Below are 56,763 nucleotides of genomic sequence, written 5' to 3'. Positions count from 1 at the left end.
CGTCGTACCTGGTCCACCAGGAGACCACCTTCGACTCCAACGAGGTGCGCCGGCACGTCACCGTCCTGGTCCTGACCGGCAACCGCTTCATCGTCAGCCACACCGACGAGCAGGCCGCCGACGCCGGGTCCCCGTCGCCGTACGCCACCACCTCCACCGAGTCGGTCAAGCTGTCCGGCATCTCCTCCGTGGTGCTCAGCCGCGTCGTGGCGAACCCGGAGTCCTACACCCCGGGCCAGACCCCCCGCGAGGTCGTCCTGACCATCGGCTGGGGCGCGGTCTCGCGCATCGACCTGGAGCCCGCCGCCTGCGGCGACCCGAACTGTGACTCCGACCACGGCTACACCGGCAACTCCACCGCCGACGACCTGAGCCTGCGCGTCAGCGAGGCCGGCGACGGTCCCGAGACGGTGCGCCAGACCCTGGCCTTCGCGCAGGCCCTCTCCGAGGCCACCGCGGCCACGTCGGGCCCCGCCCGCTGATGTCGTACTCCGCGCCGCCGAACTGGCAGGACGAACCGGAACTGCTCGACCTCGCCGGCGCCCCGGTCCCGCACTACGGGACCGGCTCGCTCGCGGACCTGCTGCCGACCCTGGCGGCGGGCCAGGGCGTACCCGGCCTCACCGCCGGGATCTCCGAGCTGGCCCCGGCCGACCGGAACTGCGTGTTCCTGGTCGACGGCATGGGCTGGGAGCAGATCAAGGCCCACCCGCAGGAAGCCCCGTACCTGACCTCCCTCCTCGCGAGCTCGCGCGGCGGCACCGGCCGCCCGATCACCGCGGGCTTCCCGGCGACCACCGCCACCTCCCTGGCCTCCGTCGGCACCGGCCTGCCCCCCGCCCGGCACGGCCTGCCCGGCTACACCGTGCGCAATCCGGCCTCCGGCGAGCTGATGAACCAGCTCCGCTGGCAGCCCTGGACCCCGCCGAAGGCCTGGCAGCCGTACCCGACCGTGTTCCAGCTCGCGGACGCGGCCGGCGTGCACACGGCGCAGGTGTCCTCGCCCGCCTTCCAGACCACCCCGCTCACGAAGGTCGCCCTCAGCGGCGGCACCTTCCACGGCCGGATGACCGGCGAGGAGCGGATGGACCTCGCGGCGATCCAGCTCGCGGCCGGTGAGCGCTCGCTCGTGTACACGTACTACAGCGAACTCGACGGGGCCGGCCACCGGCACGGAGTGGACTCCGACGCCTGGCGCGGCCAGCTCATGTACGTCGACCGGCTCGTGCAGCGGCTCGCCGAGCAGCTGCCGCCGCGCACCGCGCTGTACGTGACCGCCGACCACGGCATGGTCGACATCCCCTTCGACGAGGACTCCCGGATCGACTTCGACGAGGACTGGGAGCTGGGCGCGGGCGTGGCCCTGCTGGGCGGCGAGGGCCGGGCCCGGCACGTGTACGCGGTACCGGGCGCCGAGGCCGACGTCCTGACCGTGTGGCGCGAGGTGCTCGGCGACCGGTTCTGGGTCGCGAGCCGCGAAGAGGCCCTGGAACTGGGCTGGTTCGGAGCACCGGGGGAGTGCGACGAGCGCGTCCTCGGCCGGCTCGGCGACGTGATCGCGGCCGCCCAGGCGGACGTGGCGATCACCGCCTCCCGCAACGAGCCCAACGAGTCGGCGCTCGCCGGCATGCACGGCTCGATGACGGCGGCCGAGCAGCTGGTCCCGCTGCTCGAAGTCCGTACCTGACCGGCCGCCGCCTCCTCCCCCCGTTCCGCCCACCGACCTGAAAGGTCCCGTACTTCCCATGCCCGAGCTGGTGTTCTTCTCCGGAACGATGGACTGCGGAAAGAGCACTCTGGCTCTGCAAATCACCCACAACCGCTCGGCGCGCGGCCTGGTGGGCGTGATCTTCACACGCGACGACCGGGCGGGCGAGGGCAAGCTGTCCTCCCGCCTCGGCCTGGTGACGGAGGCCGTCGAGGCCGCCGAGGGCATGGACCTGTACGCGTACCTGGTCTCCGAGCTCTCCAAGGGCGGCAAGGCCGACTACGTGATCGTGGACGAGGCCCAGTTCCTGGCCCCGGCCCAGATCGACCAGCTCGCCCGCATCGTCGACGACCTGGACATGGACGTCTTCGCCTTCGGCATCACCACGGACTTCCGCACCAAGCTCTTCCCCGGCTCGCAGCGGCTGATCGAGCTGGCGGACCGCCTGGAGCAGCTCCAGGTCGAGGCCCTGTGCTGGTGCGGCGCCCGCGCCACCCACAACGCCCGGACGGTGGGCGGCGAGATGGTAGTCGAGGGCGCCCAGGTGGTGGTCGGCGACGTCAACCGCCCGGCGGAGGAGATCGGCTACGAGGTCCTCTGCCGCCGCCACCACCGCCGCCGCATGACCTCCGCCGCGGCCCACGCGAGCGCCCTCTCCCCGGACGTCCTCCCGGTCAACCACGCCTGACCACCGCCGCCCCCGGCAGGTCCGGTGCCCGTCCTATGATGCGGTGATCATCATCGGCAGGGGGGCGAACCACATGCGCGCGAACGAACGATGGGCCTCGGCGCCGCCGCCGGCCCGGCAGCGGCGGCTGGGGTGTCTGGGGGTGGTGGTGGCTCCCCTGGTGGTGGTGCCGCTCGCCCTCGCCGCCCGGATCCACCGGCCCGTGCGCCCCGACCGGCTCGTCGACCCGGCCATCGAGCGGGCGCAGATCGCCCGGACCTCCATCGGCGTGCTGGCCACCCTCTGGCTGGTCTATGCCTACCCGCTGCGCGAGTCCGCCGGCGCGGTCGTCGAGGGCAAGATAGTCGAGATGGTCATGAGCGCCGGGATGCTCCTCGTCCTCGGGCCGATCGCGCTCACCGGCTTCGTGCTGAGCGCCCGGCGGCCCGGTCCCGCCTTCTACCGGGCGCGCCTGCGCGGTCCGCTGACCGCGCTCGGGGCGCTCTTCGGGACCGCCCTGCTGCTGTGGGCCAGCGTGCAGTTCGGGCCGGAGCTGCTGGGGCCGGCGGCGGGGCTGGTCACCCTGGTCCTGCTGCCGTTCGCCATCGCCTCGGCCGTGCTCTGCGTGCACCACACCTTCCGCACCGCCGACGTGCACGAGGTGCTGCCCCCGCTGATCTCGCCGGTGCTGGTGTGGTCGATGTGCGCGGTGCAGCTCTTCGACGCCCCGCCCGTGACCGCCCCGCCGGTGGTGCGGCTGCTGTTCCTGGCCGGGCCGCCGCTGTCGGTGACGGCCCTGTCGATGTGGGAGCTGCGCAGGCTGCGCGTGCGCTACGGGATCACCGTACGCGTGGCGCTCGGCCGGCCCCCGCGCCGTACGCCGTAGGGCTACTCCGGCGGCGCCGGGACCAGGCCGTCGGCCACCAGGCCCGCCATGACCGCCTGGCCCAGCGCCTGCACGGCGGACTGGGGGCGCACCATCACGGTGAACTCCTTGACCCGGCCCGCGTCGTCGAGCTGGAGCAGGTCGATCCCGTGGATCTGCTTCCCGCCCACCACGGCACGGAACGGCAGGATCACCGACGGCGCCTGCTCGCCGTCCGCGCCGGTCTCGGCCTCGCCCTCCAGCCGGCCGAGGTAGCGCAGGTCTTCGAAGACCCGCAGCAGGACCCCGAAGAGTCCCAGCACCATCGGCTTGCCCTCGAAGGGGACGAACTTCACCGGGCTGTAGAGGCGGATGTCCTCGGTGAACAGATCGTCCAGCGCGGCGAGATCGCGCTTCTCGATGGCCGTACGGAAGCGCTCGGCCGTCTCCCGGGTCGTCTCCCGAGCCGTCTCCTGCTCCATGGCCCCTCCTCGTTGTGATACTCAAGAATCTGACTAGTTACTTTTTTGAGTATGATGCCGAGACCGACGGCGAAAAGGAAGGGGGCGACGCAGCGATGGCCTTGAAGCACGCGGTGCTGGCGGCGCTGCTGGACGGCGAGTGCAGCGGGTACGAGCTGGCGAAGACCTTCGACATCGGCGTCGCGAACTTCTGGCACGCCCTGCCCCAGCAGCTGTACGCCGAGCTGGCCAAGCTGGAGAAGGACGGCCTGGTCGCGGGACGGCAGGTGGTCCAGGAGACCCGGCCCAACAAGCGGCTGTTCCACGTCACCGAGGCCGGCCGCGCCGAGCTGGAGTCCTTCGCCGAGGCTCCGGTGAAGGCCTCCTCCATCAGGGACGACCTCCTCGTCAAGGTCCAGAACGCCGACCGCATCGGCACCGCCCCCGTCATCGAACAGCTGGAGCAGCGGGCCGTCGCCGCCGACGCCAAGATCGAGCTGCTGCTCAAGATCCAGCGCAAGATGCGCGGCGAGGCCGACGAGGAGACGTACCTCCTGCACGGCGAACGCATCGGCGCGTACCTCACCTGCCAGCGCGGCCTGGCCTTCGAGCAGGGCCACCGGGACTGGTGCCGCCGCACCGCCACCGTACTGAGACAGAGGAGCAGCGCCCGTGCCGGCCACTGACCACCTGCGCTACGTCGCCCTCGGCGACAGCCAGACCGAAGGACTCGGCGACGGGGACGACACCGTCGGCCTGCGCGGCTTCGCCGACCGGTTCGCCGAGCACCTCGCCGCCGCCCACCCCGGCCTGCTCTACGCGAACCTGGCCGTCCGGGGCCGGACCGCCGCCCAGGTCCGCACCGGGCAGCTGGCCCCCGCCCTGGAGCTGCGCCCCGACCTGGCCACCGTCGTCGCCGGGGTCAACGACCTGCTGCGGCCCCGGTTCGAGGCGGCGCGGGTGGCGGGGGAGCTGGAGGACATGTTCGCGGCGCTCACCGCCACCGGGGCCCGGGTGGTCACCGTGACCTTCCCCGACGTGACGCGGCTCGTGCCCCTGGCCCGGCCGCTGGGCTCCCGGGTCGTCGCGCTCAACGACCACATCCGCGCGGCCGCCGCCCGGCACGGCGTCCTGGTCTGCGAGACGGGCCGCGAGGCCGTCTCCACCGACCCCCGGCTGTGGGCCCCGGACCGGCTCCACGCCAGTCCGCTCGGCCACGCCCGGATCGCCGCCGCCCTCGCGCGGACGCTGGACCTGCCCGGCAGCGACGACACCTGGTCCAGCCCCCTGCCGCCCCGCCCCGCCCGCACCCCCGTCCAGGCCGTCGCGGCCGAACTGGGCTGGGCGGCCGGCTTCCTCGGCCCCTGGCTCGGCCGCCGCCTGCGCGGCACCTCATCCGGCGACGGCCGCACCGCCAAGCGGCCCGCGCTCCTGCCCCTCACCGCCGCCTAGGCGGTCTGGATCAGGCTGAACACCGCTCCCTCGGGGTCGGTGACCGTCGCGGTCCGCCCGTCCGGCCCGTCGTGCGGCGGGGCGACGACACCGCCGCCCAGCGCGGCCACCTTGGCGGCGGCCGCGTCCGTATCCTCGACCGCGAAGTACGTCATCCAGTGCGGCCCCCGGTCGTGCGGCAGCGACCGGCCGACCCCGCGCACGGCGGCGACGGGCCGCCCGTCCAGACGCAGCGTCAGGTGGTCGAAGTCGACGGAGGCCCCGGCGTGCCGCTCGGCCTCGTGGCCGAAGACGTGCTGGTAGAACTTGGCGACCGTCGAGGCCTCCTGGGTGACCAGCTCGTTCCACACCGGGCTGCCCGGTGCCCCCTGGCGCCGGGTGTCCCACTGCGCCCCGGCCTGCCAGATGCCGAAGATCGCGCCCAGCGGGTCGGAGCAGATCGCCACCCGGCCCGCCGCCCCCGCGTCCAGCGGGCCCACCGCCACGGTGCCGCCGCAGGAGCGGATCGCCTCGGCGGTGACATCGGCATCGTCCGTGGCGAAGTACGTCGTCCAGGAGACCGGCAGGTGCCGGTCCGGCGGCATCTCGCCGATGCCGGCCACCTCCTGGCCGTCGAGGAAGGCCCGGATGTACGGGCCGAGCTGGGCGGGGCCCGGCTCGTACTCCCAGCCGAAGAGGTCGGCGTAGAAGTCCTCGGTGCTCCCCAGGCCGTGCACCATCAGGCTCACCCAGCACGGTGTGCCGGGCGGGCGCCGTGAAGCCCCCGCTGCCTCGGTCATGTCAGCCTTCTCCTCCGTCGTGGCCCGTTCTCCCCCGCAGATGCTTCCACTCCGGGGCGCCCGCCGCGCCCCGACCGGCCGGGTGATGAGGGCCCGGGACAGAGATGACCGAATCACTGCGGCCCGTCGATGTCCGGCTCGTTACACGGCCCTGGAGCGGGGGAGGAAGATGGGCCCATGACTGCGATCCTCTCGGCCTCCGAACTGAAGAGCGAGCTGGCCGGCTCCCGCCCGCCGGTCCTCCTGGACATCCGCTGGCAGCTGGGCGGCCCCGACCAGCGCCCCGCCTACGAGGCGGGCCACCTGCCCGGCGCCGTGTACGTCGACCTGGACCGCGAACTGGCAGGTCCGCCCGGGTCGGGCGGCCGCCACCCGCTGCCGGATCCGGAAGCCTTCGGTGCCGTGATGCGCCGGGCCGGGGTCCGCGCCGGCGAGCCCGTGGTCGTGTACGACGGCGGTCAGGGCTGGGCCGCCGCGCGCGCCTGGTGGCTGCTGCGCTGGACGGGTCACGCGGCGGTGCGCGTGCTGGACGGCGGCCTGGCCGCGTGGACGGCGGAGGGCGGCGCGGTGACCGCCGACGCGCCGGCACCGGCGGAGGGCGATTTCAAGCCAAACCCGGGGGCGTCGGGTCTGCTCGACGCGGACGCGGCCGCCGCGCTGGCCCGTTCCGGACTCCTGCTCGACGCACGCGCGGGCGAGCGCTACCGGGGAGAGGTGGAGCCGATCGACCCGGTCGGCGGCCACATCCCGGGCGCGGTGTCGGCCCCGACCACGGAGAACGTCGGGGCGGACGGCAGGTTCCTGCCCGCCGACGCCCTGCGCGCCCGCTTCGCCGCCCTGGGCGCGGAGCAGGACACCGCGGTCGGCGTCTACTGCGGATCGGGGGTCTCGGGCGCGCACGAAGTGCTGGCCCTGGAGGTGGCGGGCATCCCGGCGGCCCTGTACGCGGGCAGCTGGTCGCACTGGTCCTCGGACCCGGAGCGTCCCGTGGCCACGGGCCCGAACCCCTGACGGGACCGGGCGGCCGGCACCCGGCGGCGCCCCGCGGAGGGGGCGCCGCCGGACCGGGCTACTCCTGCTTCTTGCGCCGGGTGCCGAAGACGATCTCGTCCCAGCTGGGCACCGCCGCGCGGCGCCCCGGACGGACCCCGTCGGCCTCGGCCTGACGGTCCGTCGTCCCGGTCAGCCGGTCGCGGTGGCCCGCCACGGTACGCGGCATCAGCACGTCCGCGTACGCCGTACCGGCTCCGGCCGACGCGGCCGCCGCCGGGGGTTCCTCGCTCTCCGGCTCCTCCGCCGGGAGATCGGCGCGCTCGGTGCGGTCCGGGACCACCAGGTCGCCCCGGAAGCTCGGTACGGCCTCCAGCAGGCTGGTCAGCGTGTCCCGTTCCTCCTCGGGCTCCGGCGGAGCGGGCGGGACGGGACGTTCCATCTGCCGGTCGAGCGCGCGGTCCAGCGGGCGGTCGCGCGGCAGCCGGGCGATCCGCGGCACGAAGGGGAAGCTGGGCTCCGGGGTCGACGGCAGGTCGTCCGACTCGCCGATCAGCGAGCGGGCCTCGTCGTCGACCGCGACGACCAGCCGGCGCGGCGGGTCGTACGTCCAGCTCGCGGAGTGCATTTCGGCCGCGACCCGGTAGACCAGGAGGACCTCCCAGGTGCCGTCGTCGCGGCGCCACGAGTCCCACTGGACGGAGTCCTTGTCGGCGCCGCGCAGCGTGAGCCGCTCCTGCACGGCCTCGCCGAGCTGGGGTCCGGTGTTCTCGCCGGGGCGGCGTACGGGGGTCTTGCGGGCCCGCTCCGCCATGAAGGCGCGCTCGGCCAGCACGGGGCCCTCGAAGCGGCGGACCCGGTCGACCGGGATGCCGGCGAGCTGGGCGACCTCCTCCGCGGAGGCACCGGCCCGTATGCGGGCCTGGATGTCGCGGGGGCGGAGGTGGCTCTCCACCTCGATCTCGATCTGGTTCAGGCGCGCGCGGTCATTGCGCACGGCAGCCCGCAGCCGCTCGTCGATCGGAAGCGTGTACTCCGTGCTGTCCGCAGCCTTGAGCACCAGTCGTGTTCCGTCATTGGAGACGGCCACGACACGCAGTTCGGGCATGGGGACCTCCCGGGTGGTGCCTGCCGACGTCACGTGCGTCGCTGCTTCCGCTAGTCGAGTGTGGCCTGCCCGGGTGCAGCCTGCCACAACCTTGCCGAGTTAAACCGGCGTGTCGGGCATGCGCCCTTGATCGACGTTATGGCACGGTTACCTGTTGGGCACGCACAGTGACCGCTTGATTACTGTGCGCAGCAGGAGCCCGTGCGATACCGCGGCATCACCGGTCTTGAGTGCCGTTTTTCCATCAGCCGGCCCCCTCTCCCGAGTCCGGACATCCGTAAGGAAGGACGGCCCCAGGGCTCGCCACAGTACTCCATTCGGGCCACCTGGGTGGACCGCCGCGCCGCCGAACTTGTCCCGGGCGGCGGGAGTTGGCCTGCCCGGAATCGGGTCCGCATCCGGGCCCACCTGCGCGCGCACCCCGTTTCGGGTGTCCTGCTTCACAGAATCCCCGTATCCGGAACTATCCGTTTCGCTCAGGGGTCAGTAACTGCTGGAAGAGGAGAAGCGCGAGAGGCGGGACACACAGGGGATGGCGATGGGTCAGAAGACGGGACAGGAAGCCGGACCGGAGAACTCCGGGGGCGGGAAACTCGATCTGAGCGTGACCCAGATCGCGGGCACCTCCCTCGCCACCGTCGCGGCGGCCCTCCTCGCCTCGAAGCTCGGCGTCTACGGGACCATCCTCGGGGCCGGCGTCGTCAGCGTGGTCGCCACCGCGGGCGGGCCCGTCATCCAGCACCTCTTCCGGCGCACCGGCGACCAGCTGCGCGAGAGCGCCCGCCCCAGGGGCCGTCAGGCACCCCCGGCCGAGGAGACGGCCTCGCCCGCGCACCCGGCCCCGCCCTCGGGGGAGTTCGGGACGGCCACCGTGCACGGCACGCGCGTACGGGGCTGGAAGCGCACGGCGGTGGCCTCCGGGGCGGCCTTCGCCCTCGCCATCGGCGGACTCGGGACCTACGAGGCCGTCGCGGGCACCTCGGTCAGCAGCGACGGCGCGACCCTCCTGTCCGGAGGTGTCCGCAAGGCCGCCGACCACCGGCCCTCCTCCACGGAGGACGGCCGGGAGGGCACCGGGAAGGGCGAGCGCGGGGAGAAGGGCGGGAAGACCCCCGGGTCCGGGGCCTCCCCGAGCTCCTCGCCGTCCCACGCAGGCCGCAGCCCGGCGCCGGACCTGACCCCCTCGGGCGGGACGACGCGGGAGCCGACCCCCTCGAAGCCCGCCCCGGATCCCGATCGGAGCCCCACCCCCGGCGAACCGGGAACGGGCGGCACCACCCAGGCCCCGGGCACCGGCACCGGCACCGGCACCGGCACCGGCACCGGCACCGGCACGGGGTCCGGCACCGGCCAGGAGTCCCCGGCCGCGCCCTGACCCGGACTCAGGCGCCCAGTACCCGCCGCAGGTAGTCGTTGCCGAACACCCGGTCCGGGTCCAGTCGGTCGCGCAGCGCCGTGAACTCCCCGAAGCGCGGGTAGACCCCGGCGAGGTACTCGGCGTCCCGGGTGTGCACCTTGCCCCAGTGCGGCCGTCCGCCGTGCGCGGTGAAGATCTGCTCGGCCGCCGTGAAGTAGGCCTGGTACGGGGTGCCCTTGTACATGTGCACCGCTATGTAGGCGGTCTCCCGCCCCGAGGCCGTGGAGAGGGTGATGTCGTCGGCCGGGGCCGTGCGCACCTCCACCGGGAAGCTGATCCGCAGGCCGGAGCGGTCGACCATGGCCTTGAGCTCCCGCAGCGCCTCGACGACGCGCTCGCGCGGGAGGGCGTACTCCATCTCCACGAACCGCACCCGGCGCGGGCTGGTGAACACCTTGTACGGGATGTCGGTGTAGGTGCGCGCCGACAGGGCGCGGCTGGCGATCCGGGCGATGGAGGGGATGGTCGCCGGGACCGCGCGGCCCAGGGAGTTGACGGCCTGGAAGAGGCCGTTGGACAGCAGCTCGTCCTCGACCCAGGCGCTCACGGCCCCGGGCGGGGCGGCCGGTCCCTGGCTGCGGTTGTTCCGCTTGGTGTTGCAGTTGCCGGTGTGCGGGAACCAGTAGAACTCGAAGTGCTCGTTCTCCGCGACGTGCTGGTCGAACTCGGCGGTCACCCGGTCGAAGCCCATCGGCTCCTCACGGGCGGTCAGGAGGAAGAGCGGCTCCACCGCGAAGGTGATCGAGGTGACGATGCCGAGGGCCCCGATGCCGAGCCGGGCGGCCGCGAAGACCTCGGGATTCTCCTTCTCGGAGCAGCTCAGCAGCGTGCCGTCGGCCGTGACCAGCTCCAGGCCGCGGATCTGGGCGGCTATGGAGGCCGAGTCGCGGCCGGTGCCGTGCGTGCCGGTGCTGGTGGCGCCGGAGACCGTCTGCTCCATGATGTCGCCCATGTTCGTGAGCGACAGTCCCTGTGCGGCCAGGGCCCGGTTGAGGTCCTTCAGGACCGTTCCGGCCCCCACCGTGACGGTGCCCGCGGTCCGGTCCACGGACCGGATGCCCGCCAGGGCCTGGGGGCGTACGAGCACCCCGTCGGTGGCGGCGGCCGCGGTGAAGGAGTGGCCGGTGCCGACCGCCTTCACCCGCAGCCCGTCCCCGGCGGCCCGGCGGACCGCCTCCTGGAGCTCCCCGACCGAGGCCGGGGCCACCACGCGGACCGGGGTGGCGGTGACGTTCCCCGCCCAGTTACGCCACCCGGTCGCCCCGCTGTTCTTCCGTGCTGTCGCCGTCCCCATCGGTTGCTGGCTCCTCCCCTTGCGCCGGCCTCGTCAACCGGCGGTATCCCGCGAACGCCACCGCCGCCGCGGCGGCCCCCGCCGAGAGGGAGACGACGTACCCGCGGCTCGCGCCGGCGGCGTCGATGACCAGGCCGGTCACCGAGGAGCCGAGCGCGACGCCGACCGCGAGGCCGGTGCTGATCCAGGTCATGCCCTCGGTCAGCTTCGCGCGTGGTACGTGCGCCTCGATCAGGGCCATCGTGGTGATCATCGTGGGAGCGATGGCGAGGCCCGAGACGAAGAGCGCCACGGCCAGAAACGGAAGGTTCCCGGCCAGTAGGAGGGGGATCATACTCACGGCCATCGCACAGATGCCCAGTACCCAGCGGCGTTCGGCCTTGCCCTTGAGGTGCAGCAGGCCGAAGACGATTCCGGCGATACAGGACCCCGCCGCCCAGATCGCCAGGATGAAGCTGGCGGCGGACTTGCTGCCCTGCTCCTCGGCGAAGGCCAGGGTGGACACGTCGATGGAGCCGAAGATCGCGCCGGTCGCCACGAAGGTCGCCGCCAGGACCTGCAGGCCGGGGGAGCGCAGGGCCGAGGTGCGAACGGCTCCCTCCTCGCGCGGGTGCGGGGCGGGCTCGGTGGAGCGCTGCGCGGTGAGGATCCAGACGCCGACGAGCAGGCAGACGGCCGCGATCAGAGGTCCGGCCTCCGGGAACCAGGTGGTGGAGAGCCCGATGGCGAGGATCGGGCCGAAGATGAAGCAGACCTCGTCCACCACGGACTCGAAGGAGTACGCGGTGTGCAGTTCGCGCGGGGAGTCCCGGTAGATCACGGTCCAGCGGGCGCGGATCATCGAGCCGACGCTGGGCACGCAGCCCGCGATCGCCGCGAAGAGGAACAGCGTCCAGTCCGGGAGGCCGTTCGCGGCGGCCAGCAGCAGTCCGGCGACGGCGCCGACGGATATCAGGGTCGCGGGGCGCAGGACCCGCCGCTGCCCGTACTGGTCGACGAGACGGGAGACCTGGGGGCCGATGAAGGCGGCGGCGAGGGCCAGGGTGCCGGTCAGGGCGCTGGCCATGGCGTAGCGGCCGGTGATCTCGGAGATCATCGTCAGGATGCCGACGCCCACCATGGAGATCGGCAGCCGGCCTATGAGGCCGGCGGCGCTGAACCCTTTGGTGCCGGGGGCCGCGAAGATCGCGCGGTAGGGACTGGGCAAGGTCTCTCCGTAAGGGACGTCGATGGCCCATACAGGTTACGGCCGCCGAACGGCACCCGCACGGGGCCGGACGCTTGGGCGCGCGGCCGGACATTCGAACTTAGGGTCACCTTACCTGTGGCGCGTCCGGCATACGGACCGGGTGGTTCTCCCGCGCGGACGCCTGGTGGCAGGATCGAGGCATGTCAGACCAGCTCCGTGCCCCCGAAGCGCCCGTGGCCGAAGGCCTCGCCGCCCCCTACGACGCCCTCCTGCTGCTGTCCTTCGGCGGCCCCGAGGGACCCGACGACGTCGTGCCGTTCCTGGAGAACGTCACGCGCGGGCGCGGCATCCCGCGCGAGCGGCTCAAGGAGGTCGGGCAGCACTACTTCGGCTTCGGCGGGGTCAGCCCCATCAACGGCCAGAACCGCGAGCTGCTCGACGCCCTGCGCAAGGACTTCGCCGGGCACGGGCTGGACCTGCCGGTCTACTGGGGCAACCGCAACTGGGCCCCGTACCTGACCGACGTGCTGCGCGAGATGGCCGCCGACGGCCGCCGCCGCATCGCCGTCCTGGCGACCAGCGCCTACGCCTCCTACTCGGGCTGCCGCCAGTACCGCGAGAACCTCGCCGACGCCCTGGCCGCGCTGGCCGCGGAGGGCGTCACCGAGCTGCCCCGGGTGGACAAGCTCCGGCACTACTTCAACCACCCCGGCTTCGTCCAGCCCATGATCGACGGGGTGCTCGCCTCGCTGGCCGGGCTGCCCGAGGAGGTCCGCGAGGGCGCGCACCTGGTCTTCACCACCCACTCCATCCCGACCGCCGCCGCCGACACCTCCGGCCCCGTCGAGGAGCACGGCGAGGGCGGTGCGTACGTCGCGCAGCACCTGGACGTCGCCCGGGTCGTCGCGGACGCGGTCCGGGCGGAGACGGGCACGGAGCGGCCCTGGGAGCTCGTCTACCAGTCGCGCAGCGGCGCCCCGCACATCCCCTGGCTGGAGCCGGACATCTGCGACCACCTGGAGGCCCTGCACGCCGCCGGGGCCCCGGCGGCCGTGATGGTCCCCATCGGCTTCGTCTCCGACCACATGGAGGTCCTGTACGACCTCGACACGGAGGCGACGGCGAAGGCCGCCGAGCTGGGCCTGCCGATCGCCCGCTCCGCGACGGTCGGCGCGGACCCGCGGTTCGCCGGGGCCGTACGCGACCTCGTGCTGGAGCGGGCCGCCGCCGAGCGCGGGGAGCCGCTCGAGCGGTGCGCGCTCGGGCTGCTCGGGGCGAGCCAGGACCTCTGCGCCGTGGGCTGCTGCCCGGCGCGGGCCCCCCGCCCGGCGGCCGCGGGCGCCGACAGCCCGTACGCGTAGGGTGCGGATCCGTGACTTCTGAAGACGTGATCACCGAGGACCTGAAGGCCGAACTGCTGGACGTGGGCCTGGAGGCCGCACGGCAGGCCGGGGAGCTGCTGCGCGACGGCAGGCCGGGCGACCTGGCGGTCGCCGCGACCAAGTCGAGCCCCATCGACGTGGTGACCGAGATGGACATCGCGGCCGAGAAGCTGATCACCGGCATCCTCGCCGAACGGCGGCCGCACGACGGGCTGCTCGGCGAGGAGGGCGCGGACGTCGCCGGCACCAGCGGGGTGCGCTGGATCGTCGACCCGCTCGACGGCACCGTCAACTACCTCTACGGCCTGCCGAGCTGGGGCGTCTCCATCGCCGCCCAGTACCGGGGCGAGACGGTGGTGGGCGTGGTCGCGGCCCCGATGCGCGGGGAGACGTACCGCGCCGTCCTCGGCGGCGGGGCCTGGCGGGGCGGGGTGCGGCTGGCGTGCCGGCCCGCCGCACCGCTGGACCAGGCGCTGATCGGCACCGGGTTCGGGTACGTGCAGACCCGGCGGGCCCGCCAGGCCGAGGTGGCCGCGCGGATCATCCCGCTGGTCCGGGACATCCGGCGCGGCGGCTCGGCGGCGCTCGACCTGTGCGACGTGGCGGCCGGGCGCCTGGACGGCTACTACGAGCGCGGGCTGAACCCCTGGGACCTGGCGGCGGGCGACCTGATCGCCCGGGAGGCGGGCGCCCTGACCGGCGGGCGGCCCGGGCTGCCGGCCTCGGGGGAACTGGTCCTCGCGGCCTCCCCGGCCGTGTTCGCCTCGCTCCAGCCGCTGCTGGAGGAGGCCGGGGCCTGGCACGACTGACGCCGGCGGGCGCGGGCACGACGAGGGACCCCGGCAGCCCTGAGGGGCGGCCGGGGTCCGGTCCGTGCGCGTGTTCGGGTCGTGCGGGGGTGTGGTGGTACGGGTGCTGCGGTGCTGCGGAGTTCAGGTGCTCGGTGCTCGGGTCAGGCCGCGGAGACCGGTACGCCGTGTTCTGCGGCGAGGCGCTGGAGGTCTTCCAGCTCGGCCTGTTCCACATCCGCGAGGTAGTCGTCGCCCGTCTCACGGGCCTTGCTGAGGTCCGACTGCGTGGCTTTGATGCGCTGCAGGAGACCCGTGGTGAATGCGTCCATGGTGGGTGCGCCCCCTCTTCATGGGTCGGCGGCGGGTGAGCACGTGGCAGTCCGCCGTCAGGGAGTGGCTGGGGTGTTCTGTCGTCCTCCCCGGCCCCCCGGCCCCAGAAACCTCGTGAGGCGAGGGAATCCTCACTTCCCTCCCGCACACCTGTCCCGAGAGGCCCCCAAGGGCGCCTTACAGCCGGTTTACGGCCGAAACCGGCAGGATGGACGCGCCATACACGTGTGCCCTTCTGGGCTCGAAGGAAGGAAACGACGTGCGCGTACTCGTCGTCGAGGACGAGCAGCTGCTCGCCGATGCGGTGGCCACCGGCCTGCGCCGGGAGGCCATGGCCGTGGACGTCGTGTACGACGGCGCCGCCGCCCTGGAGCGCGTCGGGGTGAACGACTACGACGTGGTCGTGCTCGACCGGGACCTTCCGCTGGTGCACGGTGACGACGTCTGCCGCAAGATCGTCGAGCTCGGCATGCCCACCCGGGTGCTCATGCTGACCGCCTCCGGCGATGTGAGCGACCGGGTCGAGGGGCTGGAGCTGGGGGCGGACGACTACCTGCCCAAGCCCTTCGCCTTCACCGAGCTGACCGCCCGGGTCCGGGCGCTCGGCCGGCGTACGACCGTCGCGCTGCCCCCCGTCCTGGAGCGGGCCGGCATCAAGCTGGACCCGAACCGGCGCGAGGTCTTCCGCGAGGGCCGGGAGGTGCAGCTGGCGCCCAAGGAGTTCGCGGTGCTGGAGGTGCTCATGCGCAGCGAGGGGACCGTGGTCTCCGCGGAACAGCTGCTGGAGAAGGCCTGGGACGAGAACACCGACCCGTTCACCAACGTGGTCCGGGTGACCGTCATGACCCTGCGCCGCAAGCTCGGTGAGCCGCCCGTCATCGTCACCGTGCCCGGTTCCGGATACCGGATCTGACGAGGATGACCGCGAGCCCGGCGCCACCGGCGGCGCCACCGAAACCGACCTGGGACCCCGGCCAGCCCGAGGGTCCCTTCCCGTGGCTGAGGCCGACGATCCGGATAAGGCTCACCCTGCTGTACGGCGGGATGTTCCTGATCGCCGGGATCCTGCTGCTGTCGATCATCTACCTGCTGGCCGCCCAGGCCCTGCGGCAGGGCAACGCGCTGCCGTTCCAGATCGTCGGCGGACAGCAGGTCAAGGTCTCCAGCAGCACCTGCCCCGGCGTGGTGGGCATCGACCAGTCGTTCGACCAGTTCAACAACGCCATCGGCCAGTGCATCCTCGAACAGCGCCGGCACGCGCTCGACGACCTGCTCAGCCGGTCGCTGATGGCCCTGCTGGGCCTCAGCGTCATCGCCTTCGCCTTCGGCTACGCCATGGCCGGCCGGGTGCTCTCGCCGCTGGGCAAGATCACCCGCACCGCCCGGCGCGTGGTCGGCTCCGACCTGACCCGGCGGATCGAGCTGGACGGGCCGGACGACGAGCTCAAGGAGCTCGCCGACACCTTCGACGAGATGCTGGACCGGCTGGAGCGGGCCTTCACCGCCCAGCAGCGCTTCGTGGCCAACGCCTCGCACGAGCTGCGGACCCCGCTGGCCATCAACCGCACGCTGCTGGAGGTGCACCTGTCGGACCCCGGCGCCCCGGTGGAGCTCCAGCAGCTGGGCAAGACGCTGCTGGCGACCAACGAGCGCAGCGAGCAGCTGGTGGAGGGCCTGCTGCTGCTGGCCCGCAGTGAGAACCAGATCGTCGAGCGAAAACCGGTCGACCTGGCGGAGGTGGCCTCGCGGGCCATCGAGCAGGCCCGCGGGGAGGCCCTCGCCAAGGGCGTGGAGATCCGCGGCGAACGCGCGCTGGCCGTGGTGCAGGGCAACGGCGTGCTGCTGGAGCGGATCGCCCTCAACCTGGTGCAGAACGCCGTCCGGTACAACGTGCCGGAGGGCGGCTGGGTGGAGGTCATGACCGAGGCCCAGCACGGTCAGGCGGTGCTCCTGGTGTCGAACACGGGTCCAGTGGTTCCCGCGTACGAGGTGGACAACCTCTTCGAGCCCTTCAGACGGCTGCGTACGGAGCGCACGGGCAGTGACAAGGGTGTGGGGCTCGGTCTGTCGATCGCGCGCTCTGTGGCGCGCGCACACGGCGGACGCATCCTCGCGACGCCCCGCGAGGGCGGTGGCCTCGTGATGCGTGTCACGTTGCCCCTTTGATCCACCCGGGAACTTGTTCGCTGTCAGCGGAACGGTTGTCCGGGGCGAAGGGTGGTCTCTGTGTGATCGATCACATGGGCGAGTGTCGGGTCATGTGCGTTCAGTGACCCCAGGACGGCCGGAAAGCCCGGGAAGTCCGGGTTTCCGGCCCCCCTGATGGCGGGAAATACACGGGGTGGCGTTTGTGCAAGACGGCCCCCGGACCGTGTACGGTCCCGGTCGTCATCCCAGCCACAAGCACCTTCGGGTGCGCGGCTGGGTGTCGATTGAGTAACAGACCTTGATGTGAGGCAAAATCTCCGCCTCAGGTCGGGCACAAGTCCGGCCTCTCGCGCGTTACGTGCGCTGAGACACCGCTAAATCCCAGAGGGGGAGAGCGAAAAAATGGCAACGGACTACGACACCCCACGCAAGACCGACGATGACGTCGACAACGACAGCATCGAGGAGCTGAAGGCCCGCCGCAGCGAGAAGTCGTCCTCGAGCGTCGACACCGAGGACTACGACGGCGCCGAGAGCCTCGAACTGCCCGGTGCCGACCTTTCCAACGAGGAACTGGCCGTCCGGGTCCTCCCGAAGCAGGCCGATGAGTTCACCTGCATGAGCTGCTTCCTGGTGCACCACCGCAGCCAGCTGGCCCGCGAGAAGGACGGCCAGCCGATCTGCCGCGACTGCGACTGAGGCCTCGGCAGTGACAGGGTCGACGCCGTTCCGGAAGCGTGTTTTCCGGAAATCGGGCGGTCCGGCCGATACGCAGGAGGCGGCAGCCACGGACCCGGAAACGGGTCCCGCGGCCCCCGGCGGCTCGGCCTACGGAACGACTGTCGTGCCCTCCGACACCGCCGAGGCGGTGCCACCGGCCGTCACGGCCGAGGAGGGGTCCCGGGGCAGGCCCGGGGCGCGTCGGCTGCAAGCCGTCAGGAACGGTGTGCGCAAGGGCGGTGAAACGGCGAGAGCCGCCGCCCTGTACATCACCGACCGCATCATCGAGAACGCACCGCGCGTTCCGGTTCGGGACCTCGCGACGCTGCGCGCGCAGTTCCCGGGCCTCGGCCCCGATCAGCTGGCGGACAAGCTGATCGCCGGGGCCTGCAATGCCACGTCGACCGTCGGCGCGGGCATCGGCGCCGCGGCCATGCTGCCGGTTCCGCCCGCCATGCCGGCGGAGCTGGCCGCGGAGATCACCGGCGTCGCCGTGATCGAGCTCAAGCTCGTCGCCGAGCTCCACGAGGTCTACGGACAGCGTCCGCAGGGCGGCCTGAAGGACCGCAGCCTCGCCTACCTCACCGCCTGGACGGAGGAGCGGGGCATCGACCTGACCAAGCCGACCACCATGAACGTGGCGCTCGGCGGTCAGATGAAGCGCGAGCTGCGCCAGCAGATCATGAAGCGGATGTTCCGCAACCTGCCCAACCTCATGCCCTTCATGGTGGGCGCCGCCGTCGGAGCGGTCATGAACCGCCGCGACACGCGGAAACTCGCCGAGAAGGTGCGTACGGACCTGCGGACGCGAGCCGTGGCGTGGGATGCCCTCCCCGCCCTGCCGCCCCTGGAGCAGCCCTCCCAGCCCCTTCCCGGGGCCCTCAGGGCGGCACTGGAGGGCCCGGAACCCGGCAAGCAGGACTGACGCGGGCCACCCGGGGCCCCCGCCCCGGACCCCGGTGCCTCACGCGCCGGCGGGGCCCGTCGCCGCGTCCTGCTCCTTGGCCGCGCGGATCGCCGCCGCCAGGGCCCGGGGCTCGCGGGTGGAGACGTACACGTACGGGGTCGGGTCCGCCGGGTCGGTGACCTCGACGCGGACCGCCGTCGGGACGTAGCTGCGCATCAGCATGAAGGCGCGCATGTCGGCCTTGTACGTGCGCCAGGCGCGGGCCTCCTCCGCCTCCAGCACCTCGGGCTCGCCCAGCGCCGCCACCGGGATCCGGGCGTCGGCCGCCACCAGGGAGCCGTTCACCACCCGCACACGCGCGGAACCGTACGAGCTCACCAGCATCCCCGTCAGCGCGGCGCCGCCCACCAGCCCGGCCAGCAGCGGCAGCGTGCCCAGCGGCAGCAGCATCAGCGCGCACGCCAGCCCGGTCAGGGCGGCGATGCCCCACCAGGAGCGGGGGGCGGACAGGCGTTCGTCGTGGTGCGCGGGGGAGAGCTGCATACAGGCAAGCCTGCCACGAGGCGACCGGCGGGTAGCCGCGCGGGTAAGGTCAGCGGCTGTGAGTGGACGAAACACAACGTTGACGCCCCCGGCCGATGCCACCGCGCCGGTCAGGCATCCCGATGCCCCGGCACCCGGCGAACTCCTCGGCGCGCACTACGAGCACTGTTTCGGCTGCGGCGAGGGCCAGCCCCACGGACTCCACCTGGAGGCCCGCGCGGGTGAGGGCGTACGCGTCACCGCCGAGTTCACCGTCAAGCCCGCCCACCAGGGAGCGCCCGGCCTCGCCCACGGCGGCGTGCTGGCCACCGCGCTCGACGAGACGCTGGGCTCCCTGAACTGGCTGCTGCGCGTCATCGCGGTGACCGGCCGGCTGGAGACCGACTTCGTGCGGCCCGTGCCCGTGGACACCGTGCTGTACCTGGAGGCCGAGGTCACCGCCGTCGCCGGACGGAAGATCTACTCCACGGCGGTGGGCCGGATAGGCGGCCCGCAGGGCCCGGTCGCGGTGCGTGCCGACGCCCTGTTCATCGAGGTGAAGGTCGACCACTTCATCGACAACGGCCGTCCCGAGGAGATCCGGGCGGCGATGGCCGACCCGGACCAGGTCAGGCGCGCACGCGCCTTCGAGGTGAACCCCTGATGTCCCAGAACAACCATGCACCGGTCGACGTACTGATCCGCCGCGTCGACCCCGAGGTCCCGCTCCCCGCCTACGGGCACCCCGGCGACGCCGGCTGCGACCTGGTGACCACCGTCGCCGCCGAGCTGGAGCCCGGGGAGCGGGCGGTCCTGCCCACCGGCGTGTCCATCGCCCTGCCCGACGGGTACGCGGCCTTCGTGCACCCGCGCTCCGGCCTGGCCGCCCGCTGCGGGCTCGCGCTCGTGAATGCCCCGGGGACGGTGGATGCCGGGTACCGTGGGGAAATCAAGGTGATCGTGGTCAATCTCGACCCGCGCGAGAGCGTCAGGTTCGAGCGTTTCGACCGCATTGCCCAGCTGGTTGTCCAGCGGGTCGAGAAGGTGCGCTTCCACGAGGTGGAGGAGCTCCCCGGCTCGGCCCGGGCCGATGGGGGTTTCGGCTCCACCGGCGGTCATGCGGCCGTGGCCGGATCCGGCGCTGGTCAGCAGGGTGGGAATGGCTACGCTTCGGTCGTTACCGACCGGGAAGGACAGTGACGTGTTCGGACGTCGCAAGAAGAACGACTCCGTCAAGGACGGCGGCGCGGCCGAGCAGGTCGACGGCGTGCGCGCCGATGAGCCGGACGACGCCGACGAGCTCGACACCGCGAAGCCGCGCAGGCTGAACCTGCCGCCGGCGCCGCGGCCCGACGGCCCGTGGGACGTCGACGAGGTGCCCGGCAACCCGGCCGACGGCCGGGTTGACCTGGGCGGCATCCTGGTACCCGGCGTCGAGGGCATGGAGCTGCGGGTCGAGGTCGCGGGTGACGCGATCGTGGCCGCCACCGTGGTCCTCGGCGACAGTGCCGTACAACTGCAGGCCTTCGCCGCGCCCAAGAAGGAGGGCATCTGGGGCGAGGTCCGCGACGAGATCGCCTCCGGCATCACCCAGCAGGGCGGCATCATCGACGAGGTCGAAGGCCCGCTCGGCTGGGAGCTGCGCGCGCAGGTTCCCGTACCGCTGCCCGACGGGCAGACCGGCGCACAGCTGGTGCGCTTCGTCGGCGTCGACGGCCCGCGGTGGTTCCTGCGCGGCGTCATCTCCGGCCAGGGCGCGGTGCGCCCCGAGTCGGCCGGTGTGCTGGAGCAGATCTTCCGGGAGACCGTCGTCCTGCGCGGCGACGGGCCCATGGCTCCGCGCGACCCGATCGTCCTGAAGCTGCCGAACGACGCCCAGATGGTGCCGGACGGCGTGCAGACGGCCGAGGACCAGGAGAGCTCCCGCTTCTCCGGCGGCATGGGCCAGCTGGAGCGCGGCCCGGAGATCACCGAGGTCCGCTGACCGTTTCGCGTGAGGTGTTCAGCCCGGTGGGCCCGCTCCTTCGGGGCGGGCCCACCGGCTTTCGCGCGTCCGGGCCGGGCGGGCGCGTCAGGGATGCGTCAGGGATCGGTCCGCGGCCGTCCATCGGTGCGTGAACTGCGGCGACGTCCCCGAGAATGAGCGCATGGGACGCGGCAGACTCAGGATCTATCTCGGCGCGGCACCCGGTGTGGGCAAGACGTACGCGATGCTCTCGGAAGGCCACCGGCGGGTGGAGCGGGGCGGCGACTGCGTCGTCGGCTTCGTCGAGCACCACGGCCGGCCGCGCACCGAGGTCATGCTGCACGGCCTCGAACAGGTGGAGCGCAAGGCGCTGACCTACCGGGGCGCCGCCTTCACGGAGATGGACGTCGACGCCGTGCTGGCCCGCAGGCCCGCCGTGGCGCTGGTGGACGAGCTCGCGCACACCAACGTGCCCGGCTCGCGCAACGCCAAGCGCTGGCAGGACGTGGAGGAGCTGCTGCGGGCCGGGATCGACGTGATCTCCACCGTGAACATCCAGCACCTGGAGTCCCTCGGGGACGTGGTGGAGTCGATCACCGGGGTCCGGCAGCGGGAGACGGTGCCGGACGAGGTGGTCCGCCGGGCCGACCAGATCGAGCTGGTCGACATGTCCCCGCAGGCCCTGCGCCGCCGGATGGCGCACGGGAACATATACAAGTCCGACAAGGTCGACGCGGCCCTGTCCAACTACTTCCGGCCGGGCAACCTGACCGCGCTGCGCGAACTCGCGCTGCTGTGGGTGGCCGACCGGGCCGACGAGTACCTCCAGCAGTACCGGGGCGAGCACGGCATCCGCTCCACCTGGCAGGCGCGCGAGCGGATCGTGGTGGGCCTGACCGGCGGACCGGAGGGGCGCACCCTCATCCGCCGGGCCTCCCGGATGGCCGCCAAGGGCTCCGGCAGCGAGATCCTCGCCGTCTACATCGCCCGCAGCGACGGGCTGACCTCCGCCTCCCCGAAGGAGCTCGCGGTCCAGCGGACCCTGGTCGAGGACCTGGGAGGAACGTTTCACCATGTGATCGGCGACAACATCCCCGAGGCGCTCCTCGCCTTCGCCCGCGGGGTCAACGCCACCCAGATCGTGCTGGGCTCCAGCCGGCGCAAGACCTGGCAGTACGTCCTGGGGCCCGGCGTGGGCGCCACCGTGGCCCGCGACTCGGGGCCCGACCTCGACGTGCACATCGTCACCCACGAGGAGGTCGCCAAGGGGCGCGGACTGCCCGTCGCCCGCTCGGCGGCCCGGCTGGGGCGGACGCGGATCGTGGCCGGCTGGCTGGTGGGCGTGGTCTGCCCGGTGCTGCTGTGCCTGCTGCTCACCCACGTCGACGCCGACCCCGGCCTCGCCAACGACATGCTGCTCTTCCTCGCCCTGACGGTGGCGGCCGCACTGCTCGGCGGGCTCTGGCCCGCCCTCGCCTCCGCCGCCTGCGGCTCGCTGCTGCTGAACTACTTCTTCGCCCCGCCGCTGCACCGGTTCACCGTCTCCGACCCGAAGAACATCATGGCCATCGCCGTCTTCTTCGGCGTCGCGGTCTCGGTGGCCTCCGTCGTGGACCTCGCCGCCCGGCGCACGCACCAGGCCGCGCGGCTGCGCGCCGAGTCCGAGATCCTCTCCTTCCTGGCCGGGAGCGTGCTGCGCGGGGAGACGGCCCTGGGGGCGCTGCTGGAGCGGGTGCGCGAGACCTTCGCGATGGAGTCGGTGGCCCTGCTGGAGCGGGCGGGCGACACCGAGCCGTGGACGCGGGCCGGCAGCGTGGGGCCCCGGCCGGCCGCCCGGCCCGAGGACGCCGATGTGGACATGCCGATCGGCGACCACATGGCCCTGGCCCTGTCCGGGCGGGTCCTGCCCGCCGAGGACCGCCGGGTGCTGGGCGCCTTCGCCGCCCAGGCCGCCGTGGCCCTCGACCGGCAGCGGCTCGTCGGGCAGGCCGAGGAGGCGCGCAGCCTCGCCGAGGGCAACCGGATCCGGACCGCCCTGCTGGCCGCCGTCAGCCATGACCTGCGCACGCCCCTGGCCTCCATCAAGGCCTCGGTGTCCTCCTTGCGCTCCGACGACGTGGACTGGTCCGAGGAGGACCGGGCCGAACTGCTGGAGGGCATCGAGCACGGCGCCGACCGGCTCGACCACCTGGTCGGCAACCTGCTCGACATGTCGCGGCTCCAGACCGGCACCGTGACCCCGCTGATCCGGGAGATCGACCTCGACGAGGTGGTCCCGATGGCGCTGGGCGGCGTACCGGAGGACAGCGTGCTGCTCGACGTGCCGGAGACCCTGCCGATGGTGGCGGTGGACCCGGGGCTGCTGGAGCGGTCCGTGGCCAACGTGGTGGAGAACGCCGTCAAGTACAGCCCGCGCGGGGAGCCCGTGCTCGTCGCGGCCAGCTTCCTCGGCGACCGCGTCGAAGTACGGGTCGTCGACCGGGGCCCCGGAGTGCCCGACGAGGCCAAGGACCGGATCTTCGCCCCCTTCCAGCGCCACGGGGACGCCCCGCGCGGCGCCGGGGTGGGCCTGGGCCTGGCGGTGGCCCGCGGCTTCGCCGAGGCCATGGACGGCGCCCTCACGGCCGAGGACACCCCCGGGGGCGGGCTGACCATGGTGCTCACCCTGCGCGCGGTGCCCCGGGGCGGCCCGCCCGCCCGGGTCACGGTGGACGCCGAGGGCCGCACCCGGGCGCGGGCGCCCGGAACCGGGGAGGACCCGGCGGACGTTGACGCAGCAGGGCAGGCAGGACCCGAACGACAGAAAGCAGGACCCCAATGACCCGGGTGCTCGTGGTGGACGACGAACCCCAGATCGTCCGAGCCCTCGTGATCAACCTCAAGGCGCGCAAGTACGAGGTCGACGCCGCCGCCGACGGGGCGGGAGCCCTGGAACTGGCCGCCGCCCGCCACCCCGACGTGGTGGTCCTCGACCTCGGCCTGCCCGACATGGACGGGGTCGAGGTGATCAAGGGGCTCCGCGGCTGGACCCGGGTGCCGATCCTGGTCCTCTCCGCCCGGCACAGCTCCGACGAGAAGGTCGAGGCGCTCGACGCGGGCGCAGACGACTACGTCACCAAGCCCTTCGGCATGGACGAGCTGCTGGCCCGGCTGCGGGCGGCCGTCCGCCGGGCCGAGCCCTCCGCGGGCGCCGGGGAGGACGAGGTGGTCGTGGAGACCGAGGGCTTCACGGTGGACCTCGCCGCGAAGAAGGCGGTGCGCGCGGGGCGCGACGTACGCCTGACCCCCACGGAATGGCACCTGCTGGAGGTGCTCGTGCGCAACGGCGGCAAGCTGGTCAGCCAGAAGCAGCTGCTCCAGGAGGTCTGGGGGCCCTCCTACGGCACGGAGACCAACTACCTGCGGGTCTACATGGCGCAGCTGCGCCGCAAGCTGGAGGCGGACCCCTCGCACCCGCGGCACTTCATCACCGAACCGGGCATGGGATACCGCTTCGAGAGGTAGTGGGGGCGCCGGTACGCTTCCTTGTATGAGTGCTGAACCGCGTCCCGAGAAGCCCGCGAAACCGGCCAGGCCGGCGGGCCGGTTCCGCCGGATGATCGAACGGCTTTCCACCTCGCAGGAGGAGCTGCATTCGGCGGAGCTGCAGGAGGACGCAGAAGCCGCGGGGTGCACGCGGATCTGCGACTGCCACGACCGCCAGATAGTCAAGGTGACCGGAACCCTGCGTACGGTCACCCTGCGGCCCCGTGCGGGCGTGCCCGCGCTGGAGGCGGAGCTGTTCGACGGCTCGGCCGCACTGGACGTGGTCTGGCTCGGGCGTCGCTCGATCGTGGGAATCGAGCCCGGCCGGCGCATGATCGCCTCCGGGCGCATCTCGATGAGTCATGGGCGCCGGGTCCTCTTCAACCCGAAGTACGAACTCCGACCGCTCGGACAGGAGCACTAACCGGTGACGTCACTCGACAGACCGACCACCCCAGATCCTGACGCCGGGCCCACCGACGACCAGAAGGCCGTGACCCAGGCGGCGCTCTTCGATGCCTTCGGCGGCATCCGGGGCACCGTGGAGACGATGCTCCCCGGCCTGCTCTTCGTGATGATCTACACGATCAACAAGGACGTGAAGCTGTCGGCCATCGCGGCGGGCGCGGTCGCCGTGCTGCTGGTGATCGTCCGACTGCTGCGCAAGGACACCGTCAAGCACGCCTTCAGCGGGGTCTTCGGCGTGGGCGTGGGCGTGGCCTTCGCCCTCTTCACGGGCAGCGCCAAGGGCTTCTACCTGCCGGGCATGATCTACGGCGTCGGCCTGGGCGTGGCCTTCACGGTCTCGGCGCTGGTGGGCTTCCCGCTGCTGGGCGTGATCCTGGGGCCGGTCTTCAAGGAGAACCTGTCCTGGCGCACCCGCAACCCGGGCCGCAAGAAGGCGTACACCAAGGCCAGCCTGGCCTGGGGCCTGATCTTCCTCGCCAAGTACGCGATCCTCTTCCCGCTGTACTGGTGGGGCGACGCGACGCAGCTGGGCTGGGTGCTGATCGCGCTCAAGCTCCCGCCGATGGTGCTGGCCGTGTACTTCACCTGGGTCTTCCTGGCGAAGGCGCCGCCGCCGATCGACGTCATCGCGGAGTACGAGGCCGAGGAGCTGGCCGCCCGGGAGAAGAAGGCCTGAGCCGGGCGACGGAGCCGCACCTGTGACGACGGAGGGGCGGGGCCGACCATCAAGGTCGGCCCCGCCCCTCCGTCGTGTCCGCAGGACTAGTTGCGGGCCTGGAGGAGGTCCTCCAGCTGCTCCTCGCGGGCCTGGGCGGCCACGAAGAGGAGCTCGTCGCCCGGCTCCAGGGTCTCCTCGCCGTGCGGGGTGAGGACCCGGTTGCCCCGGATGATCGTGACCAGCGAGGTGTCCTCGGGCCAGGCGATCTCGCTGATCTGGGTGCCCGCGACCGAGGAGTCGGGCGGCAGGGTCAGCTCGACGAGGTTGGCGTCGCCGTGGCTGAAGCGCAGCAGGCGCACCAGGTCGCCGACGCTGACGGCCTCCTCGACCAGGGCCGACATCAGGCGCGGCGTGGAGACCGCGACGTCGACGCCCCAGGACTCGTTGAAGAGCCACTCGTTCTTCGGGTTGTTCACCCGCGCCACGACCCGGGGGACCCCGTACTCGGTCTTGGCGAGGAGGGAGACGACGAGGTTGACCTTGTCGTCACCGGTGGCGGCGATGACCACGTTGCAGCGCTGGAGCGCCGCCTCGTCGAGCGAGGTGATCTCGCAGGCGTCGGCCAGCAGCCACTCCGCCTGGGGTACCCGCTCCACCGAGATGGCGGTCGGAGCCTTGTCCACGAGGAGCACCTCGTGGCCGTTCTCCAGCAGCTCGCCCGCGATGGAACGGCCGACGGCCCCTGCTCCGGCGATCGCGACCCTCATGCGTGTGCCTCCTCAGGACCCTCGGCGAAGGCCGCCTCGACCTTGTCGATCTCGTCTGTGCGCATCATCACGTGGACGAGGTCGCCCTCCTGGAGGACGGTCGCCGACGTCGGGAGCATCGCCTCGCCCAGCCGGGTGAGGAACGCGACCCGCACGCCCGTCTCCTCCTGGAGCTGGCTGACCTTGTGGCCGATCCAGGCGGCCGAGGTGTGCACCTCGGCGAGCTGGACGCCGCCGCTCGGGTCGCGCCACAGCGGCTCCGCGCCCGAGGGCAGGAGACGGCGCAGCATCTGGTCGGCGGTCCACCGTACGGTCGCGACGGTGGGGATGCCGAGCCGCTGGTAGACCTCGGCGCGCTTGGGGTCGTAGATGCGGGCGGCGACGTTCTCGACGCCGAACATCTCGCGCGCCACGCGGGCGGCGATGATGTTGGAATTGTCACCACTGCTGACCGCTGCGAAGGCGCCCGCCTCCTCGATCCCGGCCTCGCGCAGGGTGTCCTGGTCGAAGCCGACCCCGGTGACGCGGCGGCCGCCGAAGGAAGCCCCGAGCCGGCGGAATGCGGTGGGGTCCTGGTCGACGACGGCGACCGTGTGACCCTGCTGTTCCAGGGTCTGCGCGAGGGCGGAGCCCACTCTTCCGCAACCCATGATGACGATGTGCACGGCCGTCCTTCCGGCTGACAGCGGCTCGCTGGTTTCCAGCCTCATTGCATGCTCTGGCTAAACAGGGTCTCAGACCATGGCCCAAGCTACACACGGGCGGTCACCAGTGTGCCCCTTTGGGGTCCAGGCGGGGCCTCATTGGCGGCTCATTGCCCCGGATAAGGGGCGGGGGGTTCGTCAGTCGGATTTCGAACGCTTACGATCCTCTGCGTGTCCAAACTGACCGACGTGCCCAAACGGATCCTGATCGGCCGGGCGCTACGCAGCGACCGCCTCGGGGAAACGCTGCTCCCCAAGCGGATCGCCCTCCCTGTGTTCGCATCCGACCCGCTCTCCTCGGTGGCATATGCCCCCGGCGAAGTCCTGCTGGTCCTGTCGATCGCCGGTGTGTCGGCGTACCGCTTCAGCCCCTGGATCGCGGTCGCGGTCGTCGTGCTGATGTTCACGGTGGTCGCCTCGTACCGGCAGAACGTCCACGCCTACCCCAGCGGAGGCGGCGACTACGAGGTCGCCAACACCAACCTCGGGCCCAAGGCCGGACTGACCGTGGCGAGCGCCCTGCTCGTCGACTACGTCCTCACCGTCGCCGTGTCGATCTCCTCCGGCGTGGAGAATCTCGGCTCCGCCGTCGATTTCGTCATCGAGCACAAGGTGCTCTCGGCGGTCGTCATGATTCTGCTGCTCACGCTGATGAATCTGCGCGGCGTGAAGGAATCCGGAAAACTCTTCGCCATCCCGACGTACGTGTTCGTCGGCGCCGTGTTCGTCATGATCGCCTGGGGTGCCTGGCGCGGCCTCGTCATGGACGACACGATGGAGGCCCCCACCGCCGGCCTGGAGATCAAGGCCGAGCACCAGGGACTCGCCGGCTTCGCACTCGTCTTCCTGCTGCTGCGGGCCTTCTCCTCCGGCTGCGCCGCCCTGACCGGCGTCGAGGCGATCAGCAACGGCGTACCGGCCTTCCGCAAGCCCAAGAGCAAGAACGCCGCCAGCACCCTCGCCCTCATGGGCGGCCTGGCCGTCACCATGTTCTGCGGGATCATCGGCCTGGCCATGGCCACCGACGTCAAGATGGCCGAGACCCCGGCCACCAACCTGCTCGACAACGGCGTCCCCGTCGGCGACGACTTCGTCCAGCACCCGGTGATCTCCCAGGTCGCCGAGGCCGTCTTCGGCAACGGCAGCTTCCTGTTCATCGTGCTCGCCACCGCCACCGCGCTCGTCCTGTTCCTGGCCGCGAACACCGCCTACAACGGCTTCCCGCTGCTCGGCTCGATCCTCGCCCAGGACCGCTACCTGCCGCGCCAGCTGCACACCCGCGGCGACCGGCTGGCCTTCTCCAACGGCATCGTGCTCCTCGCGGGCGCCGCCATCCTGCTGGTGTGGATCTACGACGCCGACTCCACCAAGCTGATCCAGCTCTACATCGTCGGCGTGTTCGTCTCCTTCACGCTGAGCCAGATCGGCATGGTCCGGCACTGGAACCGCCACCTGCGCAGCGAGAAGGACCAGGCCGTCCGCCGCCGGATGCACCGCTCGCGGGCCATCAACACCTTCGGCGCCTTCTTCACCGGCATGGTGCTGGTCGTCGTCCTGGCGACCAAGTTCACCCACGGCGCCTGGGTCGCCCTGCTCGGCATGCTGATCTTCTACGGAACCATGACGGCGATCCGCAAGCACTACGACCGGGTCGCCGACGAGATCGCGGCGGCCGAAGGCCCCAGCGACGACAGCGTGCGCCCCTCCCGGGTCCACTCCATCGTCCTGGTCTCCAAGGTCCACAAGCCCACGCTGCGCGCCCTGGCCTTCGCCAAGCTCACCCGCTCGGACACCCTGGAGGCGCTCAGCATCAGCGTCGACCCGGCCGAGACCAAGGCCCTCAAGGCGGAGTGGGAACGGCGCGGGATCAACGTCCCGCTGAAGATCCTCGACTCGCCCTACCGCGAGATCACCCGGCCCGTGGTCGAGTACGTCAAGGGGCTGCGCAGCGAGAACCCGCGCGACGCCGTCAGCGTGTACATCCCCGAGTACGTCGTCGGCCGCTGGTACGAGCACCTGCTGCACAACCAGAGCGCCCTGCGCCTCAAGGGCCGGCTGCTCTTCACGCCCGGCGTGATGGTCACCTCGGTGCCCTACCAGCTGGAGTCCTCGGAGCTCGCCAAGCGGCGGGCCAAGAAGCGCCAGGAGTGGAACGCCCCGGGCGCCGTGCGCCGCGGGCCCGTCGACACCCCGCGCCCGCGCCCGAAGGACCCGGCGGCGAAGTAGCCGCGAAGGGTTGGTGAACGGCCGGACGAGATCCACGTAAACTGGTGGGTCGGTCGTCCGGCCGTTCCCTTTGGCCCCACTCGATCCACTTTCGATCCACTCTTCCTTCCCTCCTTGGAGTCTCCCCACCATGACCGAGCAGAACGAGAAGCAGTCACTGGTCGGGGAGGAGTACGAGGTCGAGGTCGGCCCCGTCGCGCACGGCGGCCACTGCATCGCCCGTACCGCGGACGGCCGTGTCCTGTTCGTCCGCCACACGCTGCCCGGCGAGAAGGTCGTCGCGCGCGTGACGGAGGGCGAGAGCGACTCCCGCTTCCTGCGCGCCGACGCGATCACCGTGTTGGAGGCCTCCAAGGACCGCGTCGAGGCCCCCTGCAAGTACGCCGGCCCCGGCAAGTGCGGCGGCTGCGACTGGCAGCACGCCAAGCCGGGCGCCCAGCGCCGGCTCAAGGGCGAGGTCGTCGCCGAGCAGCTGAAGCGGCTCGCCGGCCTCACCCCGGAGGAGGCCGGCTGGGACGGCACCGTCATGCCGGCCGAGGGCGACAAGCTGCCCGCCGGGCAGGTCCCGCAGTGGCGCACCCGCGTGCAGTTCGCGATCGACGAGGACGGCAACGCCGGCCTGCGCAAGCACCGCTCGCACGACATCGAGTTGATCGACCACTGCATGATCGCCGCCCCCGGCGTCTCGGAACTCGGCATCGAGAAGCAGGACTGGCCGCAGATGGCCTCGGTCGAGGCCATCGCCGCCTCCGGCTCCGGCGACCGCCAGGTCGTCCTCACCCCCCGCCCCGGCGGCCGCCTCCCGCTGGTCGAGCTGGACAAGCCCGTCTCGGTCCTGCGCGTCGAGGAGAAGGACGGCGGGGTCCACCGCGTCCACGGCCGCCCCTTCGTGCGCGAGCGCGCCGACGGCCGTACGTACCGCGTCGGCATGGGCGGCTTCTGGCAGGTCCACCCGCAGGCCGCCGACACCCTGATCAAGGCCGTCATGCAGGGCCTGATGCCGCGCAAGGGCGAGATGGCCCTCGACCTCTACTGCGGCGTCGGCATCTTCGCGGGCGCCCTGGCGGAGCGCCTCGGCGACACCGGGGCCGTCCTCGGCATCGAGTCGACGAAGCGCGCGGTGGAGGACGCCCGGCACAACCTGGCGGACTTCCCCCGGGTCCGCATCGAGCAGGGCAAGGTCGAGCAGATCCTCCCGAAGACCGGCATCACCGAGTGCGACCTCGTCGTCCTCGACCCCCCGCGCGCGGGCGCCGGCAAGCAGACGGTCCGCCACATCGCGGGCCTCTCCGCCCGCCGCATCGCCTACGTCGCCTGCGACCCGGCGGCCCTGGCCCGCGACCTCGGCTACTTCAAGGACCACGGCTACAAGGTCCGCACCCTCCGCGTCTTCGACCTCTTCCCGATGACGCACCACGTCGAGTGCGTGGCGATTCTGGAGCGGGTCGCGAAGGACGCCTGACCCCGCGGTTCGGGGTGGTGTGCGGCGTCGTCGGCGACGTGCGGCGCCCCGGGCGGCGGTTCGGTTCCTCGAGGTCGCCCCGTGGCGGGTCCCGGCGGGCGGCCGAATCGGTGGCCTTGCCGGGGTGGCCGGTGAGTACGAGGATCCCCCCGATCGGACAGGTCGACCAGGAGGGGGAAGCAATGGGGTTCTGGGGGTCTCTCGCCCGCGCCGGGCTCGTGCTGGCGTTGGCCGGGGTGGGGTTCGCGGGGACCGCGCAGGCGGCGACCGCGGGTCCGCAGCTTCTCGTGAACCGCACCGCGGGGCTGCTGGACGGGGACATCGTCGAGTTCTCGGTCAAGGGCGGCCCGCCCAAGGCGTACGTCTGGGTCGAGCTGTGCGCCCCGGACACGGTGGCGGGTGCCTGTGACGAGGACACCGCCCGCCAGTTCCGCGTCCTTCCGGACGGCACCCTTCAGGTCGCTCCGAAGAAGCTCTACGCCCAGCTCGCCACCGGCTCGGGCCCCTTCGACTGCCGCACCGCGGCCGCCGACCGGCCGTGCCGGCTGGCCCTGACGGACAACACCGGGGCCGTCCTCACCACCGTCCCGCTGCGCTTCCGCCCGCACGGCGCCCTCGAGGCGGCGCCCACGGTACGGGTGAACCCGTACGAGGGTCTGGTGGACGGCCAGTCCGTGCACGTCACGGGGCGGGGCTACGAACCGCGGTACCACTCGGTGGTCCTGGAGTGCGCCGCGGGCTCCCCGGACGCCGGCGCCTGCCGTACCCGGGGCCGCCCGCCGGCCACCACGGACCAGGGCCGTCTCGACGAGACGCTCACCCTCTCGGCGACCTTCACCGCCAACGACGGCCGCACGGTCGACTGCCGTGTCGCGCCCGGCTGCGAACTGGTGGTCCACGGCACCCGGGTCCGGGGCCCGGAATTCGTGAAGCACCCCCTCCACTTCGCGACGGCACCCGCCCCGGCCGGCGGCTGACGGCTCCCTGAGCACGGCCCGGCCCCCGCGAGTGCTCGCGGGGGCCTCGCCATGCGCATCCTCGGGGGGCGGTTCTTCGTTGGGCGCGGGGTGGGGGAGGGCTTCGGGGGCTTCCGGTTTGCCGCTTCTTGGCTCGATGTTTGCCGTCCGGACCCTGGAACGCGAGGGTGTGCGAAGGCGAGTTCAAGCCAATCACCACATGATGGATCAGCTTTCGGTCATGGGTGCCCCACCGGCCACTCGGCTTGTGCCACGCCTCTTTTCTGTCAGCGGCAGACAGGTAGGCTCAGCGAGCTGGCCGGGCCCGGTCAGTGACGGGGGGAGATCCATTGGGTGAGCGGCTCAGCTTCAGAATTCTTGGTCCACTTATGGCCACCGCGGGGGAGCGGACGGTTCCGGTAGGAGGTGCCCGGCAACGTACGATTCTGGCCCTTCTGCTCCTGAGTCCCGGGCGGATTGTGCCAGTTGACACACTTGTCGATGTAGTGTGGAACGGGAGGCCTCCTGCCACCGCGCGGACCCAGGTGGCCATCGTGATCGCCGCTCTGCGCAAGGCGTTCAAGGCCGAGGGAGTGGCCGACGAGGTCATCGTCACCGCGCACCCGGGGTACCTGCTGCGTGCGGAGGGGCACGCGCTGGACACCGTCACCTTCTCGCGGCTGGTCGCCGAAGCGGAGATCGCCGTCCGCGAGCAGAGACCCGCCGACGCCGCACGTTCGTACGCCGAGGCGCTCGCGCTGTGGCGCGGCCCAGCGCTGGCCGGGGTGACCGGCCAGCTCGTCGAGGACGAGGCGGCCCGCTGGGAAGAGGTCCGCATCAACGCCTACGAGGCGATGACCGGGGTCCAGCTGGAGCTCGGCCGGCACCAGCTGCTGCTGCCCGAACTGGCCGCGACGGTACGCGAACACCCGCTGAGGGAACGCACCCGCTACCACTTCATCCTGGCCCAGTACCGAGCCGGGCGGCGGGCCGAGGCGATGGAGAGCTTCCGGGAGGCGCGGCGCCACTTCATCGACGAACTGGGCATGGAACCCGGCCCCGAACTCCAGGAGCTGCACGACGCGATCCTGCGCGACGACCCCTCACTGGGGGCGGTGCCGCTCGATGCCGTGCCGGAGGCCGCCGCAGCGCGCGGGCACGTCGTACCGTCCGAACTGCCACCCGACGTCCCGGGGTTCGCGGGGCGCGCCGAGGAACTCGACTCGCTCGACACCCTCGTGGGCGAGGGCGACGGCGGCCGTACGCCCACCGTCGGGCTGATCACGGGCGTCGCGGGCGTGGGAAAGACCGGTCTCGGTGTCCGCTGGGCGCACCGGGTTACCGAACAGTACCCGGACGGGCGGCTGTTCGCCGACCTCCGCGGCTATGACGAGCACCACGCCCCGACCACGGCCGGCGACATCCTCAGCCGCTTCCTGCGTTCCCTCGGTGTCGACAGCGACGACGTGCCCAACGGCCTGGAGGACCGGATCGCGCTGTACCGCAGCGTGCTCGCGGAGCGCCGGGTGCTGATCGTCCTCGACAACGTCCGCACCTTCGCGCAGATCCGCCCGCTGCTGCCCGGCGGGGGCGGCAGCACCGTGCTGGTGACCAGCCGGGAACAGCTGGAGCAGCTGGTGACCTGGCCGCAGCGGGCCCGGGTCCACCTGGGGCTGCTGCCGCAGGAGGACGCCGTCGAGCTGCTCGGCCGGATCGTCGGGGAGGGCCGCGTCCTCGCCGCGCCGGCCGAGTCGGCGCGGCTGGTCGAGCTGTGCGACCGGCTGCCGCTCGCGCTGCGCATCGCCGCCGCCCGGCTGGCGTCGAAGCCGCACTGGACGGTGCGGCACCTGGTCACCCGGCTCAGCGACGGGCGCCGCCGGCTGGACGAGCTCAGCCAGGGCGAGTCCCAGATCCGGGCCAGCTTCGAGCTGAGCTACCGCTACCTGCACAAGGACGCGGCCCGGCTGTACCGACTGCTGGGGCTGCTCGGCGTACCCGACTTCACGGCGTGGGTCGGGGCCGCGCTGATGGACCAGGACGTACTGGACGCCGAGCGGCTCATAGAGCACCTCGTGGACGCCCAGTTCCTGGAGGTCGTCGGCGTCGACGCCACCGGGCAGCTGCGCTACCGCTTCCAGAACCTGATGCGGTTGTACGCGGACGAACTGGCCCGGGAGGAAGAGAGCGAGGAGGACCGGCTCGCCGCCTGCGACCGGGTCTTCCGGACCTGTCTGACCATCGCGGAGGAGGCGCACCGGCGCGAGTACGGCGGTGACTACGGCATCGTGCACAGCGAGGTGCCCCGGCGGGAGATCGACGCGGTCCTGCTGGAGGAACTCTTGGCGGCGCCGCTGGAGTGGTACGAGGCCGAGCGGCTCTCGCTGGTCGCCCTGGTCGAGCAGACCGCCCGGCTGGGCCTGTCCGACCTCGCCTGGGACCTGGTCGCCTCCATGACGGTTCTGTTCGAGTCGCGCAACTACCTGGAGGACTGGCGCCGGTGCAGCGAGTACGCGCTCAAAGCGGCACGCAGTGCGGACAACCTGCGTGGCGAGGCGGCGATGGAGCAGCAGCTCGGCGCCGTCGACCTGCGGCTGCGGCGGCTCGACCAGTCCGCCGAGCGGCACGAGACGGCCCTCGACCTCTACACGCGGGCTGAGGATGCCCTGGGCCGGGCCCTGGTCCTGCGCAACCTCGCGGTGATCGACCGGATCCGGGGGGAGTACGGCCGGGCCGTGGACCGGCTGGGCGAGGCACTTCCGGTGTTCCGTGCGGCGGGTGACCGGGCCTCGGAGGCCTACGTGCTCAACGGGATGGCCCAGCTCGCCCTCGACCAGGGACAGCCGGAGGCTGCCGTAGAGCTGGGTCTGGACGCGGTACGGGTCTCCGAGGCCATCCAGGGCGGCGTCTCGCGCAGCCTGGCGCAGGGCACGTACCGGCTGGCCAGCGCGTACCTGGAGCTGGGCCGACTGGAGGAGGCCGAGGTGGCCTTCGCCCGGGCGGTGGGCATCGTGGAGGAGAAGTCCGACCTGCTCGGGCAGGCGTACGCGCTGCTGGGCCTGGCACAGACCCGGCACTCGGCGGGCGCCGCCGAGGCGGCCGAGCGGACCTTCCTGGGGGCGCTGGACGCTGCCAGACGCACCCGGAGCCCGATGATCGAGGGGCAGATCCGGCTCGCACTCGGCGAGGCCTACCGGGGGAGTGGGCGGGAGGACGAGGGGCGGGCCCATCTGCGGGCAGCGCTCGGCATCTTCCAGGGCATCGGCGCCCCGCCGTGGGAGGAGAAGGCGGCCCGGGCGCTGGAGCGGCCGGGTTCCGGCGACGTGCCCGCGGCCGGGGCGCGGGGGGAGAGCGCGTAAGCGTGCAATAACCCGGCGATAAGCCCGGTCCCTAGCGTCATCGCAGACGAGAAAACTGCCGAGCTGTGGAGTCTGCGATGTCACGTACGACCGGCGCGCCCTCTTTCGCCGTGATCCCCGGCGCCCAGGTGCACGAAGTCCTCGACGGCCGTGCGCCCGAAGTGGTCGGATTGATCGAATCCGCTTATCGGGTGCACGGCGAGGGCGGGACGGTCAATCCGCCGTCCTATTTCCTGCGCTTTCCCGACCGCCCGACCTCGCGGATCATCGCGCTGCCGGCGTCCATCGGCGGAGAGGCGCCGGTCGACGGACTGAAGTGGATTTCCAGCTTCCCCGAGAATGTGGCGGCCGGAATTCCGCGCGCCTCCGCCGTACTGATCCTGAACGACCCCGAGACCGGATATCCGCTGGCCTGCCTGGAATCCTCGATCATCAGCGCGGCGCGCACCGCCGCCTCCGCCGCGCTGGCGGCCGACCGGCTCAGCCCGGCCGGCGGCCGCCCGCGCCGGATCGGCTTCTTCGGCGTCGGGCTGATCGCCCGCTTCATCCACCAGTACCTGGCGGGCACGGGCTGGGAGTTCGACGAGATCGGTGTGCACGACCTGTCCACCGAGCACGCCGAGGGCTTCGCCGACTACCTCACCCGCTCGGGCGAGGAAGGCCCGGTCACCGTCCACGACAGCGCCGAGAAGCTGATCCGCGAGAGCGACCTGGTCGTCTTCGCCACCGTCGCCGGCACCCCCCACGTCACCGACCCGGACTGGTTCACCCACAACCCGCTGGTGCTGCACGTCTCCCTGCGCGACCTGTCGGCCGAGGTGATCCTCTCCGGCTTCAACGTCGTCGACGACATCGAGCACTGCCTCAAGGCCGACACCTCCCCCCACCTGGCCGAACAGCTCACCGGCAGCCGCGAGTTCGTCGACGGCACCCTCTACGACGTGCTCTCCGGGCAGCTTTCCGTCCCCGAGGACAAGCCCGTCTTCTTCTCCCCCTTCGGCCTGGGCGTGCTCGACCTCGCGGTCGGCCGGCACATCTACGACACCCTCCGGGGCCAGGGCGGCCTCACGGTCGTCGAGGACTTCTTCCACGAGATGCGCCGCTACGGCTGAGCCCTGCCCCGCCCTGCCCCACCCCGCGCCGTCCGCCCGGCGCACCACGGCCGCCCCGAACGGCCCCGAGCCATCCGAGGAAAGTGATTCAGTGACCACACTGCTCGACACCACCACTCGGGCGCCGGCCGATCACGGCCGGTCCCCCCTCCCCGTCAGAGTCGAGGAGACCGTCCTCGACCCGCACCCGCCCATGGAGCTGTACGAGGCCCTGCGGGCGCGGTTCGGGGAGGACGTGTTCCTCCTGGAGTCCCTGGAGAGCCCCGAGTTCGACGGGAACTCGGCGGTCGTCGGCTTCGGCCGGCTCGCCGAGCTGCGGATCTTCCCCGGGCGGATCTCCGCCGTCGGCGTGCCGCCCGTACTGGCCGAACTGTCGCGTGTCGCCGACGGCCTGGGCCTGGTCACCGGCCCCGGCGGCGACCGCCTCTTCGAGCGGCCCGAGCAGGTCTGGGACGTCCTGCGGGCCGTCCAGGCCTCCTTCGACGTCGACAGCACCCGCCCCGAGTACGCCTTCGGCTTCCTCGCCACCATCGGGTACGGAGCCGCCTGGTACATGGAGGAGCTGCCGGAGCGCGCGGTGGGCGCCGACGGCGGCCCCGACCTGGTCCTGACCCTGTTCCAGGACACCGTCTGGTACGACCTCGACGCCGGTACGGCCGTCCGCCTCGCCGCCCGCAGCGAGGCCTTCGGCCCCGACGGCGGCCCCGCCGCCCGTACCGACCTGGCCGGGATCGTCGAGCGGCTGACCGCCGGGATGGCCGAGCCCGCCGGGCGGACCCCGAAGGCCCCCGCACCCTCCGCCGTCCGCGACAGCACCGACGAGAGCGCCTTCCTGGCCCACGTCGAGCGCTGCCTGGGGCACATCGGCGTCGGCGACATCTACCAGATCCAGATCGGCCACCGCATCGAGGTGGACAGCGCGCTGACCCCCTCGGACGTCTACCGCCGACTGCGCGCCCGCAACCCCTCGCCGTACATGTACCTCGTCCCCCGCTGCGGCTCCACCCTGATCGGCGCCAGCCCCGAGGTGCTCTTCCGCACCGAGGGCGACCGGATCGTCATGCGGCCCATCGCCGGCACCACCCCCCGCAGCGGCGACCCCGAGGTCGACGGCCCGCGCATCGAGGCCCTGCTCGCCAGCGAGAAGGAGCAGGCCGAGCACGTGATGCTCGTCGACCTGTGCCGCAACGACATCGGCCGGGTCTGCCTGCCCACCACCCTCGACGCCCGCGAGGTGATGACGGTCGAGACCTTCTCGCACGTCTTCCACCTCGTCTCCACCGTCGAGGGCCTGCTCGCCCCAGGCGAGGACACCTGGTCGGCGCTGAAGGCCACCTTCCCCGCCGGAACCGTCACCGGCGCCCCCAAGATCCGCGCCATGGAGATCATCTCCGAACTGGAGAGCGATTCCCGGGGCATGTACGCGGGAGCCGTCGGCCTCGTCGACGTCCGCGGCTGGTCCCGCCTCGCACTGTGCATCCGCACGGTCACCCACGACGGGTCGACGTACTCCACCCAGAGCTGCGCCGGCATCGTCGCCGACTCCTCGCCCGCCGCCGAGTGGCGCGAGACCCTGCACAAGATGGGGGCGGCCTACTGGGCGCTCACCGGTGAGGAGCTGCTCCCGTGAAGGTCCTGCTCGTCGACGCGTACGACAGCTTCACCCACATCATCGACCAGTACCTGCGCACCCTCGGCGCCACCACCGAGGTCGTCCGCTCAGGCACCGAGAGCCCCGACGAGCTCGCCGCGCGCCTGCCCGACGCGGTGGTCCTCGGCCCGGGCCCCGGACATCCCGCCGAGTCCGGCCACGTCGAGCTGGTGCACCGCTTCGCCGGGCGGGTGCCGCTCCTCGGGATCTGCCTAGGCCACCAGGCCATCGGCCTGGCCTACGGCGGCCGCGTACAGGTCGCCGACCGGCTCAAGCACGGCAAGACCAGCGAGGTCGCCCACGACGGCGCCGGGGTCTTCGCCGGGCTCGGCGAGACCATGACCGCCACCCGATACCACTCGCTCATCGTGGCCGAGCCGCTGCCGCAGGAGCTGATCGCCACCGCCCACGCCGTCGACGACGGCTACGTCATGGGGCTGCGCCACCGGACCCTCGCCGTCGAAGGAGTGCAGTTCCACCCCGAGTCGATCACGACCGTCGGCGGGCTGCGGCTCCTGGAGAACTTCCTCACCACCGCACGGACCCAGCCCGCAGACGCCCTCGCCCGGTGACAAAGGAGCAACTCGTGGACCACGTGGATTCCTGGCGGGCCCTGCCCGCGGCACAACAGCCCGAATGGCCCGACACCGCCGCCCTGGACGCCGTACGGACGCAGCTGCGCGACACCGTTCCGCTCGTCGTCGCCGCCGAGTGCGAGCAGCTCAAGCAGCGGCTCGGCGCCGTCGCCCGGGGCGAGGCCTTCCTCCTCCAGGGCGGCGACTGCGCCGAGACCTTCGCGGACGTCCGGGAGGACTCCGTACGCCGCAAGGTGCGCACCCTGCTCCAGATGGCGCTGGTCCTCCAGTACGCCGCCTCCGTGCCCGTCGTGAAGATCGGCCGGATGGCGGGCCAGTACGCCAAACCCCGCTCCAAGCCCACCGAGACCCGCGGCGGGCTGACCCTGCCGGCCTACCGGGGCGACGCCGTCAACGGCTTCCCCTTCGAGGAGGCCGAACGCACCCCGGACCCGGGCCGGCTGCTGCGGATGCACCAGGCGGCCTCCGGCACGCTGAACCTCGTACGCGCCTTCACCACCGGCGGGTACGCGGACCTGCGCCAGGCGCACGCCTGGAACCAGGACTTCGTCGCCCGCTCGCCCGTCGGGGCGCGCTACGCGGAGCTCGCCACCCAGATCGACCAGGCACTCAACTTCATGCGGGCCTGCGGGGCCGACGAACGCATCCAGCACGCGGTGGAGTTCTACGTCAGCCACGAGGGCCTGCTCCTGGAGTACGAGGAGCCGCTGGTCCGCGAGGACCCGGCGACCGGGCGGCTCTACTCGGGCAGCGGCCACATGCTGTGGATCGGGGAGCGGACCCGCGACCTCGACGGGGCGCACGTGGAGTTCTTCTCGAAGATCTCCAACCCGGTCGCGGTCAAGCTCGGCCCCACCACCGACTCTGACACGGTGCTGCGGCTCATCGACCGGCTCGATCCCGAACGGGAGCCGGGCCGGCTCACCTTCATCGTCCGCATGGGCGCCGGCCAGGTCCGCGACCGGCTGCCCGAGCTGGTGGAGAAGACGGCCGCGGAGGGGGCGCCGGTGGCGTGGGTGAGCGATCCCATGCACGGCAACACCTTCGAGGCGCCGTCGGGGCTCAAGACCCGCCGCTTCGACGACATCGTCGACGAGGTGAAGGGCTTCTTCGAGGTCCACCGCGAGCTCGGGACGCATCCCGGGGGCGTGCACCTGGAGTTCACCGGGGGCGATGTCACCGAATGCGTGGGCGGCGGTGAGGAAGTCAGCCTGGAGGAACTGAGCGAGCGCTACGAATCCACCTGTGACCCCCGGCTCAACCGGACCCAGTCGCTGGATCTGGCCTTCCTGGTGGCTGAAATGTACCGAGAACGCTGAGCCTCCGCTTCACGTTTTTATCGTCGGCCGGACCGTGAGGGGTATTCGAGTACCTCTCCAGCAGTTCCGGTCTGCCGGTCAAGGGGTGTCCCGGTGCTCGTTATCGTCCTCGGGGCACCCTCTGACCAGCGGTTATATCGGCATTATCGAAATGCTCCAGCCCCTGAAGACGCAGCGATATCAGCTCGAAGCCGCTCCTTCCTAGTGTTCTTCTCACCGGAACGGACCGGAACTCGAGCAGGACTCAACGGGGGAGAAGAACCGAGATGCAGAACATGTGGCGCACCCAGGTCAAGCGGATCATCGTTGCGATCGTCCTGGCGGTGGCAGTAGCGGGCGGGGTGCAGATCGCCGAAGAGGGATCCCACGCCGCCCCGGTCAGCATCACCGCCGACGGAACCCCCCGCACCGCGCCCGTCCCTGTTCCCACCACCACGTCCGAATCCGGAGAATGGCACTGATGGACCGAAACTGGAGCACGCTGCTGGAGACCCTGCTCGCCGGCCGGGATCTGGCCGCCGCCGACACCGGCTGGGCCATGCACCAGGTGATGCGCGGTGAGGCCACCGACGCGCAGCTCGCCGGCTTCCTGGTCGCCCTGCGCGGCAAGGGGGAGACGGTGAGCGAGCTGGAGGGCCTGGTGCGCGCCATGCTCGACCACGCGGTGCCCCTCGACGTACCCGGTGCCACGGTCGACGTGGTCGGTACCGGGGGTGACGGAGCGAAGACGGTCAACATCTCGACGATGTCCGCGGTCGTCGCGGCCGGCGCCGGGGCCCGGGTCGTCAAGCACGGCAACCGGGCGTCGAGTTCGGCCTCGGGATCGGCCGACGTGCTGGAGGCGCTCGGTGTGACCCTGCGCCTGGCGCCGGCACGGGTCGCGGCCCTGGTGGAGGAGGTGGGGATCACCTTCTGCTTCGCCCCCGACTTCCACCCCTCGATGCGGTTCGCCGCGCCGGTCCGCAAGCAGCTCGGGATCCCGACCGTCTTCAACGCCCTCGGGCCGCTGACCAACCCGGCGCGCCCCACCGCGCAGGCGGTCGGCGTGGCCGACGCGCGGCTGCTCCCGCTGATCGCGGGGGTCCTGGCCCGCCGGGGCGGCAGCGCCCTGGTCTTCCGGGGGGACGACGGGCTCGACGAGCTCAGCGTCACGACCACCTCGACGGTGCTGAGCGTCGAGGGGGGAAGGGTCCGGGAGGAATCCTTCGACCCCCGCGAGATCGGCATCGCCTTCGCTCCGGTGGACGCCCTGCGGGGAGCCGACGCCGTGCACAACGCGGCGGTGGCCCGGCGGCTGTTCGCCGGCGGGGAGCCTGGGCCGGTGCGCGACGCGGTGCTGCTCTCGGCGGGCGCCGCGCTGGCCGCGGCCGAGCCGGCCGGGGGCCGTACGGTCACCGAGCGGCTGCGCGGGGCGGTCGCCCGCGCGGCGCAAGCCCTCGACTCCGGGGCCGCGGAAGCGGTGCTGGACCGCTGGGTGCGGGCGTCGGCCGGACATGCCGAGGCGCCGCTCGCCGCGGCGGGGCGCTGAGCAGGCGGTACACGCACGACACGCACGACATGCACGACACGTACGACGACGCGCCGCCGCGCGGCCGTGCCGGTCCCTGGGAGGGGGACGGTACGGCCGCGCGGCCGGTGGCGGTCCGGGTCCGGGCCGGTGGCTCAGGTGGTGGCCGCCTTCGCCGGCAGTCGGACGGGTTCGTGCACCAGGGGTCCGTCGGCGACGTCGTCGGCCTCCTTCGCCGGCGGGACCCCCCGCCGGATCCAGGACAGTGCGGGAGAGGTGATCGCGGTGGTGAACAGGGCCATCAGGACCAGCATCGTGAAGAGGCCCGGTCCGATGACCCCCAGTTCGAGCCCGAGGTTCAGCACCACCAGCTCGGTCAGGCCGCGGCAGTTCATCAGGGCGCCGATCGACATGGCGTCCCGCCAGGACTGGCCGGTGGCCTTCGCCGCGGTCGTGCTGCCGCCCCACTTGCCGAGGAAGGCGACGACCATGATGGCCAGGGCCCACAGCCACATCATCGGGTCGGCGACCACCAGCCCCACGTCGGTGCGCAGACCGGTGTTGACGAAGAACAGCGGGAGCAGGATCGGGATGGTGAAGGCCCGCAGCCGGGCCGCGCACAGCTCGATCACCCGCGAGCCGCGCGGGGTGATCACCCCGAAGACGAAGGCGCCGAACAGCGCGTGCACGCCGATCTTGTCGGTGGTGAAGGCCGACAGGCACAGCCCGCTGAACAGCACCACCAGGACGACCGAGTCGACGGTACGGGCGGCCCGTACGGCCCACTTGGCCAGCAGCGGCCGGACCGCGTAGATCATGAACGCCAGGAACGCCGCGGCCAGGGCCGCCGTGGTGAACGCCTCGATGGGGGAGCTGCTGGTGCTGACGGCGACCACCGCGGCCAGCAGGCACCAGGCGGTCACGTCGTCCACGGCCGCGCAGGCCATGGCGAGGGCGCCGATACGGGTGTTGTAGAGCCCCCGGTCGGTGAGGATCCGGGCGAGCACCGGGAACGCGGTGATGCTCATGGACACCGCGATGAACAGGACGAACGCGAGCTTGGAGACCCCTTCGGGCGCCAGCGTGTCGTACATCAGCAGGGCCAGCCCCGAGCCGAGGAGCAGCGGGAGCGCGATGCTCGCCTGACTGACGGCGATGGCGGTACGGCTGTGCCCGCGCAGGGCCGAGAGGTTGAGCTCCAGGCCCACCAAAAACATGAACGCCAGCAGACCGATGTTTCCGAACGCCCCGGTGAACGGCAGGACCGTCCCGGGGAACAGCCATGTCTGGGCCGCGGGCCACAGCCAGCCGAGCAGCGACGGCCCCAGCAGGATGCCCACGGCGATCTCACCGACCACGGGCGGCTGGCCGAGCCGGCGGAAGAGCATCGCGCCGGCCTTGCACGCGATGATGACGGCGGGGATCGCGATCAGCAGATCGGGCAGCGGGTCACGGGCGGACACGGGCTGCTCCCTTCGGAGCCGAAGGAGCCGCGGCGAGCGGGGCGGGTATCGCCGGCAGGGGAGGGGCCGCGGCGGGCGGTCCTGGGACGGCCGTGGCATCGGTCCAGCGGGCGTATCTGCGCTTGCCGAAGAGCAGGGGTTCCTCCGCGTCGTGCTGGGAGATCCGGTTGACCCGGACGAACACCGCGGTGTGGTCCCCGAATTCGACGGCCCGGGTCACCTCGCCGTCGGCTATCGCGTGCGAGGCCTCCGTCAGGTGCGGGCCGCCGGCCCCCAGCGGAAGGCGCCACTCGACCTGCCCGAAGCGGTCCGGGGCTCCGGACGCGAACAGGTCGGACACGGGACGCGCGTTCTCGTGCAGCAGGTTGACGGCCACGTGCCCGGTCTCCAGGACGGCCTGCACGGTCGGGCTCGCGGTGCGCAGGCACAGCACGATCGTGGGCGGGGAGAGGGCGACACTGGCCAGGGAGCTGCAGGTCATACCGCGCGGCTCGGAATCCGCACCGATCGTGGTGATCACCGAGACGCCGGACGGGAACGCCGACATCAGAGGCCTGATGTCGGCTTCGACCGCGCCGTCGGACTGGCCGGCGCGGACGGACGGGGACGGCTGGGACGCGTGGGACATGTCTGGGTACTCCTGAGGCTGGGGTGCGGCGCGGGCCCGGAAGCCGGAGGGAGGGGCCGGCTCCGGGCCTGCGCACCGGAAGGAAGCGACTACGTACTAGCCGTGCAGCTTGCGCAGGTAGTCGTAGGTGCTCGGCAGCGTGTCGAGGAGGTGCTCCTGCTCCTGCTTGACCTTGCCGAACATGGCCTCGGCACCCGCCACGGAATCGGGCTTGTGCGCGAGGATCGGCAGCGGGGCGTCCGGCTCCAGACCGAGGCCGGCGAAGACGCAGTAATAGCTGCCGTTGGTCCAGAAGTTGCGGAACTCGGCCTCGAAGTTTCCGTAGTACGTCGACTCGTCGGCGATCGGGGAGTTGATCGCCAGACCCGCCTTGTACGCGGAGATCTTCTCCTGGATGTTCTTCGGGAGGGTCAGTTCCTTGTTCGCCCGCCAGAACGGCGTGTCATTGCGCGGCGCGTAGTAGAAGTGCGCCTGGATGAAGTCGCGGGTGTCGTCGAACATCACCTCGATCTCGTGGTTGAAGCTGTTGGCCAGCTCCGGGTTGAAGTTGCGGTCCGGGAAGTGCTTGGCCAGCTGGTAGATGGCCGCGGTGATGAAGTAGATGCCGGTGGACTCCAGCGGCTCCAGGAACGCGGAGGAAAGGCCGATGCTCACCACGTTGTTCACCCAGGCGCGGCGGTTGCGGCCCACCCGGAACTTCACGTGGTTGAACTTGGTCGTCTCCGGGTCCAGACCCCAGAGGGCGCTGAATTCCTCGGTCGCCTCCTCCTTCGTCGTGAACTTGCTGGAGTAGACGTAACCGGAACCGAAACGGCCCAGCATCGGGATCTTCCAGGTCCAGCCGGAGGTCATCGCGATGGCGGAGGTGTACGGCTCGATGCCGTTGGCCTCGTCGTCGTGCGGGACCGCGGTGGCCACGGCGCTGTCGCACAGCAGGTGGTCGCTCATGTCGATGAACGGCTCTTCCAGGGCCTGGTTGATGAGCAGGCCGCGGAAGCCGGAGCAGTCCACGAACAGGTCGGCGTCGAGGACCCGGCCGGCCTTGGTGTGCAGGGCCTTGATGAAGCCGCGCTCGTCCTTCTCCGCGTGCGTCATCTCGTCCTGGACGTGGTTCACGCCCTGCTTCTCGGTGGCGAAGCGGCGCAGGAAGTCGGCGACCAGAGCGGCGTCGAAGTGCCAGGCGTAGCGGGTGGACGGGGTGCCGTCGATCCACTTCGGGGACTTCTTCGCGTCCATGACGGGGGGCTCGCGGAAGCACGCGTAGTCGAACGGCTCCTCGGTCAGGCCCTCCAGCTTCCGCTTGGCCCAGTAGTGCGACATCGGGACGTTGTCGCTGTCCGGCAGGATGCCGAACGGGTGGTAGAAGTGGTCCGGGCCGCCGTTCTCCAGCTCACGGGCGTTCGGCTCGCCCTGGCCGCCGGTGCGCCAGTTGACGAAGCGGACGGCCATCTTGAAGCTGGCGTTGCACTCCCGCATCCACTCCTCCTCGGCGATGCCGAGGTAGTCGAAGAGGACCTTGTGGAGGTTCGGGACGGTGGCCTCGCCGACACCGATCCGCGGAATCGCGGGCGCCTCCAGGACGGTGATGTCCACGGTGCCCTGGAGCGCCTTGCCGAGATAGGCGGCGGTCATCCAGCCGGCGGTACCGCCGCCGAGGATGACGACTTTCTGAATGCGCGAGTCGGTGCCGGTCATGTGAGGGACTCTCTCTTCCGTCTTCATGGGGAGTTCCGTGGTGCGATGTGGAAGAGATTCCGGCCACCGGCTATGCGCCACCTATAACCAGCCGTATGGCATCGGTATAGCGGATTGGCCGAATCTCGGCACGCTGTATCCGCACCCCGCAACTCCCAGCAGAGGATGGCTGCATCAGATGCCGTACGACGAAGGGACGAAGGGAATCCTCTCTACCGTGGGAGGAACTCCGCTCATTGAACTGGAGCGTCTGCTGCCGGGCCTCGGCTCGCGGGTGTTCGCCAAGGTGGAGCGGTTCAATCCCGGAGGAAGTATCAAGGACCGCTCGGCACTCTCGATGGTGCTGGCGCGCATCAGGACCGGGGAACTCGTTCCCGGCAAATCCACGGTCATCGAGTCGAGTTCGGGCAATCTCGCCATCGGGCTCGCCCAGATCTGCGGCTACTTCGGACTGCGTCTCATCTGTGTGGTGGACGCCCGGACGACCCGGCAGAACGTGGCGATCCTGCGGGCCTACGGGGCCGAGGTCGAGATCGTCGTCGACCCCGATCCCGCCACCGGCGAACTCCTGCCGGCCCGGCTGCGCCGGGTCGCCGACCTCGTCGCCGAGACACCCGACTCCTACTGGCCCGACCAGTACTCCAACCCGCTCAACCCGATCGCCCACCAGGCCACGATGCGCGAGATCGCCGAGGCCCTCGACGGCCGCGTCGACCAGCTCGTCGTGGCGGCCGGCACCAGCGGCACCCTCGGCGGCTGCGCCGAGTACATCCGCCGGCACGGCATGACCACCACCATCAACGCGGTGGACGCCATCGGCAGCGTGCTCTTCGGCCCGCAGGAACGCCGCACCCGGCTCATCCCGGGCCACGGCGCCTCCGTCGTGCCCCGCCTGCTGCGTCCCTCGGACGCGGACCGGGTCATCCACGTCGGCGACCTCGACTGCGTCGTCGGCTGCCGCCGGCTCGTCCGCCACGAGGCGGTCCTCGCCGGCGGCTCCTCCGGCGCCGTCGTCGCGGCGCTGGAGCGCATAGCCCCCGACATCATCCCCGGCTCCAACGTGGTGCTCGTGCTGCCCGACGGCGGCGACCGCTACCTGGAGACGATCTACGACGACGCCTGGGTGCACCGCCAGTTCGGAGAGGTCTCGCACCTCTGGAAGGAGCCCCTCACCGTGGGCAACACCCCGCACCTGGTCGATATAGGCCACCGATAGCGGCCGCTCCCACCATCGAGTCATCGGTGACAACGCGACACCCCCACCATCTCGACCCCACCGGGCGTCCACCCGGCACGGCACCGGCAGGTCCCCAGCGGACCGCCCTTCATCGGAGGTACATCAGATGACCACCCAGATCCCCGCCCTCGACGCCGAGCGCAAGGAACAGATCAAGGACATCGTCTGCGACATCCTGGAGCTCGACCTCGACGAGGTCACCGAGACCAGCCTCTTCAAGGAGGAGCACGACGCGGACTCCCTGCGCACCATCGAGATCCTGGCCGCGCTGGAGCGCGTCTTCGGCATCACGCTGGAGCAGGCCGAGCTCAGCCGCATGGTCAACCTGGTCGGCGTGTACGCCGTGATCGCGGAGGCCGAGAGCAAGTGACCTCCGAGACGGCCGCGACAGGGCAGCGCGCCGCTGCCCGGCACCGGGTGGTGATCACAGGTCTCGGTGTCGTGACGAGCATCGGCACGGGCGTGGACGCCTTCGCCGAGGGCCTGCGGGCCGGACGCAGCGGGGCGAAGCCCATCAGCGCGTTCGACACCACCGGCTTCGCCCATTCCAACGCCTGCGAGATCACCGACTTCGAGCCGGAGGCCTGGCTGCGCGAGCTGCCGGCCGACGAGCTCGGCCGGGCCGCACAGTTCGCGGTCGCCGGGGCCCGTATGGCCGTGGCCGACGGCGGGCTCACCGAGGCCGACGTGCGGGCCAGGCGCTCCCTGGTCTCGATCGGCACCACCGACGGCGAGTCCCGCGACCTGGACCACCTCACCGGTCTCCAGGTCGCCGGGGACGAGGACACCCTCGACCCCGTGGTGGCCCGCCGCGTCTGGCCGGGCCGGCTCTCCGCCGGCATCGTCCGCGAACTCGGCCTGGAGGACGTGGAGACGGTCACCGTCCCCACCGCCTGCGCCGCCGGGAACTACGCCGTCGGCTACGGCTACGACGCCATCAGCTCCGGAGACGTGGAGATGGCGCTGTGCGGCGGGGCCGACGCCCTGTGCCGCAAGACCTTCACCGGCTTCTACCGGCTGGGCACCATCGCCCCCGACGTGTGCAGGCCCTTCGACGCCGACCGGCAGGGCATCCTCACGGGCGAGGGCGCCGGCATCCTGCTCATGGAGTCGCTGGAGTCCGCGCTGGCCCGCGGCGCCCGGATCTACGCCGAGGTCCTCGGCTACGGCCTGTCCTGCGACGCCAGCCACCCGGTCGCCCCCGACCGGGACTCCATCGCCCGCTGCATCACCGCGGCCCACGCCAACGCCGGGATCACCCCCGCCGACGTGGACTTCATCTCCGCGCACGGCACCGGGACCAAGGCCAACGACGTGACCGAGGTCGGAGCGATCCGCCAGGTGTTCGGCGAGGACCTGCCGCGCACCGTCTCCATCAAGTCGATGATCGGCCACACCATGGGCGCCGCCAGCGCCCTGGCCTCGGCGGCCTGCGCCCTCGCCCTGCGCGAGGGATTCATCCCGCCGACCATCAACCACCGCGCCACCGACCCCGAGTGCGGCGTGGACTGCGTACCGAACGAGGCGGTCGAGGCCGACCTCAAGGTCGTGCAGAACAACGGACTCGCCTTCGGCGGCAACAACGCCGTGCTGGTCCTCGGCCACTGGGAAGAGAGGAGCGCAGTCGCATGAGCGCAACAGCACCGGCCCCGGCACCTGCACCGGCACAGGCCGTCGAGCGCAGTCTCGTCATCTCGGGCTGGGCGGTGACCTCCCCGTACGGGCTGGGCCGGCAGTCCTTCGCCGAGGGACTCCTCGCGCGGGCGACGGCCACCGCCGCCGTCGACACCGAGAGCTGGCCCGTCCCCTACGAGGACGCGGGCCTGATCCCCGACTTCGACATCAAGGCCGTCCTCGGCCGCAAGGGAACCCGGTCCATGGACCGGGCCACCGGGATCGCCGTCGTCACCGTCGGCGAACTCCTGGAGGACTTCGGCCAGGGCCTGGCCGCCGACCCGGAGAAGACCGGCCTGGTGCTCGGCACCTCCGGCAGCGTCCAGTCCATCATGGACTTCACCAAGGACGCGCTGACGGGGGAGAAGCCCTACCTCGTCGACCCGGCCCGCTTCCCCAACACGGTGATGAACTGCCCGACGGGCCAGAGCGCCATCCGGCACACCCTCAAGGGCCCCAACGTCACCGTCTCCGGCGGCTCCGCCACCGGCCTGCTCGCCCTGAACTACGCCTCCCGGCTGCTGCGCGGCGGCCACGCCAACGCCCTGCTCGCCGGCGCGGCCGAGGAGTTCTCCGTGCAGCGCGCCCGCCTGGAGCGGGTCGCCGACCACGCGGGCGCCGAGGCCGACCCGCTCGGCGAGGGCGCGGCCCTCTTCCTGCTGGAGAGCGGGGAAGCCGCCCGCGAGGGAGGCCGGCGGGTCCTCGCCACCGTGCTCGGCTCCCGCTTCCGGGCCTTCCCGGAGACCGGGCGGGCCGGGGCCGCGCTCGCCCGCTGCGTCGCCGAGGTGCTCGCCGACGCCGGCGTGGACCCCGAGGACGTGGCCCTGGTCGCGCCGGGCACCCCGCCCGGGCTCCTCGGCAAGCAGGAGGAGTCCGCCCTCGAGGGCATCGGGGGCGAGCGGATCGCCGTACGCCCGCTCGTCGGCGACGCCACCGCCGCGTCGGCCGCCTTCCAGCTGGCCGCCGTACTGGCCCACGCCGGTGCGGAGCCCGCCCTGGTCGACCGGCTCGCGCTGGTCACCGCCCTGGACCGGGACGGCACCGTCGGAGCCACCCTGCTGCGGCTCGGCTGACCCCGACCGGGGGGCGCACGCCCACCGCGCCCTCCGTCCCGGCCGCACCACCCCCCGTACACGTGACGCCCCACCCCCACCCCCACGCGCACCCGCGTCCCGAAGAGAGAGGCATCTATCCATGTCCGAGACACCGAGGCCGGTAGCCCTCGTCACCGGCGGCTCCCGCGGCATCGGCCGGGCCGTGGTGGAGACCCTGGCACGCGACGGCCACGACGTGGCCTTCTGCTACCAGTCCAACGAGGAGGCCGCCCAGCTCGCCGCGAAGTCCGCGCAGGAGCTGGGGGCGCGGGTGCTGGCCCGCCGGGTGGACGTCACCGACCGCGAGCAGGTCCGGGCCTTCACCGCGGAGGCCGAAGCGGAGCTGGGCCCGGTGGAGGTGCTGGTCACCGCCGCGGGCATCGTCCGCGACAGCCACCTGGCGATGATGAAGGACGAGGACTGGGACGCGGTGATCCGCACCAACCTCGACGGCACGTACAACTTCGCCAAGGCACTGGCCTTCCCCATGATGAAGCGCCGCCGCGGCACCATCATCACCCTCTCCTCGGTCGCCGCCGCCGGCAACGCCACCCAGAGCAACTACGCCGCGACCAAGGCCGGGATCATCGGCTTCACCAAGGCCCTCGCCAAGGAGTCCGGCCGCAGCGGACTGCGCGCCAACGCCGTGGCCCCCGGTTTCATCGCCACCGACATGGTCGGCGGCCTGTCCGAGAAGCACGCCCAGGAGATGACGGCGCGGATCCCGCTGGGCCGCTTCGGAGAGGCGCACGAGGTCGCCGAGCTGGTGTCCTTCCTCGCCTCCGACCGCGCTTCCTACATCACCGGACAGGTCTTCCACATCGACGGCGGTCTGGTCGTCTGACCGGCCCGACCAGTCCGACCAGCCTGATTCACAGAGGAGTTCGACATGGCCGGCCGTGCCGCCAAACCGCCCCGGTTCTACTTCAACCTGCGCAGCCCCTACAACTTCTTCGCCCTGCACGACCTGGAGAAGCAGCACCCCGAGCTGCTCGACCGCGTCGAGTGGCGCCCCTTCTGGGAGCCCGACGAGAAGAGCGCCGAGCTCCTCGACGCGGCCGGCGGGCAGTTCCCGTACACCCCGATGACCCGCGCCAAGCAGTTCTACATCCTGCGCGACGTACGCCGCCTCGCCGCCGAGCGCGGCCTCGCCCTCACCTGGCCCGCCGACCGCGCGCCGTGGTGGGAGCCCGCCCACCTGACCTGGTTCCTCGCCGTCGACGCGGGCCTCGGCCGTGAATGGGTGGCCCGCGCCGGCCGCGCCCGCTGGCTGGAGGGCCGCGACATCTGCGACCCGGCGACGATCGTCGAACTGGCCGTGGAGATCGGCCTGGACGCCGACGCCGTGGCCGCCGCCCCCCAGGACGCCGCCCTGCGCGAGCGCGCCACCGCCGCCCTGATGGACCTCCACCGCGACGGGGTCTTCGGCGTCCCCTACTTCGTCAACGGCAGCGAGCCCTACTGGGGCCTGGACCGGGTGGCCGACTTCGCCGCCTCCTTCCAGGACGCGGCCCCCGCCGCCCCCGCCGCCGCACAGCCCGCCGAGGCGGAGCTCGCGGTGGTCGGCGCCGGACGCACCACGGACATGAGCCACGCGGGAGGCTGCGGATGAGCGCCCCGACCGAAGCGCCCTCCACGGCGCGGGCCCTGCCGCTGACCGCGATCCAGCAGTCCATGTGGACGGCCTACCAGGTCTCTCCCGAGGCCTCCGCCTACAACATCGTCATGCCGCTGCGGCTGCGCGGCCGCGTCGACCCCGCCGCGATGGACGCCGCCGTCACCGCCGTCGGCGTCCGCCAGGAACTGCTGCGCTCCGTCTTCACCGAGAGCGCCGCCGGAGTCCAGCGCACCGTCAGCGAAGAGCCCCTGGTCCGCCTGGAGTTCCGCGACCTCGACGGCGTCGACGAGGCCACCTTGCACCGGGCCGCCGAAGAAGCCGGGGCCCGCCCCTTCCGCCTGGAGTCCGGGGCCTTCCGCGTGGTGCTGCTGCGCCGCACCGACGAGGACTGGGTCCTGGTCACCTCCGCCCACCACATCGTCAGCGACTTCACCTCCCGCTGGCTGCTGGTGCGCGACGTCCTCGACGCCTACGAAGGCCTCGCGGCCGGCGAGGAACCGCGCTGGCGGCCGATCCCCGGCTCCTACGCCGACCACACGGCCGAAGAGCTGCGCTACACCGCCTCCGACGCGGGAGCGCGCGCGGCCGCCCTGTGGAAGGAGTCGGTGGCCGAGGCCCCCGCCGCCGAACTGCCCCTGGACCGCCCCCGCCCCGCCCTGCGCTCCTACCAGGGCGGAACCGTCGTACGACAGCTCCCGCGGGACACCGCGGACGGTCTCGGCGCGGCCGCCGCGACGGCCGGGGTCACCCCCTTCGCCTACCTGCTCGCCGTCTTCCAGGCCCTCACCCACCGCTGGACCGGCCAGGACGCCTTCGTCCTCGGCGTCCCCGCCACCAGCCGGATGGGCCGGGCACAGCGCGACGTCATCGGCTGCTTCCTCAACACCATGCCGGTCCGCGCCGACTTCACCGCGCAGTCCACCTTCCGCAGCGCGGCCGCGCAGGCCGGGCAGCGGGTGATGGGCGGCATGGTCAACGTCCGCTACCCCTGCGCCCTGGCCTTCCCCCGCGCCACGGTCTTCCGTACCGCGCTGTTCCTGGTCCAGATGGACCGCATGGAACCGCCCGTCCCCAACGTGCCGCCCGGCGCCTGCGAAGGCCCGTCCGTCCCGTACGCCGGGCTGGACATCGCCCTGATCGACGTCCCGCAGCAGGAGGGCCAGCTGGACCTGCTGCTGCGCATCGAGCAGACCCCCGACGGGGTCACGGCCGTCTTCTCCTACGACACCGACGTGCTCGACCGGGAGACCGTCGCCCGCTTCGCGGACGGCTACGAGCGGATGCTGGCGGCCGCGGTCGCCGCACCCGACACCGCCGTCGCGGACGTGGAGCTGGCCGGCGCCGGCGACCTGGAGGCCCTGCTGGCCCTGGGCTCCGGCTCGGCCGCCGGCTTCGAATCCTTCGACTCCTCCGGCGGCGGCGCCGACGAGTTCGAGTCCTTCGAGAACGCCTGGGAGTACCGGTGAGCCTCAAAGTGGCCGTGATCGGCGCGGGGCTCGGCGGACTGACCGCCGCGGCCGCCCTGTACGCCCGGGGCCTGGACGTCGAGGTGTACGAGCGCGGCGAGGCCCTGCGCGAGCAGGGCGTCGGCATGCACCTGGGGCCGAACGGCACCCGGCTGCTGGAACGCCTCGGCCTCGGCCCGCGCCTGGCCGAACTGGCGGTCCGCCCCGAGGCGCTGGAGGTCCGCGCCTTCCACAACGGCGCCCAGGTCGCCGTACAGGAGATGGGCGAGGCCTGGGAGCGGCGGTTCCGCGCCCCCTACCTCACCGTCCACCGCGGCGACCTGCACCGGATGCTCGCCGGAACCGTCCCCGCCGAGCGGGTGCACACCGGCAAGGAGCTCCTGCGGTACGCGGAGGACGCCGACGGGGTGCTGCTGGAGTTCGCCGACGGCACCACCGCCCGCGCCGACGTCCTCGTCGGGGCCGACGGCGTGCACTCCGCGGTGCGCCGCGCGGTGGCCGGCGAGGACGCCCCCGTGTACTCCGGCAACAGCGCGCTGCGCGGGCTGGTGGACGCGGCGGACGTCCCCGCACTGGACCCGGGCCGCATGTACATGTTCGCGGGCCCCGCGGCCCGGGTGCTGTGCTACCCGGTCAGCGGCGGCAGGCAGTTCACGTACGTGGTCGTCACCCCCGCCCCCGAGGGCGACGCCGAGTCCTGGACCAGCGCCACCGACCCCGCCGACCTCGACGCCGTCCTCGAGGGCTGGGCCCCGCAGGTCCGCGACCTGGTCGGGGCGGCCGGCGAGGTACGCCGCTGGGCCCTGTACGACCGGGCGCCGCTGGAGCGCTGGAGCACGCCCCGCGTGACCCTGCTCGGCGACGCGGCCCACCCGATGCTGCCGCACCACGGCCAGGGCGCCAACCAGGCCGTCGAGGACGCGGTCGCCCTCGCGGTCTGCCTCGCGCGGGCCACCGAGGACGCCGAGGGCGTCGCGGCCGCGCTGGAACGCTACGAGGCCCTGCGCCGCCCGCACACCACCCGCGTACAGCTCGGCTCCCGCACCGGCGGCCGGCCCGCCCCGCAGCAGGGCGGCCGCCCCGGAGGCGTCAACGACGCCGCCGCGGACGTCGCCTGGATCCTCGACCACGACGTGGAGGCCGCCCTGGACCAGGACCTCCCCGCCCCCGCCCGGGCGGCGGCAGCCGCCGCCTGACCACCCGCCGCGCACCGCGGCCACGTACGGCCCCCGACGCCATCCGGCGCCGGGGGCCGTCCTGCGTTCCACCACATATATGCGCTCGATAGGGCATCGATAGCGCCCTCTTCAAGGATGGGCGACACCTGACCACGCGAAGGGAACAGCGATGAGCGAACAGCAGAACGAGACCCAGTCGGAGACCGTCTACCGCGTCGTCCTCAACGACGAGGAGCAGTACTCGATCTGGTGGGCCGACCGCGACCTGCCCGCCGGCTGGCGGGCCGAGGGCACCGAGGGCACCCGCGAGGAATGCCTCGCCAAGATCACCGAACTGTGGACCGACCTGCGCCCCGCCAGCCTGCGCCGCCGGATGTCCGCCGGCTCCGCGGCCTGACCACCCGGACGCTCGAGCCACCCGGGCCACCAGGCCCCGGGAAGCGGCCGACGCCCCCCCGATCCCGATGAAGGAGAGAACGTGAACGACCGTACGCAGTCGGGATCCGCCCCCGGCCGTCTGCTGCTGCCCACCCTGTTCAGGGCGCAGGCCTCCCGCACGCCCGAAGCCCCCGCCGTCCTGGGCGCCGACGGAACCGCCTGGACCTACGCCACCCTCGAACACCACGCCGCCCGCTACGCCGCCGCCCTGCGCGCCGGCGGAGTGGCGCCCGGGGACTTCGTCGGCGTCTGCCTGCCCCGCGGCCCCGAGCTGATCGCCGCACTGCTGGGCGTCTGGTTCGCCGGCGGGGCCTACGTCCCGCTCGACCCCACCTACCCCGAGGCCCGCCTCGCCCTCGTCCTGGAGGACTCCGGCGCGGCCGTCGTCCTCGCCGGGCAGGGCACCGCCTCCCGGCTGCCCGCCGGGATCACCGTCCTGGACGTCGCCGACGCCCCGCAGGAGGTCCCCGCCGAACTGGCCGCCCTCCTCCCGCTGGCACCCGACCCGGCCCGGGCCGCGTACATCCTGCACACCTCCGGCTCCACCGGCCGCCCCAAGGGCGTCCTCGTCCCGCACGGCGGCATCGCCAACCGCGTCCGCTGGCTGGCCCACCGTCACAAGCTGGGCCCCGCCGACCGCTTCCTGCTCAAGACCACCGTCGGCTTCGACGCCGCCGGCCTCGAACTCTTCTCCCCGCTGATCAGCGGCGGAGCGGTGGCCGTCGCCCCCCAGGACGCCGAACGCGACCCGGCCGCGCTGCTGCGCGCCGTCGCCCAGCACGGGGTCACCGTCCTGCAGGGCGTCCCCTCCGTCTACCGGCGCCTGGTCGAACAGTCCGGCTGGGAGAGCGCCGAAGCCCTCCGGCTGATCTTCAGCGCGGGCGAGCCCCTGCACGCCGAGCTGTGCCGCGCCCTCGCCGAACTGGCCCCCCGCGCCGAGATCTGGAACACGTACGGCCCCACCGAGGCCTCCGTCGACATCACCGAACACCGCTGGGACCCGGCCCAGGAGACCGGCGCCGTCCCCATCGGCCGCCCCATCGCCCACATGCGCGCCCTCGTCCTCGACCCGGCCGGCCGGCCCGTCCCCGTCGGCGTCCCCGGCGAGCTGTACGCCGGCGGCATCGGCCTGGCCCTCGGCTACCAGGGCCGCCCCGACCAGACCGCCGAACGCTTCGTGCCCGACCCGTACGGGGTCCCCGGCGAGCGCCTCTACCGCACCGGAGACCGCGTCCGCTGGCAGGCCGACGGCACCCTGGAGTACCTCGGCCGCCTCGACCACCAGGTCAAGGTCAACGGCGTCCGCATCGAGACCGGCGAGGTCGAGTCCGCCCTCGCCGCCCACCCCTGGGTGCGCGCCGCCGTCGCCGCCGCCGTGCCCGACGGCTCCGGCGGCCACCGCCTCGTCGCCTGGGTGCAGTCCCGCGGCGAGCAGCTGCGGCCCGAGGAACTGCGCACCTTCCTGCGCCGCTCCCTGCCCGACCCGCTGATCCCGTCCCTGTACGTGCCCGTCGCCGAGTTCCCGCTCACCGCCAACGGCAAGATCGACCGCTCCGCGCTGCCCGAGCCCGCCACCGCGGCGGCCGAGGCCGAGAGCGCCCACGTCCCCGTCCGCACCGCCGCCGAGCGGGTCGTCGCCGAGCAGTGGGCCGCCCTCCTGGGCATCCCCGCCGCCCGGATCGGCGCCACCAACGACTTCTTCCAGCTCGGCGGGGCCTCCCTGCTGCTCAGCCAGCTCGCCCAGGCCCTGTCCGCCGCCTCCGGAGCCACCGTCCCGCTGCGCGCCCTGTTCACCGCCACCACCGTCGAGGCCCAGGCCGCGCTGCTCGCCGGCGCACCCGCCCTGGACGGGACCGACGGCGCGGCCACCGCACAGGCCGCCGCCGACGACGACGACACCGTCCGCCCCGTACCGCGCACCGCCGAGGGCCTGCCGCTCTCGCCCGGCCAGCAGGGCCTGTGGCTGATGGACCGGATGCGCCCCGGCAGCGCCGAGTGGAACGCGCCCGTCTTCATCACCCTGCCCCACGCCTACACCGACGCCACCGTCGCGCAGGCCCTGGAGCAGCTCGCCGAGCGCCACGAGATCCTGCGCACCCGCTACGTCCTGCGCGGCGCCGAGCCCGTCCAGATCGCCGACCCCCTCCCGAGCGTCGAGCTCCGTACGACCCGCACGGAGACCGCCGCGGCCAGGAACGCCCTCGTCGAGGACGAGTTCAGCCGCCCCTTCGACCTGGAGAACGGCCCGGTCTGGCGCGCCCTGACCGTCCGCGGCACCGACTCCCTGCACCTGGTGCTGTCCATCCACCACATCGCCTGCGACGGCTGGTCCTCGGTGGTCCTGGAACGCGACCTGCTGGCCCTCGCCGAGGCCGCGCACCACGGAACGCGCGCCGAACTCCCCGCCCTGCCGGTCCAGTACGCCGACCACGCCGCCCACCAGCGGCGCCGGCTGGCCGGCAGCGCCGCGACCGAGGGGACGGAGCACTGGAAGCGGGCCCTGGAGGGCATCCTGCCCCTCGACCTGCCCGCGGACCGGCCCCGTCCGGCCGTCCGCGACGGGATCGGCGCCGCCCACGTCTTCACCGTCCCCGCCGCACTCGCCGACCGCGCCGCCGCTCTCGGGCGCGGCCACGGCGCGACCCTCCAGCAGACCCTGCTGACCGTGTTCGGGACCCTCGTGGCCCGGCTCACCGGCCAGTGGGACGTGCCGGTCGGCGTGCCCGTCGCCGGGCGCGAGCGGCCGGAGGTCGCCGAGGTCGTCGGCTTCTTCCTGAACACCCTCGTGATGCGCTGCGACGCCCCGGCCGACGCCACCTTCGAGGAGGCGCTCCTGCGGGTCCGCGACACCGCCCGCAGCGCCTTCGCCCACCAGGACCTGCCCTTCGACCGCCTCGTCGCCGAGCTCGACGACGTCCGCGACCCCGGCCGCACCCCCCTCTACCAGGTCATGTTCGACCTGCACGAGGAGGGCCGGACCGGCACCGCCACCGCCGAGGGCGACATCGAGGCCTTCCGGGGCGCCTGGCGCAGCGCCCGCACCGACCTCACGTTCGTGCTCCAGCGCCAGGGCGACGGCTCCCTGCTCGGCCTCGTCGAGTACGCCACCTCCCTCTTCGACCCGGCCACCGTCGAACGGTTCGCGGCCGCCTGGGTACAGCTGCTGGACTCCCTCACCGCCGACCCGCGGACCCGCCTCGACCGAGCCGCCCTGCTGCCCGCCGCCCTGCGCCGCGAGATCCTCGCGCTCGGCCCCGGGGCCCCCGAGC

Annotated in this window: 53 protein-coding genes (2 of these 53 cut by a window edge); 41 read left to right on the top strand and 12 right to left on the bottom strand. The window is 72.4% G+C overall.

What is annotated here, in order from left to right; translation table 11 throughout:
- The 4 genes from OOK31_RS08300 to OOK31_RS08285 form a co-directional block, all read left to right on the top strand.
- On the top strand, nt 1-482 hold the 3' portion of the coding sequence (locus tag OOK31_RS08300) for a DUF5998 family protein (protein WP_267011688.1). The gene continues 124 nt to the left of window position 1, outside the view; only the last 482 of its 606 coding nucleotides appear in the window; its start codon lies beyond the left edge, outside the window; the stop codon is at nt 480-482.
- Nucleotides 482-1,687 carry an alkaline phosphatase family protein gene (locus tag OOK31_RS08295; RefSeq protein WP_267011687.1) on the top strand — a complete coding sequence of 402 codons (1,206 nt, stop codon included), beginning with the start codon at nt 482-484 and terminating at the stop codon, nt 1,685-1,687. Before OOK31_RS08300 ends, OOK31_RS08295 begins: the two co-directional genes overlap by 1 nt.
- Nucleotides 1,688-1,745: 58 nt before the next feature.
- Nucleotides 1,746-2,396, top strand: coding sequence for a thymidine kinase (locus tag OOK31_RS08290; RefSeq protein WP_267011686.1), 651 nt, complete (start codon nt 1,746-1,748; stop codon nt 2,394-2,396).
- Between the two features lie 73 nt (nt 2,397-2,469).
- Complete coding sequence (locus OOK31_RS08285; RefSeq protein WP_267011685.1) at nt 2,470-3,261, top strand: hypothetical protein; 792 nt, start codon at nt 2,470-2,472, stop codon at nt 3,259-3,261.
- Between the two features lie 2 nt (nt 3,262-3,263).
- Here OOK31_RS08285 and OOK31_RS08280 read toward each other — a convergent pair whose 3' ends face one another.
- Nucleotides 3,264-3,722, bottom strand: a complete 459-nt coding sequence (locus OOK31_RS08280) for a nuclear transport factor 2 family protein (RefSeq protein WP_267011684.1) — start codon at nt 3,720-3,722, stop codon at nt 3,264-3,266.
- A gap of 95 nt (nt 3,723-3,817) precedes the next feature.
- Between OOK31_RS08280 and OOK31_RS08275 the strand changes: the two genes are divergently transcribed.
- A complete protein-coding gene (locus OOK31_RS08275; RefSeq protein ID WP_267011683.1) occupies nt 3,818-4,387 on the top strand; it encodes a PadR family transcriptional regulator in 570 nt (189 codons plus the stop codon).
- Nucleotides 4,374-5,153, top strand: coding sequence for an SGNH/GDSL hydrolase family protein (locus tag OOK31_RS08270; RefSeq protein WP_267011682.1), 780 nt, complete (start codon nt 4,374-4,376; stop codon nt 5,151-5,153). Before OOK31_RS08275 ends, OOK31_RS08270 begins: the two co-directional genes overlap by 14 nt.
- On the opposite strand, the gene OOK31_RS08265 is transcribed toward OOK31_RS08270, so the two are convergent.
- A complete protein-coding gene (locus OOK31_RS08265; RefSeq protein WP_267011681.1) occupies nt 5,150-5,932 on the bottom strand; it encodes a VOC family protein in 783 nt (260 codons plus the stop codon). The genes OOK31_RS08270 and OOK31_RS08265 overlap by 4 nt on opposite strands.
- 177 nt (nt 5,933-6,109) lie before the next feature.
- On the opposite strand from OOK31_RS08265, the gene OOK31_RS08260 reads away from it, so the two are divergent.
- Nucleotides 6,110-6,943 (top strand): sulfurtransferase, encoded by an 834-nt coding sequence (locus OOK31_RS08260; protein ID WP_267011680.1) that lies wholly within the window; start codon nt 6,110-6,112, stop codon nt 6,941-6,943.
- A gap of 58 nt (nt 6,944-7,001) precedes the next feature.
- Here OOK31_RS08260 and sepH read toward each other — a convergent pair whose 3' ends face one another.
- Nucleotides 7,002-8,030: a septation protein SepH gene (sepH, locus tag OOK31_RS08255; protein ID WP_267011679.1), complete on the bottom strand. Its 1,029-nt coding sequence runs from the start codon at nt 8,028-8,030 to the stop codon at nt 7,002-7,004.
- A gap of 538 nt (nt 8,031-8,568) precedes the next feature.
- On the opposite strand from sepH, the gene OOK31_RS08250 reads away from it, so the two are divergent.
- Nucleotides 8,569-9,405 (top strand): hypothetical protein, encoded by an 837-nt coding sequence (locus OOK31_RS08250; protein ID WP_267011678.1) that lies wholly within the window; start codon nt 8,569-8,571, stop codon nt 9,403-9,405.
- 7 nt (nt 9,406-9,412) lie between these two features.
- Here OOK31_RS08250 and OOK31_RS08245 read toward each other — a convergent pair whose 3' ends face one another.
- Together OOK31_RS08245 and OOK31_RS08240 are read right to left on the bottom strand one after the other, a co-directional pair.
- Nucleotides 9,413-10,741, bottom strand: a complete 1,329-nt coding sequence (locus OOK31_RS08245) for a D-arabinono-1,4-lactone oxidase (protein WP_267011677.1) — start codon at nt 10,739-10,741, stop codon at nt 9,413-9,415.
- On the bottom strand, nt 10,692-11,948 hold the full coding sequence (locus OOK31_RS08240; protein WP_267011676.1) for an MFS transporter: 1,257 nt from the start codon (nt 11,946-11,948) through the stop codon (nt 10,692-10,694). The genes OOK31_RS08245 and OOK31_RS08240 overlap by 50 nt, the downstream gene beginning before the upstream one ends.
- 182 nt (nt 11,949-12,130) lie before the next feature.
- Between OOK31_RS08240 and OOK31_RS08235 the strand changes: the two genes are divergently transcribed.
- Both OOK31_RS08235 and OOK31_RS08230 read left to right on the top strand, forming a co-directional pair.
- Nucleotides 12,131-13,291: a ferrochelatase gene (locus OOK31_RS08235; protein WP_267011675.1), complete on the top strand. Its 1,161-nt coding sequence runs from the start codon at nt 12,131-12,133 to the stop codon at nt 13,289-13,291.
- 29 nt (nt 13,292-13,320) lie between these two features.
- Complete coding sequence (locus tag OOK31_RS08230) at nt 13,321-14,121, top strand: inositol monophosphatase family protein (RefSeq protein ID WP_267011868.1); 801 nt, start codon at nt 13,321-13,323, stop codon at nt 14,119-14,121.
- A gap of 143 nt (nt 14,122-14,264) precedes the next feature.
- Here OOK31_RS08230 and OOK31_RS08225 read toward each other — a convergent pair whose 3' ends face one another.
- Nucleotides 14,265-14,432 carry a hypothetical protein gene (locus tag OOK31_RS08225; protein ID WP_267011674.1) on the bottom strand — a complete coding sequence of 56 codons (168 nt, stop codon included), beginning with the start codon at nt 14,430-14,432 and terminating at the stop codon, nt 14,265-14,267.
- A gap of 260 nt (nt 14,433-14,692) precedes the next feature.
- Here OOK31_RS08225 and OOK31_RS08220 point away from each other — a divergent pair, with 260 nt between their 5' ends.
- From OOK31_RS08220 to OOK31_RS08205, 4 genes are all read left to right on the top strand, one after another.
- Nucleotides 14,693-15,346: a response regulator transcription factor gene (locus OOK31_RS08220; protein WP_030036265.1), complete on the top strand. Its 654-nt coding sequence runs from the start codon at nt 14,693-14,695 to the stop codon at nt 15,344-15,346.
- Between the two features lie 5 nt (nt 15,347-15,351).
- On the top strand, nt 15,352-16,599 hold the full coding sequence (locus OOK31_RS08215) for a HAMP domain-containing sensor histidine kinase (RefSeq protein WP_267011673.1): 1,248 nt from the start codon (nt 15,352-15,354) through the stop codon (nt 16,597-16,599).
- 384 nt (nt 16,600-16,983) lie between these two features.
- Nucleotides 16,984-17,280 (top strand): DUF4193 domain-containing protein, encoded by a 297-nt coding sequence (locus OOK31_RS08210; RefSeq protein ID WP_267011672.1) that lies wholly within the window; start codon nt 16,984-16,986, stop codon nt 17,278-17,280.
- Between the two features lie 10 nt (nt 17,281-17,290).
- A complete protein-coding gene (locus OOK31_RS08205) occupies nt 17,291-18,226 on the top strand; it encodes a hypothetical protein (RefSeq protein ID WP_267011671.1) in 936 nt (311 codons plus the stop codon).
- A 39-nt stretch (nt 18,227-18,265) separates the two neighbouring features.
- Here OOK31_RS08205 and OOK31_RS08200 read toward each other — a convergent pair whose 3' ends face one another.
- Nucleotides 18,266-18,751 (bottom strand): DUF3093 domain-containing protein, encoded by a 486-nt coding sequence (locus OOK31_RS08200; protein ID WP_267011670.1) that lies wholly within the window; start codon nt 18,749-18,751, stop codon nt 18,266-18,268.
- 58 nt (nt 18,752-18,809) lie between these two features.
- On the opposite strand from OOK31_RS08200, the gene OOK31_RS08195 reads away from it, so the two are divergent.
- The 7 genes from OOK31_RS08195 (at nt 18,810) to OOK31_RS08165 (ending at nt 25,365) form a co-directional block, all read left to right on the top strand.
- A complete protein-coding gene (locus tag OOK31_RS08195) occupies nt 18,810-19,394 on the top strand; it encodes a PaaI family thioesterase (protein WP_267011669.1) in 585 nt (194 codons plus the stop codon).
- On the top strand, nt 19,394-19,930 hold the full coding sequence (gene dut, locus OOK31_RS08190; RefSeq protein ID WP_267011668.1) for a dUTP diphosphatase: 537 nt from the start codon (nt 19,394-19,396) through the stop codon (nt 19,928-19,930). Before OOK31_RS08195 ends, dut begins: the two co-directional genes overlap by 1 nt.
- Nucleotide 19,931: 1 nt before the next feature.
- Entirely contained in the window at nt 19,932-20,714 is a 783-nt protein-coding gene (locus tag OOK31_RS08185) for a DUF3710 domain-containing protein (RefSeq protein WP_267011667.1), read from the top strand.
- 163 nt (nt 20,715-20,877) lie between these two features.
- Nucleotides 20,878-23,517, top strand: coding sequence for a DUF4118 domain-containing protein (locus OOK31_RS08180; protein ID WP_267011666.1), 2,640 nt, complete (start codon nt 20,878-20,880; stop codon nt 23,515-23,517).
- The gene (locus OOK31_RS08175) at nt 23,514-24,200 is read left to right on the top strand and encodes a response regulator (RefSeq protein WP_267011665.1); all 687 of its coding nucleotides are present in this window, start codon (nt 23,514-23,516) and stop codon (nt 24,198-24,200) included. The genes OOK31_RS08180 and OOK31_RS08175 overlap by 4 nt, the downstream gene beginning before the upstream one ends.
- Before the next feature lie 25 nt (nt 24,201-24,225).
- Complete coding sequence (locus tag OOK31_RS08170) at nt 24,226-24,645, top strand: OB-fold nucleic acid binding domain-containing protein (protein WP_125816976.1); 420 nt, start codon at nt 24,226-24,228, stop codon at nt 24,643-24,645.
- Nucleotides 24,646-24,648: 3 nt separating this feature from the next.
- The gene (locus OOK31_RS08165; protein ID WP_267011664.1) at nt 24,649-25,365 is read left to right on the top strand and encodes a DUF3159 domain-containing protein; all 717 of its coding nucleotides are present in this window, start codon (nt 24,649-24,651) and stop codon (nt 25,363-25,365) included.
- An 86-nt stretch (nt 25,366-25,451) separates the two neighbouring features.
- On the opposite strand, the gene OOK31_RS08160 is transcribed toward OOK31_RS08165, so the two are convergent.
- Nucleotides 25,452-26,114 carry a TrkA family potassium uptake protein gene (locus OOK31_RS08160; protein ID WP_267011663.1) on the bottom strand — a complete coding sequence of 221 codons (663 nt, stop codon included), beginning with the start codon at nt 26,112-26,114 and terminating at the stop codon, nt 25,452-25,454.
- Entirely contained in the window at nt 26,111-26,779 is a 669-nt protein-coding gene (locus OOK31_RS08155; RefSeq protein WP_267011662.1) for a TrkA family potassium uptake protein, read from the bottom strand. Before OOK31_RS08155 ends, OOK31_RS08160 begins: the two co-directional genes overlap by 4 nt.
- Nucleotides 26,780-26,989: 210 nt before the next feature.
- Here OOK31_RS08155 and OOK31_RS08150 point away from each other — a divergent pair, with 210 nt between their 5' ends.
- From OOK31_RS08150 to trpD, 10 genes are all read left to right on the top strand, one after another.
- Complete coding sequence (locus OOK31_RS08150; RefSeq protein WP_267011661.1) at nt 26,990-29,044, top strand: APC family permease; 2,055 nt, start codon at nt 26,990-26,992, stop codon at nt 29,042-29,044.
- A gap of 130 nt (nt 29,045-29,174) precedes the next feature.
- On the top strand, nt 29,175-30,506 hold the full coding sequence (locus tag OOK31_RS08145; protein WP_267011660.1) for a class I SAM-dependent RNA methyltransferase: 1,332 nt from the start codon (nt 29,175-29,177) through the stop codon (nt 30,504-30,506).
- Nucleotides 30,507-30,688: 182 nt separating this feature from the next.
- Nucleotides 30,689-31,483, top strand: coding sequence for a neocarzinostatin apoprotein domain-containing protein (locus OOK31_RS08140; protein WP_267011659.1), 795 nt, complete (start codon nt 30,689-30,691; stop codon nt 31,481-31,483).
- Between the two features lie 368 nt (nt 31,484-31,851).
- A complete protein-coding gene (locus tag OOK31_RS08135; RefSeq protein WP_267011658.1) occupies nt 31,852-34,818 on the top strand; it encodes a BTAD domain-containing putative transcriptional regulator in 2,967 nt (988 codons plus the stop codon).
- Nucleotides 34,819-34,895: 77 nt separating this feature from the next.
- Nucleotides 34,896-35,930, top strand: coding sequence for a 2,3-diaminopropionate biosynthesis protein SbnB (gene sbnB, locus OOK31_RS08130; protein WP_267011657.1), 1,035 nt, complete (start codon nt 34,896-34,898; stop codon nt 35,928-35,930).
- A 91-nt stretch (nt 35,931-36,021) separates the two neighbouring features.
- Entirely contained in the window at nt 36,022-37,560 is a 1,539-nt protein-coding gene (locus tag OOK31_RS08125; RefSeq protein ID WP_267011656.1) for an anthranilate synthase component I family protein, read from the top strand.
- Nucleotides 37,557-38,153 carry an aminodeoxychorismate/anthranilate synthase component II gene (locus OOK31_RS08120; RefSeq protein WP_267011655.1) on the top strand — a complete coding sequence of 199 codons (597 nt, stop codon included), beginning with the start codon at nt 37,557-37,559 and terminating at the stop codon, nt 38,151-38,153. Before OOK31_RS08125 ends, OOK31_RS08120 begins: the two co-directional genes overlap by 4 nt.
- Before the next feature lie 23 nt (nt 38,154-38,176).
- The gene (locus tag OOK31_RS08115; protein ID WP_267011867.1) at nt 38,177-39,496 is read left to right on the top strand and encodes a class II 3-deoxy-7-phosphoheptulonate synthase; all 1,320 of its coding nucleotides are present in this window, start codon (nt 38,177-38,179) and stop codon (nt 39,494-39,496) included.
- A gap of 266 nt (nt 39,497-39,762) precedes the next feature.
- Complete coding sequence (locus OOK31_RS08110) at nt 39,763-39,957, top strand: hypothetical protein (RefSeq protein ID WP_267011654.1); 195 nt, start codon at nt 39,763-39,765, stop codon at nt 39,955-39,957.
- Nucleotides 39,957-41,024: an anthranilate phosphoribosyltransferase gene (gene trpD, locus OOK31_RS08105; protein WP_267011653.1), complete on the top strand. Its 1,068-nt coding sequence runs from the start codon at nt 39,957-39,959 to the stop codon at nt 41,022-41,024. The genes OOK31_RS08110 and trpD overlap by 1 nt, the downstream gene beginning before the upstream one ends.
- A 134-nt stretch (nt 41,025-41,158) precedes the next feature.
- Here trpD and OOK31_RS08100 read toward each other — a convergent pair whose 3' ends face one another.
- The 3 genes from OOK31_RS08100 to OOK31_RS08090 form a co-directional block, all read right to left on the bottom strand.
- Nucleotides 41,159-42,466 (bottom strand): cation:proton antiporter, encoded by a 1,308-nt coding sequence (locus OOK31_RS08100; RefSeq protein ID WP_267011652.1) that lies wholly within the window; start codon nt 42,464-42,466, stop codon nt 41,159-41,161.
- Nucleotides 42,453-43,094, bottom strand: coding sequence for a flavin reductase family protein (locus tag OOK31_RS08095; protein WP_267011651.1), 642 nt, complete (start codon nt 43,092-43,094; stop codon nt 42,453-42,455). Before OOK31_RS08095 ends, OOK31_RS08100 begins: the two co-directional genes overlap by 14 nt.
- A 96-nt stretch (nt 43,095-43,190) precedes the next feature.
- A complete protein-coding gene (locus OOK31_RS08090) occupies nt 43,191-44,789 on the bottom strand; it encodes a tryptophan halogenase family protein (RefSeq protein ID WP_267011650.1) in 1,599 nt (532 codons plus the stop codon).
- 178 nt (nt 44,790-44,967) lie between these two features.
- On the opposite strand from OOK31_RS08090, the gene sbnA reads away from it, so the two are divergent.
- The 10 genes from sbnA to OOK31_RS08040 all read left to right on the top strand — a co-directional run.
- The gene (gene sbnA / locus OOK31_RS08085) at nt 44,968-46,005 is read left to right on the top strand and encodes a 2,3-diaminopropionate biosynthesis protein SbnA (protein WP_267011649.1); all 1,038 of its coding nucleotides are present in this window, start codon (nt 44,968-44,970) and stop codon (nt 46,003-46,005) included.
- A gap of 127 nt (nt 46,006-46,132) precedes the next feature.
- Nucleotides 46,133-46,396, top strand: a complete 264-nt coding sequence (locus tag OOK31_RS08080; RefSeq protein ID WP_267011648.1) for an acyl carrier protein — start codon at nt 46,133-46,135, stop codon at nt 46,394-46,396.
- Nucleotides 46,393-47,658 (top strand): beta-ketoacyl synthase, encoded by a 1,266-nt coding sequence (locus OOK31_RS08075; protein ID WP_267011647.1) that lies wholly within the window; start codon nt 46,393-46,395, stop codon nt 47,656-47,658. The genes OOK31_RS08080 and OOK31_RS08075 overlap by 4 nt, the downstream gene beginning before the upstream one ends.
- Nucleotides 47,655-48,773, top strand: a complete 1,119-nt coding sequence (locus OOK31_RS08070) for a beta-ketoacyl synthase N-terminal-like domain-containing protein (protein WP_267011646.1) — start codon at nt 47,655-47,657, stop codon at nt 48,771-48,773. The genes OOK31_RS08075 and OOK31_RS08070 overlap by 4 nt, the downstream gene beginning before the upstream one ends.
- Before the next feature lie 121 nt (nt 48,774-48,894).
- A complete protein-coding gene (gene fabG / locus OOK31_RS08065) occupies nt 48,895-49,638 on the top strand; it encodes a 3-oxoacyl-[acyl-carrier-protein] reductase (protein WP_267011645.1) in 744 nt (247 codons plus the stop codon).
- A 45-nt stretch (nt 49,639-49,683) separates the two neighbouring features.
- Nucleotides 49,684-50,406 (top strand): 2-hydroxychromene-2-carboxylate isomerase, encoded by a 723-nt coding sequence (locus OOK31_RS08060; RefSeq protein ID WP_267011644.1) that lies wholly within the window; start codon nt 49,684-49,686, stop codon nt 50,404-50,406.
- Nucleotides 50,403-51,878 (top strand): condensation domain-containing protein, encoded by a 1,476-nt coding sequence (locus tag OOK31_RS08055; protein ID WP_267011643.1) that lies wholly within the window; start codon nt 50,403-50,405, stop codon nt 51,876-51,878. Before OOK31_RS08060 ends, OOK31_RS08055 begins: the two co-directional genes overlap by 4 nt.
- Nucleotides 51,875-53,074, top strand: a complete 1,200-nt coding sequence (locus OOK31_RS08050; protein WP_267011642.1) for an FAD-dependent monooxygenase — start codon at nt 51,875-51,877, stop codon at nt 53,072-53,074. Before OOK31_RS08055 ends, OOK31_RS08050 begins: the two co-directional genes overlap by 4 nt.
- Nucleotides 53,075-53,225: 151 nt before the next feature.
- On the top strand, nt 53,226-53,453 hold the full coding sequence (locus OOK31_RS08045) for an MbtH family NRPS accessory protein (protein WP_267011641.1): 228 nt from the start codon (nt 53,226-53,228) through the stop codon (nt 53,451-53,453).
- 81 nt (nt 53,454-53,534) lie between these two features.
- On the top strand, nt 53,535-56,763 hold the 5' portion of the coding sequence (locus OOK31_RS08040; protein ID WP_267011640.1) for a non-ribosomal peptide synthetase. It continues 2,048 nt past the right edge of the window; only the first 3,229 of its 5,277 coding nucleotides appear in the window; the start codon lies at nt 53,535-53,537; its stop codon lies beyond the right edge, outside the window.

This window comes from Streptomyces sp. NBC_00249 (assembly GCF_026342355.1).
In the GTDB taxonomy this organism is placed as follows: domain Bacteria; phylum Actinomycetota; class Actinomycetes; order Streptomycetales; family Streptomycetaceae; genus Streptomyces.
The sequence above is the reverse complement of the archived record's forward strand: the minus strand, read 5'-3'. Positions and strand labels throughout refer to the sequence as shown.

Excerpts from the sequence above, each read along its gene's own strand:
- fabG (WP_267011645.1), top strand. The coding sequence starts at position 48,895 with ATGTCCGAGACACCGAGGCCGGTAGCCCTCGTCACCGGCGGCTCCCGC.
- OOK31_RS08090 (WP_267011650.1), bottom strand. The coding sequence starts at position 44,789 with ATGACCGGCACCGACTCGCGCATTCAGAAAGTCGTCATCCTCGGCGGC.
- OOK31_RS08245 (WP_267011677.1), bottom strand. The coding sequence starts at position 10,741 with ATGGGGACGGCGACAGCACGGAAGAACAGCGGGGCGACCGGGTGGCGT.
- OOK31_RS08235 (WP_267011675.1), top strand. The coding sequence starts at position 12,131 with ATGTCAGACCAGCTCCGTGCCCCCGAAGCGCCCGTGGCCGAAGGCCTC.
- OOK31_RS08225 (WP_267011674.1), bottom strand. The coding sequence starts at position 14,432 with ATGGACGCATTCACCACGGGTCTCCTGCAGCGCATCAAAGCCACGCAG.
- OOK31_RS08175 (WP_267011665.1), top strand. The coding sequence starts at position 23,514 with ATGACCCGGGTGCTCGTGGTGGACGACGAACCCCAGATCGTCCGAGCC.
- OOK31_RS08180 (WP_267011666.1), top strand. The coding sequence starts at position 20,878 with ATGGGACGCGGCAGACTCAGGATCTATCTCGGCGCGGCACCCGGTGTG.
- OOK31_RS08140 (WP_267011659.1), top strand. The coding sequence starts at position 30,689 with ATGGGGTTCTGGGGGTCTCTCGCCCGCGCCGGGCTCGTGCTGGCGTTG.
- OOK31_RS08275 (WP_267011683.1), top strand. The coding sequence starts at position 3,818 with ATGGCCTTGAAGCACGCGGTGCTGGCGGCGCTGCTGGACGGCGAGTGC.
- OOK31_RS08045 (WP_267011641.1), top strand. The coding sequence starts at position 53,226 with ATGAGCGAACAGCAGAACGAGACCCAGTCGGAGACCGTCTACCGCGTC.
- sepH (WP_267011679.1), bottom strand. The coding sequence starts at position 8,030 with ATGCCCGAACTGCGTGTCGTGGCCGTCTCCAATGACGGAACACGACTG.
- OOK31_RS08160 (WP_267011663.1), bottom strand. The coding sequence starts at position 26,114 with ATGAGGGTCGCGATCGCCGGAGCAGGGGCCGTCGGCCGTTCCATCGCG.
- OOK31_RS08110 (WP_267011654.1), top strand. The coding sequence starts at position 39,763 with ATGCAGAACATGTGGCGCACCCAGGTCAAGCGGATCATCGTTGCGATC.
- OOK31_RS08210 (WP_267011672.1), top strand. The coding sequence starts at position 16,984 with ATGGCAACGGACTACGACACCCCACGCAAGACCGACGATGACGTCGAC.
- OOK31_RS08135 (WP_267011658.1), top strand. The coding sequence starts at position 31,852 with ATGGCCACCGCGGGGGAGCGGACGGTTCCGGTAGGAGGTGCCCGGCAA.
- OOK31_RS08170 (WP_125816976.1), top strand. The coding sequence starts at position 24,226 with ATGAGTGCTGAACCGCGTCCCGAGAAGCCCGCGAAACCGGCCAGGCCG.
- OOK31_RS08265 (WP_267011681.1), bottom strand. The coding sequence starts at position 5,932 with ATGACCGAGGCAGCGGGGGCTTCACGGCGCCCGCCCGGCACACCGTGC.
- trpD (WP_267011653.1), top strand. The coding sequence starts at position 39,957 with ATGGACCGAAACTGGAGCACGCTGCTGGAGACCCTGCTCGCCGGCCGG.
- OOK31_RS08285 (WP_267011685.1), top strand. The coding sequence starts at position 2,470 with ATGCGCGCGAACGAACGATGGGCCTCGGCGCCGCCGCCGGCCCGGCAG.
- OOK31_RS08145 (WP_267011660.1), top strand. The coding sequence starts at position 29,175 with ATGACCGAGCAGAACGAGAAGCAGTCACTGGTCGGGGAGGAGTACGAG.
- OOK31_RS08250 (WP_267011678.1), top strand. The coding sequence starts at position 8,569 with ATGGGTCAGAAGACGGGACAGGAAGCCGGACCGGAGAACTCCGGGGGC.
- OOK31_RS08200 (WP_267011670.1), bottom strand. The coding sequence starts at position 18,751 with ATGCAGCTCTCCCCCGCGCACCACGACGAACGCCTGTCCGCCCCCCGC.
- dut (WP_267011668.1), top strand. The coding sequence starts at position 19,394 with ATGTCCCAGAACAACCATGCACCGGTCGACGTACTGATCCGCCGCGTC.
- sbnB (WP_267011657.1), top strand. The coding sequence starts at position 34,896 with ATGTCACGTACGACCGGCGCGCCCTCTTTCGCCGTGATCCCCGGCGCC.
- OOK31_RS08080 (WP_267011648.1), top strand. The coding sequence starts at position 46,133 with ATGACCACCCAGATCCCCGCCCTCGACGCCGAGCGCAAGGAACAGATC.
- OOK31_RS08215 (WP_267011673.1), top strand. The coding sequence starts at position 15,352 with ATGACCGCGAGCCCGGCGCCACCGGCGGCGCCACCGAAACCGACCTGG.
- OOK31_RS08260 (WP_267011680.1), top strand. The coding sequence starts at position 6,110 with ATGACTGCGATCCTCTCGGCCTCCGAACTGAAGAGCGAGCTGGCCGGC.
- OOK31_RS08280 (WP_267011684.1), bottom strand. The coding sequence starts at position 3,722 with ATGGAGCAGGAGACGGCTCGGGAGACGACCCGGGAGACGGCCGAGCGC.
- OOK31_RS08070 (WP_267011646.1), top strand. The coding sequence starts at position 47,655 with ATGAGCGCAACAGCACCGGCCCCGGCACCTGCACCGGCACAGGCCGTC.
- OOK31_RS08060 (WP_267011644.1), top strand. The coding sequence starts at position 49,684 with ATGGCCGGCCGTGCCGCCAAACCGCCCCGGTTCTACTTCAACCTGCGC.
- OOK31_RS08095 (WP_267011651.1), bottom strand. The coding sequence starts at position 43,094 with ATGTCCCACGCGTCCCAGCCGTCCCCGTCCGTCCGCGCCGGCCAGTCC.
- OOK31_RS08055 (WP_267011643.1), top strand. The coding sequence starts at position 50,403 with ATGAGCGCCCCGACCGAAGCGCCCTCCACGGCGCGGGCCCTGCCGCTG.
- OOK31_RS08290 (WP_267011686.1), top strand. The coding sequence starts at position 1,746 with ATGCCCGAGCTGGTGTTCTTCTCCGGAACGATGGACTGCGGAAAGAGC.
- sbnA (WP_267011649.1), top strand. The coding sequence starts at position 44,968 with ATGCCGTACGACGAAGGGACGAAGGGAATCCTCTCTACCGTGGGAGGA.
- OOK31_RS08295 (WP_267011687.1), top strand. The coding sequence starts at position 482 with ATGTCGTACTCCGCGCCGCCGAACTGGCAGGACGAACCGGAACTGCTC.